This window comes from Rufibacter sp. DG15C, assembly GCF_001577755.1.
Taxonomy (GTDB): domain Bacteria; phylum Bacteroidota; class Bacteroidia; order Cytophagales; family Hymenobacteraceae; genus Nibribacter.
In genome coordinates this window covers 57,672-115,342 of sequence record NZ_CP010776.1, presented here as the reverse complement: position 1 = coordinate 115,342, position 57,671 = coordinate 57,672, and the positions used below count along the sequence as shown (strand labels likewise).

General features: G+C 47.4%; 50 protein-coding genes (2 of these 50 cut by a window edge). 28 read left to right on the top strand and 22 right to left on the bottom strand.

Features of this window, described 5'->3' with window-relative positions:
• Positions 1 to 413 carry the 5' portion of a hypothetical protein gene (locus tag TH61_RS00535; protein ID WP_066504495.1) on the bottom strand. 289 nt of this gene lie to the left of the window's left edge, so only the first 413 of its 702 coding nucleotides appear in the window; its start codon is at positions 411 to 413; the stop codon falls past the left edge of the window.
• A gap of 690 nt (positions 414 to 1,103) precedes the next feature.
• Between TH61_RS00535 and TH61_RS00525 the strand changes: the two genes are divergently transcribed.
• The 4 genes from TH61_RS00525 to TH61_RS00510 all read left to right on the top strand — a co-directional run bounded on the left by TH61_RS00525 (position 1,104) and on the right by TH61_RS00510 (position 4,048).
• Positions 1,104 to 1,448 (top strand): hypothetical protein, encoded by a 345-nt coding sequence (locus TH61_RS00525; RefSeq protein ID WP_157600456.1) that lies wholly within the window; start codon positions 1,104 to 1,106, stop codon positions 1,446 to 1,448.
• An 80-nt stretch (positions 1,449 to 1,528) separates the two neighbouring features.
• Positions 1,529 to 2,383: a site-specific DNA-methyltransferase gene (locus TH61_RS00520; RefSeq protein WP_066504484.1), complete on the top strand. Its 855-nt coding sequence runs from the start codon at positions 1,529 to 1,531 to the stop codon at positions 2,381 to 2,383.
• A gap of 165 nt (positions 2,384 to 2,548) precedes the next feature.
• Positions 2,549 to 3,175, top strand: a complete 627-nt coding sequence (locus TH61_RS00515; protein WP_066504482.1) for a recombinase family protein — start codon at positions 2,549 to 2,551, stop codon at positions 3,173 to 3,175.
• Between the two features lie 114 nt (positions 3,176 to 3,289).
• On the top strand, positions 3,290 to 4,048 hold the full coding sequence (locus tag TH61_RS00510) for a hypothetical protein (protein WP_066504480.1): 759 nt from the start codon (positions 3,290 to 3,292) through the stop codon (positions 4,046 to 4,048).
• A 112-nt stretch (positions 4,049 to 4,160) separates the two neighbouring features.
• On the opposite strand, the gene TH61_RS00505 is transcribed toward TH61_RS00510, so the two are convergent.
• From TH61_RS00505 to TH61_RS00480, 6 genes are all read right to left on the bottom strand, one after another.
• A complete protein-coding gene (locus TH61_RS00505) occupies positions 4,161 to 4,649 on the bottom strand; it encodes a tetratricopeptide repeat protein (protein WP_066504478.1) in 489 nt (162 codons plus the stop codon).
• Positions 4,650 to 4,657: 8 nt separating this feature from the next.
• Positions 4,658 to 5,107 carry a hypothetical protein gene (locus tag TH61_RS00500; protein ID WP_066504476.1) on the bottom strand — a complete coding sequence of 150 codons (450 nt, stop codon included), beginning with the start codon at positions 5,105 to 5,107 and terminating at the stop codon, positions 4,658 to 4,660.
• Positions 5,108 to 5,112: 5 nt separating this feature from the next.
• Positions 5,113 to 6,267, bottom strand: coding sequence for a hypothetical protein (locus TH61_RS00495; protein WP_066504474.1), 1,155 nt, complete (start codon positions 6,265 to 6,267; stop codon positions 5,113 to 5,115).
• A gap of 234 nt (positions 6,268 to 6,501) precedes the next feature.
• On the bottom strand, positions 6,502 to 7,965 hold the full coding sequence (locus tag TH61_RS00490) for an Arm DNA-binding domain-containing protein (RefSeq protein ID WP_066504472.1): 1,464 nt from the start codon (positions 7,963 to 7,965) through the stop codon (positions 6,502 to 6,504).
• 294 nt (positions 7,966 to 8,259) lie between these two features.
• Positions 8,260 to 8,604, bottom strand: a complete 345-nt coding sequence (locus TH61_RS00485; protein WP_066504471.1) for a hypothetical protein — start codon at positions 8,602 to 8,604, stop codon at positions 8,260 to 8,262.
• A gap of 55 nt (positions 8,605 to 8,659) precedes the next feature.
• On the bottom strand, positions 8,660 to 9,901 hold the full coding sequence (locus TH61_RS00480) for a PAS domain-containing protein (protein ID WP_071887743.1): 1,242 nt from the start codon (positions 9,899 to 9,901) through the stop codon (positions 8,660 to 8,662).
• 315 nt (positions 9,902 to 10,216) lie between these two features.
• On the opposite strand from TH61_RS00480, the gene TH61_RS00475 reads away from it, so the two are divergent.
• The 7 genes from TH61_RS00475 (at position 10,217) to TH61_RS00445 (ending at position 17,576) form a co-directional block, all read left to right on the top strand.
• On the top strand, positions 10,217 to 10,624 hold the full coding sequence (locus TH61_RS00475) for a hypothetical protein (protein ID WP_066504467.1): 408 nt from the start codon (positions 10,217 to 10,219) through the stop codon (positions 10,622 to 10,624).
• Between the two features lie 268 nt (positions 10,625 to 10,892).
• Positions 10,893 to 12,422: a PAS domain-containing sensor histidine kinase gene (locus tag TH61_RS00470; protein WP_231862270.1), complete on the top strand. Its 1,530-nt coding sequence runs from the start codon at positions 10,893 to 10,895 to the stop codon at positions 12,420 to 12,422.
• Positions 12,423 to 12,433: 11 nt separating this feature from the next.
• Positions 12,434 to 12,883, top strand: coding sequence for a response regulator (locus TH61_RS00465; protein ID WP_066504463.1), 450 nt, complete (start codon positions 12,434 to 12,436; stop codon positions 12,881 to 12,883).
• 15 nt (positions 12,884 to 12,898) lie between these two features.
• On the top strand, positions 12,899 to 14,125 hold the full coding sequence (locus TH61_RS00460; RefSeq protein WP_066504460.1) for a hybrid sensor histidine kinase/response regulator: 1,227 nt from the start codon (positions 12,899 to 12,901) through the stop codon (positions 14,123 to 14,125).
• Positions 14,126 to 14,127: 2 nt separating this feature from the next.
• Entirely contained in the window at positions 14,128 to 15,189 is a 1,062-nt protein-coding gene (locus TH61_RS00455; protein ID WP_066504458.1) for a response regulator, read from the top strand.
• Positions 15,190 to 15,505: 316 nt separating this feature from the next.
• A complete protein-coding gene (hemA, locus tag TH61_RS00450) occupies positions 15,506 to 16,774 on the top strand; it encodes a glutamyl-tRNA reductase (protein ID WP_066504455.1) in 1,269 nt (422 codons plus the stop codon).
• Between the two features lie 328 nt (positions 16,775 to 17,102).
• Positions 17,103 to 17,576, top strand: coding sequence for a DUF4890 domain-containing protein (locus TH61_RS00445; RefSeq protein WP_066504453.1), 474 nt, complete (start codon positions 17,103 to 17,105; stop codon positions 17,574 to 17,576).
• Positions 17,577 to 17,711: 135 nt separating this feature from the next.
• On the opposite strand, the gene TH61_RS00440 is transcribed toward TH61_RS00445, so the two are convergent.
• The 9 genes from TH61_RS00440 to TH61_RS00400 form a co-directional block, all read right to left on the bottom strand.
• Positions 17,712 to 19,283 carry a glycosyltransferase family 39 protein gene (locus tag TH61_RS00440; RefSeq protein ID WP_071887742.1) on the bottom strand — a complete coding sequence of 524 codons (1,572 nt, stop codon included), beginning with the start codon at positions 19,281 to 19,283 and terminating at the stop codon, positions 17,712 to 17,714.
• 296 nt (positions 19,284 to 19,579) lie between these two features.
• On the bottom strand, positions 19,580 to 20,440 hold the full coding sequence (locus TH61_RS00435; RefSeq protein ID WP_066504440.1) for a sulfurtransferase: 861 nt from the start codon (positions 20,438 to 20,440) through the stop codon (positions 19,580 to 19,582).
• A 79-nt stretch (positions 20,441 to 20,519) separates the two neighbouring features.
• Complete coding sequence (locus TH61_RS00430) at positions 20,520 to 20,870, bottom strand: DUF6370 family protein (protein WP_197464073.1); 351 nt, start codon at positions 20,868 to 20,870, stop codon at positions 20,520 to 20,522.
• Positions 20,871 to 21,125: 255 nt separating this feature from the next.
• On the bottom strand, positions 21,126 to 22,274 hold the full coding sequence (locus tag TH61_RS00425) for a PAS domain S-box protein (protein ID WP_066504436.1): 1,149 nt from the start codon (positions 22,272 to 22,274) through the stop codon (positions 21,126 to 21,128).
• Between the two features lie 329 nt (positions 22,275 to 22,603).
• A complete protein-coding gene (locus TH61_RS00420; protein WP_066504430.1) occupies positions 22,604 to 23,923 on the bottom strand; it encodes an AarF/ABC1/UbiB kinase family protein in 1,320 nt (439 codons plus the stop codon).
• The gene (locus TH61_RS00415) at positions 23,920 to 24,594 is read right to left on the bottom strand and encodes a TetR family transcriptional regulator C-terminal domain-containing protein (RefSeq protein WP_066504427.1); all 675 of its coding nucleotides are present in this window, start codon (positions 24,592 to 24,594) and stop codon (positions 23,920 to 23,922) included. The genes TH61_RS00420 and TH61_RS00415 overlap by 4 nt, the downstream gene beginning before the upstream one ends.
• 257 nt (positions 24,595 to 24,851) lie before the next feature.
• Complete coding sequence (locus TH61_RS00410) at positions 24,852 to 25,652, bottom strand: hypothetical protein (protein WP_066504425.1); 801 nt, start codon at positions 25,650 to 25,652, stop codon at positions 24,852 to 24,854.
• Between the two features lie 89 nt (positions 25,653 to 25,741).
• Positions 25,742 to 26,302, bottom strand: coding sequence for a hypothetical protein (locus tag TH61_RS00405; RefSeq protein WP_066504423.1), 561 nt, complete (start codon positions 26,300 to 26,302; stop codon positions 25,742 to 25,744).
• A gap of 13 nt (positions 26,303 to 26,315) precedes the next feature.
• A complete protein-coding gene (locus TH61_RS00400; RefSeq protein ID WP_157600454.1) occupies positions 26,316 to 26,909 on the bottom strand; it encodes a hypothetical protein in 594 nt (197 codons plus the stop codon).
• 320 nt (positions 26,910 to 27,229) lie between these two features.
• On the opposite strand from TH61_RS00400, the gene TH61_RS00395 reads away from it, so the two are divergent.
• Together TH61_RS00395 and TH61_RS00390 are read left to right on the top strand one after the other, a co-directional pair.
• Positions 27,230 to 28,495, top strand: a complete 1,266-nt coding sequence (locus TH61_RS00395; protein ID WP_066504415.1) for a DEAD/DEAH box helicase — start codon at positions 27,230 to 27,232, stop codon at positions 28,493 to 28,495.
• Positions 28,496 to 28,649: 154 nt separating this feature from the next.
• Positions 28,650 to 29,291: a DsbA family protein gene (locus TH61_RS00390; protein WP_066504412.1), complete on the top strand. Its 642-nt coding sequence runs from the start codon at positions 28,650 to 28,652 to the stop codon at positions 29,289 to 29,291.
• A 154-nt stretch (positions 29,292 to 29,445) separates the two neighbouring features.
• Here the strand turns inward: TH61_RS00390 and TH61_RS00385 are convergent, their stop codons facing one another.
• Positions 29,446 to 32,706 carry a DUF2723 domain-containing protein gene (locus TH61_RS00385; protein ID WP_231862269.1) on the bottom strand — a complete coding sequence of 1,087 codons (3,261 nt, stop codon included), beginning with the start codon at positions 32,704 to 32,706 and terminating at the stop codon, positions 29,446 to 29,448.
• A 260-nt stretch (positions 32,707 to 32,966) separates the two neighbouring features.
• Between TH61_RS00385 and TH61_RS00380 the strand changes: the two genes are divergently transcribed.
• Together TH61_RS00380 and TH61_RS00375 are read left to right on the top strand one after the other, a co-directional pair.
• Positions 32,967 to 34,244 carry a sensor histidine kinase KdpD gene (locus tag TH61_RS00380; protein WP_066504409.1) on the top strand — a complete coding sequence of 426 codons (1,278 nt, stop codon included), beginning with the start codon at positions 32,967 to 32,969 and terminating at the stop codon, positions 34,242 to 34,244.
• A 33-nt stretch (positions 34,245 to 34,277) separates the two neighbouring features.
• Positions 34,278 to 34,982: a response regulator transcription factor gene (locus TH61_RS00375; protein ID WP_066504403.1), complete on the top strand. Its 705-nt coding sequence runs from the start codon at positions 34,278 to 34,280 to the stop codon at positions 34,980 to 34,982.
• A gap of 95 nt (positions 34,983 to 35,077) precedes the next feature.
• On the opposite strand, the gene TH61_RS00370 is transcribed toward TH61_RS00375, so the two are convergent.
• A complete protein-coding gene (locus tag TH61_RS00370; RefSeq protein ID WP_066504398.1) occupies positions 35,078 to 35,407 on the bottom strand; it encodes a cupin domain-containing protein in 330 nt (109 codons plus the stop codon).
• Between the two features lie 26 nt (positions 35,408 to 35,433).
• On the bottom strand, positions 35,434 to 35,925 hold the full coding sequence (locus TH61_RS00365) for a hypothetical protein (protein WP_066504394.1): 492 nt from the start codon (positions 35,923 to 35,925) through the stop codon (positions 35,434 to 35,436).
• A gap of 321 nt (positions 35,926 to 36,246) precedes the next feature.
• Here TH61_RS00365 and TH61_RS00360 point away from each other — a divergent pair, with 321 nt between their 5' ends.
• The 3 genes from TH61_RS00360 to TH61_RS00350 all read left to right on the top strand — a co-directional run bounded on the left by TH61_RS00360 (position 36,247) and on the right by TH61_RS00350 (position 40,308).
• Positions 36,247 to 38,649: a heavy metal translocating P-type ATPase metal-binding domain-containing protein gene (locus tag TH61_RS00360; protein ID WP_066504392.1), complete on the top strand. Its 2,403-nt coding sequence runs from the start codon at positions 36,247 to 36,249 to the stop codon at positions 38,647 to 38,649.
• Between the two features lie 211 nt (positions 38,650 to 38,860).
• The gene (locus TH61_RS00355) at positions 38,861 to 39,343 is read left to right on the top strand and encodes a transporter substrate-binding domain-containing protein (protein WP_066504388.1); all 483 of its coding nucleotides are present in this window, start codon (positions 38,861 to 38,863) and stop codon (positions 39,341 to 39,343) included.
• Positions 39,340 to 40,308, top strand: coding sequence for a cation diffusion facilitator family transporter (locus TH61_RS00350; RefSeq protein ID WP_066504385.1), 969 nt, complete (start codon positions 39,340 to 39,342; stop codon positions 40,306 to 40,308). The genes TH61_RS00355 and TH61_RS00350 overlap by 4 nt, the downstream gene beginning before the upstream one ends.
• A 67-nt stretch (positions 40,309 to 40,375) precedes the next feature.
• Here the strand turns inward: TH61_RS00350 and TH61_RS00345 are convergent, their stop codons facing one another.
• On the bottom strand, positions 40,376 to 40,648 hold the full coding sequence (locus TH61_RS00345) for a hypothetical protein (RefSeq protein WP_066504382.1): 273 nt from the start codon (positions 40,646 to 40,648) through the stop codon (positions 40,376 to 40,378).
• Between the two features lie 358 nt (positions 40,649 to 41,006).
• Between TH61_RS00345 and TH61_RS00340 the strand changes: the two genes are divergently transcribed.
• The 6 genes from TH61_RS00340 to TH61_RS00315 all read left to right on the top strand — a co-directional run bounded on the left by TH61_RS00340 (position 41,007) and on the right by TH61_RS00315 (position 44,692).
• A complete protein-coding gene (locus tag TH61_RS00340) occupies positions 41,007 to 41,456 on the top strand; it encodes a MarR family winged helix-turn-helix transcriptional regulator (protein ID WP_066504377.1) in 450 nt (149 codons plus the stop codon).
• A gap of 220 nt (positions 41,457 to 41,676) precedes the next feature.
• Positions 41,677 to 42,264: a glutathione peroxidase gene (locus TH61_RS00335; RefSeq protein ID WP_231862268.1), complete on the top strand. Its 588-nt coding sequence runs from the start codon at positions 41,677 to 41,679 to the stop codon at positions 42,262 to 42,264.
• Between the two features lie 257 nt (positions 42,265 to 42,521).
• Entirely contained in the window at positions 42,522 to 42,773 is a 252-nt protein-coding gene (locus tag TH61_RS00330) for a hypothetical protein (protein ID WP_066504370.1), read from the top strand.
• Positions 42,774 to 42,981: 208 nt separating this feature from the next.
• Entirely contained in the window at positions 42,982 to 43,791 is an 810-nt protein-coding gene (locus TH61_RS00325) for a metallophosphoesterase (RefSeq protein ID WP_066504360.1), read from the top strand.
• 2 nt (positions 43,792 to 43,793) lie between these two features.
• Positions 43,794 to 44,390 carry a hypothetical protein gene (locus tag TH61_RS00320; protein ID WP_066504356.1) on the top strand — a complete coding sequence of 199 codons (597 nt, stop codon included), beginning with the start codon at positions 43,794 to 43,796 and terminating at the stop codon, positions 44,388 to 44,390.
• 47 nt (positions 44,391 to 44,437) lie between these two features.
• Complete coding sequence (locus tag TH61_RS00315) at positions 44,438 to 44,692, top strand: hypothetical protein (protein WP_066504351.1); 255 nt, start codon at positions 44,438 to 44,440, stop codon at positions 44,690 to 44,692.
• Between the two features lie 95 nt (positions 44,693 to 44,787).
• Here the strand turns inward: TH61_RS00315 and TH61_RS00310 are convergent, their stop codons facing one another.
• Positions 44,788 to 46,395 carry a catalase gene (locus TH61_RS00310; RefSeq protein WP_066504346.1) on the bottom strand — a complete coding sequence of 536 codons (1,608 nt, stop codon included), beginning with the start codon at positions 46,393 to 46,395 and terminating at the stop codon, positions 44,788 to 44,790.
• Between the two features lie 416 nt (positions 46,396 to 46,811).
• Entirely contained in the window at positions 46,812 to 48,149 is a 1,338-nt protein-coding gene (locus TH61_RS00305; RefSeq protein ID WP_231862267.1) for an exonuclease SbcCD subunit D C-terminal domain-containing protein, read from the bottom strand.
• Between the two features lie 193 nt (positions 48,150 to 48,342).
• Between TH61_RS00305 and TH61_RS00300 the strand changes: the two genes are divergently transcribed.
• The 4 genes from TH61_RS00300 to TH61_RS00285 form a co-directional block, all read left to right on the top strand.
• Positions 48,343 to 49,896, top strand: coding sequence for an amino acid permease (locus TH61_RS00300; RefSeq protein WP_066504337.1), 1,554 nt, complete (start codon positions 48,343 to 48,345; stop codon positions 49,894 to 49,896).
• Between the two features lie 207 nt (positions 49,897 to 50,103).
• Positions 50,104 to 53,151, top strand: coding sequence for an amidohydrolase family protein (locus TH61_RS00295; RefSeq protein ID WP_066504336.1), 3,048 nt, complete (start codon positions 50,104 to 50,106; stop codon positions 53,149 to 53,151).
• Positions 53,152 to 53,209: 58 nt separating this feature from the next.
• Positions 53,210 to 54,502, top strand: a complete 1,293-nt coding sequence (locus TH61_RS00290) for an amidohydrolase family protein (protein ID WP_066512364.1) — start codon at positions 53,210 to 53,212, stop codon at positions 54,500 to 54,502.
• Between the two features lie 462 nt (positions 54,503 to 54,964).
• On the top strand, positions 54,965 to 57,671 hold the 5' portion of the coding sequence (locus tag TH61_RS00285; protein WP_066504332.1) for a PAS domain-containing sensor histidine kinase. 266 nt of this gene lie beyond the right edge of the window; only the first 2,707 of its 2,973 coding nucleotides appear in the window; the start codon lies at positions 54,965 to 54,967; its stop codon lies off the right edge, out of view.

Below are 57,671 nucleotides of genomic sequence, written 5' to 3'. Positions count from 1 at the left end.
GCTGCCGTCTCGTAGTCAAAGTCATGATTTGACTGTGAAGCGTCTCGTCTTACATTCAAAGGGTTTCTGATTATGCCGTTTTTGCAGAGGGTACAGACAGGAATTTCTTTGTTTCTAAGACAGTTGCACTTGGAGTTGCGTTTGTAGAGACAGTTAAAGTATAACTCATCAGTCTGCGACATGTCTCTTATGTTGAGACTCAGGTCTATCCATTTATGCTCACCATGTAGTGTAATGGCTGCGCACCCTTGATTGGGGAAATAATCTGACACATATGTAAAATCAGCTACCAACTCCTTGGTGCCATTGGGCGAGGTGAGTTGCAATCCATAAACTTCTCTGATTGGGCAATATGTCTTAAGTAAGGTTATCCCATTGCCCTTGAAGACCACCTCGTTATTTAATACTATCATAGTTCACTTATTCATTTAAACTATATATCAGATTCATAACTGCTTAAGAAGATCTGCAGGATGTAAAGGCTGTCTTTAATATTTGCACCATGAGTGATTGAAATACCCAATGAGGCAATTACAGGAGGCGATAGTGGCTTTTTGTTTGGAAGATGGTGCGAAAAGTCGAATTGTATGAAAGTGGTTTTTATGGCTTACTGAACTTTATATATAAATAAAATATACATCAGAGGAATGACACACAGTTACAGGTTGAGCGAGCAGACAAGCTTTAGGATTCAGGAAATACAAATGATGCTTGCAAGGAAGTTGAATAAGAGAATCAGCAAAAAGCTCATAATAGACAAAGCCGTTCAGGCTTTGCAAGAAAAGATGGGGATAGTGGTCGAGGCTAAACAGGATGAAGACAAATAAGCCAGGACAGCACAAATTAAGAAGGCGCATCTATAGTTCAATCCAAATACTTTAACTGAAAGATGGTTGCTTTGAAAAAGCAAAACCTGCTGCTAAAACCACACATCATTGTGGAATTTAGCGAACTCAATTGTATATTATTTTATTTATATGTATATTTATGTCATACAATTTATTGAAATAACATACACTTTTGGATGAATATTTTGATGTCTCCCTGAGTGGTACTTTGTCTGGATAATGGTGAAAAAGCGTGACAGCGGAAAGGCGCAAAACTTGAAGAACATTGACCCGAGTGTTTATAGGTTAGTGGACACCTACAACATAAATCAGGTGTATCTGGCAGAAAGGGTTTTTGCTGACGAATGGAAAGAGGCAGGTGGCGATTCGCAGATAGAGAAAAGGCTTGTCGGGCGACTGCGCAACAAAATCATGGGTTTCGGCAGGATGCTACCAGTTGAATACAACAACTTGCTTAATGCCATATCTGAAATTGCGGATGATCTGAGGGCTACTGTCGATTCTTCAATAAGCAGGCGTAACGAGGTAAGAAAAGAAAAAATAAAGAAACTGCTGATTGATATGGATGACCAGAGCCTGGATGATCTTTTAGACTCTTAATAGTCACTTTATACAATACCTAAATCTAATAAGGCGGAAGCCTAACCTAAAATTCACAGGTAAACAAATTCATTAACATAGTGACTTTAAATACAGTTTTCATAGAGGACGCTCTTGTTACGATGAGCAGGATGAAAAAAGAGGTGGACTTGGTCTTGACCTCACCGCCTTATAACTCAAGTAGACCCAGCGCATCAGACAAGCATAACCGCAGGTACGATGTATACAAGGATTCTAAATCAGATACCGAGTACATCAAATGGACAATCAAATTATTCAAGGCTTACCACCGAATACTGAAAGCGAACGGAGTGGTATTGTACAACCTATCTTATTCCTCTGATAACCCAGCACTTATTCATTTGGTGGTAGCGGATATCATAAGAAACACTCCTTTCACCGTTGCCGACACAATAGTCTGGAAGAAGCCCAAGGCAATGCCCAACAACAAGTCAGCTAACAGGTTAACCAGGATTACAGAAACGGTCTATGTGTTCTGCCGCAAAAAAGAGCTTAAGACCTTCAAGACGAACAAGAAAGTTGTCTCATTGGACAAGAGAACAGGACAGCATAACTACGAGAACCTGTTCAACTTTATTGAGGCACCCAATAACGATTATTCAAATCAGCTTAACAAAGCCACCTTTTCTTCAGAGTTGGCGATGAAACTGCTTGATATATATGCCCCTGGACCTTTTTCAGTTGTTTTCGATTCTTTTATGGGTATGGGTACTACAGCTAAGGCTGCCCTCAGAAAAAACCTCCATTTCATAGGCTCTGAAATTTCCGCACAGCAGGTGGAGCAGTTTGAGATATATAAAGAAGGTCTGCCTAATGCTGAGAAGAGAAGATACAAGATAGAGAAGATTCTGAACAGCCTTGAATTGGACAAAGTGGTTCAGAATAAGGGTGCTACCGAGAAACTGACTATTTAAGTGATAGAAGAATTTATTTTACGGAAAAAAAGGTTAATGATAAAGCTTAGTGCTCCCAATTAATCATTACTCCTATATCGTGCTTTTATACTAATCAGGTTTAAACTTTATATTTAAAATCACTCCATATTTAGCACTTGCTATATTAGGAGTGAAAGTATTAAAATGAAAAATATGGAATCGGTTATATATACAAGGGTCAGTACTCAGGAGCAGTCAACGTTACGCCAAGTGAACGACTTGAAGAAAGTTAATAACTTCCATGTGGTAAAAATCTTCTCCGAAAAGATTTCTGGCTTTTCTAAGAAAATGGAAGATCGGCTACAGCTGCAGGCAATGTTGAGGTATGTAAAAGAAAATAAGGTTGCAGCTATCATGGTACACGAAATTTCACGCTTGGGGAGAAACACCCATGAAACACTAACCTTACTTAAGCAACTGGAAGAGCAGCGGATAAAGCTTTATATACATAACTTAAACATTACACTAAATGCAGGTATTCCTACTGATGATATTTTCTCCAAACTTATAGTCACGATTGTCTCTGACTTGGCGAGGCTTGAGTCTGAACAACTTTCAGCACGAATCAAAAGTGGCATCCAAGAACGTAAGCGTAAAGGCTTACACACTGGCAGGCTGTTCGGCACAATTGAAAGCAATAATAAATTTTTGGCTAAACATAAGGACATTCAGAAGTACATAGGGCAAGGTATGAGCTACTCGGAAATTAAAAGACTGTGTAGATGCGGGATGTCTACTATTAGTAAGGTTAAAGAGTGTATGTCAGTATAGTTTGCAACTGATTTAGGAATAGTTCTTATATTTCGTAGCAAATGAAAAGACTATCAACTACGAAATAGACATATAGTATAATTAATATAAATTTATTTTTGGCAAAATCTAATAATGATAATAATAGGTACACAAAATGAGGATTGGGATATTGAACTTGCTGAAAAAGATGATAGATTTTTCGATTCTCATACCAAAGACGAAGTTTTTGATTTTAAAACTGTCGGTGGAGAGATAATTACCTTCTATTTAGTACGCACAAGTGCTTGCTTTCCCTTCCCATCTTGTTACTTTTTTAAATGGAAAGAGCAATGGTATCAGTTAGAACCTCTCGATATTAGTAGAAATCCAAAGTACGGAGAGCTTTTCAAAGATGAAATAATAGACGTAATTGAAGGTAAGTCCTTTAAAGGTGAAATTAGCCCAAGGCTGAATAACTTAACAAAGCTTCAGTATTCAAAACTATACAGTCGATTGGGAATTGATCGAGACTTATTCTGGATTAAGATGGGATCGATAGGATATACTTTTACGAAGGAAGAAAAACAAACCATCAGAAGTTATGTTAAAGAACTGAACGAGCTACCTCTTAGAGACTTAAAGACTCTCGTAAGGAAAAAGCGAGCTACTATGTTTACAAAAGACTTTGATGATTATGGATTTCAATATGATAATTCTCAACATTTATTAGTAAATAAAAATCTTAGCCTTTGGATTCACACAAAGGATTATGAAGGGTATACGTTAGAGTATATCAATAACCGAAGCAGTCTACAAGAAATTAGAAAAAATGTAGTTTTAAGATCCAGAAACTCAGATGACCTAATAAAAGAGATTGTAAAAATAAGAGATAATAATAGCAAAGCTTCCTAATGATCGGTTTCTATTATAAATATGGACTACCAATTTGGAAGAAGGGTAAGTAAATCGCAAGCAAAGAAGACAAAATAAAAAAAGGCGGAAAGATATCCCGCCTTTTTTTATTTTAGCAATACTTGTCGATATAGAACTGCGCATCTTTATTTCCCAAGCTTTTAGCCTTTATAAACGCATCCTTTGCATTTGCTGCATTTCCATTTCGAATGCAACAAATGCCTTTGTTCATGAGCAATTCTTCATCGTTTGGATCTAATAATAATGTCATATCAATATCTCTTATGGCATCGCCCAAAAGATCTAATTCCATATTTACCTGCATGCGCAATTTCAACGCTTGTATGTTCTTGTTGTCATTTTTCACAAAACGGTCGAGATACGAAAGCGCTTGAGCATGGTTTCCCAAGTGAAAGTACCCTGCTGCCAGATTGAAATAACAGGGCTGATCCAGATAACTTATCTCATTAAGCCCTAATTCGTTTCTCAGTTGAAAATATCCAAGAATGTTTTCAACTGCTTCTTTATACTTTTCATTCGCAATATTTTCCTCCCCGCCTTTGGCAAGTAAAGATGCTCTCATCACATTAAAATCGGACATGATTATTTTTATTTTAAATATTCTATTTCAATACCTCTATCCAACATTTGGAGCCTAATCTTTTCGATGTCATTACCACTATGGAAAACCACTATTCCATAGTCAGCGAAAGAGGAGCCAGATGCATCTGATCCAAAACCACGTAATGTAGTTTTATTATCCTCAGTTTTAATAATCTTCATTTGTTTAGGAGCCATCTGGACATTGTTCCCCCAATCTGGATGATTACCATCCATGTTGTAAATGGTAATTGTGTATCCATCACCACCCTGAATATTAGGCTCTATTTTCACGCCTCTTTTACACCCTACATGGCGTCCACTACTATCCGTAGCAGGTGTAATGACCTCATGACCATTCTCATATCTAATGTGGCTTGTTGAAGGAAACATTACTTTCTGCAACCTGCCATATGGCGAAGTAATTGGTTCAGATTTCAAGAAATCGAAAATCCCCATAATTTTTAATTTATTTGATTGGAATATAATAATGCATTTTGTGCCTTAAGAATCTTGTTGGTGATAATGCCATTGTTTTGCTCGCCCTCTCGCTCATTCAGCAACATTAATTCATGTGGAGAAGACGCAAGACCATACTGTTTTAATAGTTCCAAAAAGGAAGGGTCTTCTTTTTGAATTATCATTTGTTCGTATGAATACCTGTTTTTTTTGAGCTCGTGTTTTAAGAAGGAGTGTCTGTTTAGTTGCCAAAGCAAATATTCTTCGAAAGATGTTTCTTCATCTGAAGCGGAACCATATTCAATAATTAAGCCGTCCTTTTGATATGTTTCCAAAACTTGAATAAAGCATGTGTCGCCTACCTTTGCGTTTGCACTGACCTTTTGCACCTCAGGTATTATGATTGTCATCGGGTAAAAAGATTCATCCACAACTTTCAATGACATCAAGCGTGATTTCATTAGGTATGGTTTAAAACACCCGAACACCCTGCTATATGGAGAAGAATAATAATCTGGAATGTGCTTAAATGCACTGTGAATGGGCGATGCCAAGCACTCGGAATAGTAACCAAGCAAGTTGCCAGAGGCATCATATTCAGCAACCAATGGCTTTAGCTGATCCCAGTAATAGTCTCCAATGGTAAGGAAATCTGCTTTCTTCTTAATTTTTGATTTGTCAAAATTAGCATCCGACCAGGTATGCCTTCTTGGTACCACTATGGTTTCATAACCATTTTCATTAAAATCTATTACCAGACGTAGCACATGCTCGATCGGAGCAGTAGCGAGTGTAAGCTCATAACCTGAAAGCGATAACCTTTTCGTTAATCGATCTACATAAAATAGTAATGCTCTCTGATATATCTGGTTTTCTTTCCAGCTATCTAACGATAACTTATTTTCTCTGCTGTATTGAACTTGACCTATCAGGTTTTCTGGGTAATTGGTACTCTTGAGATAACGCTCAATATAATTATATGCATTTTCTCTCTTAGCGCTCATGCAGAATTCTGCTTCATTGAGTCCGTTCTTTACCTCCTGTTTTCTTAGGCTATCGAAGATTTCACTCAACTCATAGACAGACATCCATTTATCATCAAAAAATATTCGGCTTGTCTTTCTATTGATCAAATCTTGAATGCTTTGAGATAATAGCATATTTTAAGCAGAATAGCAGGTCGTGAAATACTTTACAATATAAAAAAAATAATATATAGATAATGTTTGTTTATCATCATGTCGGATAAAAATCTAAATGTAATAATGGGAAGGATGCATTATTCTGGCACTGAAATGAGGATAGGTAAAATAGACTTTTTTGAATTGCGGTAAATGTCATGACGGATTATGCATGAATGAAGAGAGGGTAGTTGATGGCTACCCTCTCTTCATTCATGCATTCTTATAAGAATATAATTTTGCTCTTACATCTGATAGTAACTTTTCTGGCGACTTGTCTTTATAGCGCTGTAATTCCTTCATAGATGAACTTCCTAACATTTGCATAATACCATCATCACCAAGAATAGCTGCCCATTTGTTGATAAATCCTTTCCTGCAACTGTGCGAAGAAAAGAGCTTATACATTGGGGCTTTAAACTTTACTGGAGAATGGAATTTATATCTAACGTATGATACCTCTTCTTGATAAAGCTCATAGCGTTCAAAAAAATCCTTCATTAGGTCTTTCATCATTCGGTTGAATGTTGCCTCAGCGTAATGATTCATATTAAACTTATACCTTTTGAGAATTTCTTCGATGCGTTCATCTAACTCAAATGGAATCATATAGGGTTTTATCTTCTTGCCTGCTTTCAGTTTATACTGTTTTTTAGGATATCCCATCAAATAACCCTGTTTAACAGTCCAGTTAGAAGCTTTGACATCTGAGTACCTGAATCCGCATAAATTTTGAAACACTATAGTATCAATCAGCTTCTTTTTAGCAGGTGTAATACCAGGCAACTCTCTATACTCATGGTATAGCTTATTTAAATCTGCTACTGTCAGATACACAACAGGTGGTTCATCTTCCAGCCTTTCCCACTTTTTATAGGCTTGATTGACCACAACATTATATTGTACCTGCACATAGTTCAGAAAAGTCTTGAAACGATTCACGGCAGTACCTAATGTACTGTTGTAGTAATCCTTCACATAAAGCAAGTACTCTGCATAGGCGGTATAAAAAGCGTCATTCATTTCAGAGAAAATGAGAGGAGTCTTAGTCTCTTTGCTGAACTCTAAAACGATGTTAACCCAAGATTGAATTTGGTCTTTTTGTTTGTTATCTTTTTTGATATAGTCCTCTTGCTTCTTGTCGAACTTGTTAGGGTAATCCTTGAGGTACTTTATGAACTGCTCTTGCTCTTCTATATTCTCATAGAGTCCTTTGCCTTTGAACTCCTGTAGCTTCTTGTTTACGTTCTTCAAACCCTCTAAATGCTTTTGCTTCTCTTCTACTGCATCGGTGAAGTCAAAGTGTGTTATAACATCACTTATCTTAGCATTAAGCTTTTCTTTTTTAAACTTCTGAGCAGACTCTTCTTCCTCTCGCTTGACTTCTTCTAACCTGATATAATATCCTTCCTTTACAGACTCTCTAACAGGCTCCGAAAGGCAGTTTGCTACATAGGCTATAACCTTCTCTATCTTTCTTATGTGATCGTTTATATCGACTGCGTTAGGCTTGCTTGGTATCATCATTCCCTTCTTGGCGTCAAAGTGGGAAGGCGGTACTGATACGCCTACTGGTATAAGTATTTTCTTCCTATCGTAAGTATACTGTACTGATAGGGGTGCTAACCCTTTGGTGTTGATCTTCTGAATGATAGCTTTTATGGTATAAGTTTTCACTGGTTGTTATGTTTACGTCACAAATGTAGGTGAATGAGTTTGCAATTTACGTAACATCTACGGCACATGAAGATAAAAACCCTGTTCAGGCTGAGATAAAAGGGTATAAGAATAAGATGTGAATCCCAGCGGGATCACGGTTAGTTTGAAAAAGCCTCTTCACAATAATGTGGAGAGGCTTTTTTGTTTGCACCTAATGCAAACACTTCTAGAATCATAGACCCAATAAACCAAGAGAGGCTGCCTAATTTTAATTAGGCAGCCTCTCTTGGTTTAAAATGATCTGAAATTGATTTAAGCGTACCGCTCTTCCAGCGCAGAAAGGGTACTTAGGAATTTCTCAGAGATTTCATTCAATTCCTCCAGGCCTTCATGGGCCTGGTCAATTTGGTCGCTTTGGTACTTCTTTATCAACGCATCGGCCAGCACAGAAAAGGATTTGTGCAATCTGTTGAGCTGTTGCATCTCGGGCTCGTTCAAGTAGGAGACGCCTGTTGAGTTGAACCACTGGGTGACGGGGTTGCCATGCTGGAAAAAGCCACTGTCATAGCTTCCGCCATAAATAGCGGTCCGCACCTTTGATTTAAAAAAGATGTGTTTGACCCTGAGCTGCTGAAAATCTAGTTTAGCTAACTCCATAGGGTTGGGTATGAACGGATGCGTGATGGTATAGACACCTACTTGCTGCTTTTAATTATGAGGATTTCTTCCCTGCTTCCGCTAGATCATACCCGCACACCATGATGCCGGTGATTTTCTGCTGCTCATCATAGATGGCCTGGTAGATGAAGGTGAGTTGCAGTTCTTCTGGTTGGCCGTTGTTGTAACGGTCCAGCATCACAGAGATGCCTTCGGCCACAAAATCCTTCCCTGTGGTGTACACCTCGTCCAGAATCTTCACAAAGCCCTGCTCGGCCACTTCTGGCAAAGCCTCAGCCACAGATTTTCCTAACAGGTCCTTGTTGGGCATTAAGCTTTGGTATTTCTCATTGATCAACTCATACCGGTGCTCAGGCCCCCTTAGAATGCAGAAGAACACGGGTGCTTTCATGATCAAGCGCTCCAATATTCTGCGCTCTGCCTCGGTCTTGCTATAGGCAGACTGTACCTGGTCAGAGAGAAGGACCATTTGCTCATGAGACTGCTCCAACTCCAACACCAATTGGCGGGTCTCATGGATGTCTACTGAGCTTCCTACCCAGAGTAATATCTCATTCTGCTCATCCCGCATGGGAATGCTGCGCGTTAGGAACCAGCGGTAAGCGCCCCGGCTGTTTTTTATCCTGACCTCTGCCTGGAACTCGGTGCCGTTTTGTTGGGCTGTGGCGGTTTTCTCCTGGAATTTAGGTAAATCCTCTGGGTGAATGAATTCTTGCCAGTTGCCTTTTTCTATAACGTCTAAAGTGGTGCCTGTATAGCTGTACCAGCGTTGGTTAAAGAAGGTAGCCTTGCCTTGCGTGTCTGTGGTATAAATGAGCTGTGGCAGCGCATCCATGATAAACTTGTACTTGAACTCCTCTAACTCAGCAGCTTTTTTGGCGCGCTCGCGTTGGGTCACATCACTGGTTTTCTGGATAAGGTATTCTACATTCCCATTTGCGTCTAATACAGGCTTGTGAACGGCCTCCCAGTACCGCACCTCAAAACCGCCGCCTTTGGTTTCTGGCTTTGGAATGTCATACCGAATGGTTGGTAAGAAGTCGGGGGCTTTGGTATCACGGGCCCTCAGTAACGAGTCAAGCACCAGTTTCCGGTTCATAGACTCAAGCTCTGTGGGATTGTCTGGGAACATAGAGAGAAAGACTTTCCCGACAAGCTCCTCTCTGGTGGTCATGGTTGCTTTAAGATAGTCATCTGTAGCATCCAATACTGTTAGGTCTGGTGATAGAAAAACAACCGTGTCTGGTAGGTTGACCAAAAGCTTATAAGAATCCATTGTAGAATAATATAATGCAGGTAGAATGAGTGTACAGGCTTTTTTTAACTCGATTCAAATGTAACTTGAAATGGTAAGAAATGTTTTGCACACGCTAGATTCCAGAAAAATATTTTGTAGGCCAGGTGAATAGAGCGGTACGCTGAAAATCAGATGGCCTTATTAGATAACTCAATGGGGGAAGATGATATTGAGGAAGGCTATCAAGGGGAGTATCTCCAAATTTAGAGTAGCTTTACATAGCATAAATTCAATATTTGATTGAAGAGACATATGCCAAAAGTGAGAGTATGGAGACCTATACTGTAAAGCAAGATGATAGAAATTGAAGACACTTTCCATTTGCATTTCCCTTGGATGATTCTTGCGTCATTGGCTTTGTTCCATTGGGTCATCTGGCTGACTTTAGGGCAAAGAGACTACAGACGTAAGTTTCAATTGATTTTTGTCCTGTCCCTGTTGGTAGTGGTGGTAGGCATGCTATTTGGAAAGTACGGGGCTAACTTCGGCTTACCTTGGTGGATTTATTACCCTGTACCCATGCTGATGAACGTGCTGCTGCCACCTCTTCTCTTAAAGATGAACAGCCGTAAAACAGTGTCATACCTTATTCTGGGTTTTCTATCTGCCCCCATGATACACTTCTTTTTCTCCTTCTTTCTCAACTGGACAGAGTATATGCCATTTTGGGAGATTCCCTATTATAAGGCTATGCTTACTTAAGGCCAGGCGCCAATAAAGGTGTTTTGCTAAACCCTTTTCTATTGGGATTTTGGAGGCAGGGATTTGATGCTGAAAAAGAATAGCCTTGTTACAACCAGAACGGGCAGGAGTTTTTCGTTTTTGGCCTCTTTTCCAGAAAACAGGCCAAAAAAGCCTTCCTTGTCAAAATCCGTATAGCCATTACCAGTTGGCTATGGTGAATTGGTATTGGCACCTTACCTGAATGTTTCTACTTTTATAGAAATTCATTGCCTTGGAAGAAACGCATTTGACTCCCTCTCATAACCCAGATGACCAAGCTCGGTTGCAGGCCATCATTGACGCCGCCATTGACGGTATCATCACCATAAACACCCGGGGCCGCATAGAATCCGTGAATCCGGCGGTGTCTACCATCTTCGGGTACCAGCCCGAGGAGATGATTGGCAACAACATCAGCATGCTCATGCCCGAGCCCGACCACAGTGCGCATGACCAGTACATTGAAAATTACAAGCGCACGGGGCAACGCAAAATCATTGGCATAGGTAGGGAGGTCAAAGGCCTCAAGAAGGACGGCACCGTGTTTCCGTTTCTGCTGAGCATCAGTGAGGTGAAACTACAGGACAGAATCATCTTCACGGGTATAATCCATGACATCTCCCAGCAGAAAAAGGCCGAAGACGCTCGCTTGGAGAGTGAAAACAAGATCAACTCCATTATACAAGTAGCGGTAGACGGCATCCTCACCATAGACATGCACGGCATCATTGAGATGGTGAACCCCGCGGCGGCGCGGCTGTTTGGCTACCAGGAAGAGGAACTGTTGGGCTGCAACATCAGCATGCTCATGCCCGAGCCCGACCATAGCGCCCACGACGGCTACATGGAGAATTACCATAGAACCGGCAAACGCAAAATCATTGGCATTGGCCGCGAGGTTTCGGGCTTAAAAAAAGACGGCACCGTTTTCCCGCTGTTTCTGAGCATCAGTGAGGTGCAACTAGCCGACCGCAAGGTGTACACAGGCTTTATCCATGACATCACCCAGCAAAAGATAAGCGAAGAAAGATTACGCCGCTACGCCGCAGAACTGGAGCGTAGTAACCGCGAGCTGCAGGATTTTGCCTACGTGTCTTCACATGACTTGCAGGAGCCGCTGCGCAAGATTCAAGCGTTTGGGGACAGGCTCAAGTCCAAAGAGAAAGGCAATCTGAGTGAGCAGGGGCAGGACTATGTGGACCGCATGCTCAATGCCGCAGTGCGCATGCAGAACCTCATCAATGACTTGCTTACCTTTTCTAGGGTCACCACCAAATCCAAGGGTTTTGAGAAAGTAAGCTTGGATGCCATTCTTTCTGAGGTACTCTCTGACTTGGAAATCACCATTGAAAAAACCGATGCCCAGATTGAGCGTTTCCCCTTGCCGGTGATTGAAGCAGAGCCTACCCAGATGCGCCAGCTCTTTCAGAACCTCATTAGCAACGCCATCAAGTTCAGGAAGGACAATGAGAAGCCCATCATCAGGATCTCTTCTTCTAGCCTGCAACGTACTGCGCATTTAACCTCTACGCCCGGCGACGAGGTGGTAGAGATTGTAGTAGAGGACAATGGCATTGGCTTTGAAGAAAAGTACCTTGACCGGATTTTTAATATCTTTCAGCGCCTGGAAGGCCATAAGTACGAAGGCTCAGGCGTTGGGCTGGCCATTTGCCGTAAAATAGCCATTCGGCACGGCGGCGACATCACGGCCAGAAGCCAGCCGGGCAAAGGCACCCAGTTTATCATTACGCTGGCCAAGAAACACTTACAGGAATAAACCCGCACGTTATGTCACATAGTAAAAGACCCATAGTAATTCTTATTGCTGAGGACGACGCCGAAGACCGCATGCTGGTCAAAGAAGCGTTGGATGAAAGCCGCCTCATGAACAACATCCAGTTTGTAGAGAACGGCGAAGAATTAATGGATTATCTGCATAACCAAGGCAGGTTCTCAGATAAGAATGAGTACCCCACGCCGGGCCTCATCTTGCTGGATTTGAACATGCCTAAAAAAGACGGCCGCGAGGCGCTTAAGGAAATTAAGTCTGATGAGCATCTGCGCGTGATACCCGTGGTGGTCTTGACAACCTCCAAAGCCGAGGAAGACGTGCTGCGTACCTATGACCTGGGCGTAAGTTCTTTTATTACCAAGCCGGTAACCTTTGCCGGTCTGGTAGACGTCATGCAGACCTTGAGCAAATACTGGTTCCAGATTGTAGAACTGCCCAAAGCCTAACCAGCCGTTTTCTGCATGCAAGACAAAACCAGAATCCTGTTGGTAGATGATGATGAAGATGACTACATCATTACCCGAGACATCATAGAAGACATTCCGGGTAGGCATTACACCTTGGACTGGACCGGTTCTTTCCAAGAAGCGCTGGCGCTGGTTAAGGAGAACAAGTATGACGTGTACCTGGTGGATTTCTTTCTGGGCGCGCATGACGGTCTGGAACTCATCACCAAAGCCGTAGAGGAAGGCTGCACCGCGCCGTTTATTTTGCTCACCGGCCAGACAGACCGCGAGACAGATGAGAAGGCCATGCGGGCGGGCGCCTCAGATTACCTGGTGAAAGGCACCTTCAATCCCTTTGATCTGGAACGGTCCATTAGGTACAGCCTGGAGCATGCCAAGAACTTGGAGGAAATCCAGAAACTCAACTCAGAGCTAGAAGAAAGGGTAGAGGCACGTACGCAGGAATTAGCAGAAGCCATCCAAAAACTGGAGAACACCAACCGCATCCTGCATGAGGCCCAGGCAGACATCCAGAAGGCCCTGCAAAAGGAAAAGGAGCTGAATGAGTTGAAGTCCAGGTTTGTGACCACGGCTTCGCATGAGTTCAGGACGCCTTTGAGTACGGTGTTGTCTTCCGCGTCCTTGATCGGCAAATACAAGAACACGGAGGATGATGACAAGCGCCAGAAGCACGTAGACCGCATCAAGTCTGCCGTGCAGAACCTCACCACCATCCTCAACGATTTCCTTTCCATGAGCCGCATTGAGGAAGGCAAAGTTCATAACCTGCCTAGCACCTTTGACTTGGTAGAATTCTCACAGGAGGCCGTAGAAGACATGCAAGGGCTTTTGAAGCCAGGCCAGCAGATACAATATCAGCATACCGGTGACCAAACGGTGGTGCACCTAGACAAGCAATTGCTTAAGAACATTCTGCTCAATTTGCTTTCCAACGGAAGTAAATATTCTGGCGAGGGCAAGCCCATTTTGTTCACTACAGACGTGACTGGCTCCCAAGTGACCATTACGGTTGAGGACAAGGGCATTGGCATACCCAAAGCCGATCAGGTGCATTTGTTTACGCCGTTTTTTAGGGCGCAGAATGCTACCAACATACAAGGCACCGGCCTGGGTCTGAACATTGTTAAGCGCTACGTAGAGGTAATGGACGGTACCATGGATTATGAAAGTGAACTGAACCAAGGCTCCCGTTTTTCGCTTATTTTCCCCAAATCAGCCTAAAAATGAAAAAGATACTGCTCATAGAAGACAACCAGGAAATTAGAGAAAACACCGCCGAGATTCTCTCTCTGGCCAACTACCAGGTGTTTGAGGCGGAAAACGGAAAAATAGGCGTAGAGCTGGCCCGTCAGGAAAAGCCAGACTTGATCATCTGTGACATCATGATGCCGCAACTAGACGGTTACGGCGTGCTGCACATGCTGAGCAAGAACCCAGAAACGTCCAGCATTCCCTTTGTCTTCTTGACGGCCAAGTCTGAGAAAGAGGACTTCAGGAAAGGCATGAACCTGGGAGCTGATGATTACCTCACCAAACCCTTTGACGACCTGGAACTGCTGGATGCCGTAGAGATGCGCCTCAAGAAAAGCGAAATCCTGCGCACAGATTTCCAGAAGACCGCCCAAGGCCTGGAGCAGTTTGTAGAAGAGGCCAAAGGCTTTGAGGAGCTTAACAACCTCATCTCAGACAAGCGCCGCGTCACGCTCTTTAAAAAGAAGAACAACCTGTTTCTGGAAGGCAGTTACCCTAACTCATTGTTCTTCCTGAACAAAGGCAAGGTGAAAGGCTACAAGTCCAACGAGGAAGGCCGCGAGTACATCACCAACCTCTACAAAGACGGCGATTTTATAGGCTACCTGGATTTGCTGGAAGACAGCACCTACCGCGAGTCTGCCATGGCGCTGGAGGATTCTGAAGTGTACGTGATTCCCAAGGAAGACTTCTTTGCCTTGCTGCACCAGAACCGCGATGTGGCCAACAAGTTTATCAAAATCCTCTCTGATAACCTGGCCGACCGCGAAGACCGTCTCTTAAAACTGGCTTACAATTCGGTGCGCAAACGCGTGGCAGAGGCCTTACTCCTAGTAGAGAAACAGTACCAACAGGAAGTAGAAGGCAAAACCGAAATCATCATCTCTAGAGAAGACTTAGCCAGCATTGTGGGCGCCTCTAAAGAAACCGTCATCCGTACTCTGGCAGACTTCAAAGACGAAAAACTAATTGATACCCGCGGTAGTAAAATCATCCTCCTCAACCTGGAGAAGTTAAGCCGCATGCGGAATTAGAGTTTGCCAGACACAAGACATAGGACACAAGATGTAAGACTTGATTTTGCATTTTGTGTCTTTTTCATTTAAAAAGCTAATTGGTACTTTCCTCGCCGCCCTTGTTGGTGTTATCACTTACAAGCCCAATAGCCCAACCCCAACGCAAATCTGCCTAACTGCATCCTCCTTTTTTGGCCTATTTCTCAGGAAACAATCCAAAAACGGCCTGCCCGCTTTCGTTTAAAACTGAGGCATTCCAGCTATACAAATGACCAATGTCATGTTTTCAGGAGGTTAGCTAAGGTACTTTTGTAGTGTAATCTGAGAGAAAGCAATGCAAAGCACCTTAAAAGTCCTGACGTTATCTTATAATCAAGCCCCCATAGCGGTAAGAGAAGCTGTGTCTTTAAATGAGATTGCCAGCAAGAACCTGTTGGACAAGATCAAAGATTTCACGGCCATCCAAGAGGCCATGGTGCTCTCAACCTGCAACCGCACCGAGGTGTATTATACCGCAGACCAGGACTACTCTACAGAACTTATCAAGCTGATTGCCCTAGAGCGCGGCTTCATAGCCACCAAAGAAGTAGCGCCGTATTTCATTTCCATCACCAATCATGACGCTGCCGTTAAGCACCTGTTCAACGTGGGCTTAGGCTTAGAGTCACAAGTGGTAGGCGATATGCAAATCATGAATCAGGTGAAGAATGCCTACCAGTGGGCAGCAGACGCCAACATGGCTGGTCCTTTCCTGCACCGCTTGCTCCATACCATCTTCTTTACCAACAAGCGCGTGTGCAATGAGACCGCGTTTAGAGACGGCGCCGCCTCTGTATCCTATGCCACAGTAGAACTGGTTGAAGAACTGACCAAGGATTTAGTAAACCCAAGAGTGTTGATGATTGGGGTAGGGGACATTGGCGCGAACGTGTGTGACAACTTCCAGAAGTCTGATGTAGAGAACATCATCATTGCCAACCGGACTCATAGAAAAGCGGTAGACCTGGCCACTAAATGCAACGCCACCGCTGTGTACTGGGAAAACGTTTGGCAAGAGATTGCCTTAGCTGACGTGGTTATTTCTTCGGTGCCCGGTGATTGCTTTTTCATTAGCAAGGAAGTGGTAGAGCAGCAAGGCGTTTTGAACCAGAAGTTCTTCGTGGACTTGTCTATGCCCCGTAGCATTGACGCCGCGCTAGAGGAACTGAATGGCGTGGAAGTCTACAACATTGACACCATCAAAAACCGCGCGACAGAGGCGCTTGAAATCAGATTAGCCGCTATCCCAGCAGTAAATCAAATTGTGGCGGAGAGCATGGACGAGTTCAAGACCTGGACCAAAGAAATGGCCATGTCCCCAGCTTTGCAACAGTTCAAGAACCGTCTGGAGGAAATCAGACAGCGCGAATTGGCCCGTTACGTCAAGAACCTAAACGCCAATGAGAAGGAGATGGTAGAGACCATCACCAAGAACATCTTGAACAAAATTGTAAAGATGCCAGCCCTAGAGCTAAAAGCCGCCTGCCAACGCGGCGAATCTGAAGCTTTGCTAGAAGGCTTAAGCGCTCTGTTTCAACTAGAGCCAGCTACCATTTCAGCGTAAAAGTGTAAAAGCGATTCTCTTTTTAAGAGCGCATAATCCATAGACGCATCTTGTTAAGCACTCCTTCTTTCCAGAGGGAGTGCTTTTATTTTCGCCCCTCATTTATAGATTATAAAACAAGTAAGTGTTTTAAAATTAAATGATTACGGTTGGCTCATGGGCGGTTGTTGTGGGAGGATAATATAATTATTAAAAAATAGTTAATCATTTAACTGATGATTTTCGGTTTTGGCATAGGGTTTGAATATAGACAGTCAACCAAGCGGTTTAAGATCTTACCGCTTAAGGAAGAATTTTAAATAAGAAACTAACCCCTAAGTAAACTAAGATGAAGAAGTTGATTTTAATGCTCTCCATGGGAGTGCTGTTTGCCGGAACCTCGTTTGCTCAAGATGCCCCACAAAAAGTAAGAAAAGAACGTTCAGAGCAGCGTGTACGCAAGGATGGTCAAGAAAGAGTGCGTATTTCTCCAGAAGAAAGAGCTGCTAAGCGCACCCAGATGATGACCAAGAAATATGACTTGAATAAGTCGCAGCAAGCCAAATTGCAGGCCCTGTTCCTGAAGCAGTCCAATGAGATGGCCGCCCAGCGGAGCAACCGCCTAGAAGCCACTCAGAAAGACCCTGCCCAACGCCAAGCCAGAAAAGCCAAGCAAGAGCAGTACAACGCTGAGATCAAACGCATCTTGACTAAAAAGCAGTACGCCCAGTTTGAGGCCGACCGCAAAGAGATGAAAGAAAAGCATGCTGCTAAAAAAGGTCAACGCCCAGGCAGAGGCCAGAGACAATTGCAGAAAAGCTAATCATATTGCGTATCCCCCGTGCGTGAGAAAAGGCCAGCATTTGCTGGCCTTTTCTGTTTCGTATGGGTTGAGTAGCTTTATCGTTTTTAGGCTGTTTTCTGGAAATTAAGCCAAAAACGATAGTCTGCTGGTTTTCTAGGGTTGATGTTTCCACTCCAGTTGCAGTTCCTGGGCCCGTTCTACCAACTGCTGCGCCAAAATAGGAGAGATGCCTCTGAGCAAATACACGGTGGTTCCACGCTCGCGGGCAAACTGGGTAGTAAGGGAGTCAATCACCGTCACAGATTGCACCAATGGTTTTTCCTCTTCTCTAAGAGGTTGTTCGCCTAGTTCTTTGACCAGCACAATGTTCTGTAGTTGAAGGTTGGAAGGGTACCAGAAAATATAGTCGGCGTTAAAGGAGATGGCGGCGGGGATGTGTTGGGCTTTGTAGAAATTGACGGCGCCTGTCTGGCCGTAATTGTCGCATATGATCAAGGTGTTGGCGCGCTCAGCCGTTGGCACCAGCGCAAAGGCTTTTTCCACGTCTCGGGTCAACTCGCGCCAGCCAAGCATATCGGCGAAGTCCTGAGGCAGGTCATGGTCCTTGCCGTCTTCCCACTTTAAGAGATTCAATTTCTTGAAAGGCGCCGCGTTGGCGTGAATTTGCTCAGGAGATAAAATAGGGAATACTACTTTGACAAGGGGCAGAAACAGCAGCAAGTTCAAGGCTATCCAAACGGGACGCAAGTACCGTTTCCAGCCGGAGCGGAACAGATATTCCCAATACACGGCCCCGGCGCAAAGCAACACCGGGTACAAGCCCACCGCATAATAACTCTTCGCGCGCAGATACGTGAAGAGCAGCATGGTGAACAGGTACGCCAGCCCCACAAACCGGTAGGGCTTTAAAGGTGCATGCCAGGCAAAGCCCACAAAGGCCGCCGCAACCAAAAACAAACTCCCGAAGAAGAAAAGCAGCTGGTCCAGCCAAAAGGCTCCTCTGTCTACGTTTACCAGCTGCGTGACTTCCAGTTCCTGCATATGATGAATGACCGGCCAGCCATGACTCCACTGCCACCAGATATTAGGCAGGAAAACCAGCAAGGCCAGTCCCGCCGCCGCATACAGCACTGGCTTCGTAAAGAGAACGCGGTGTTTGGTGAGTGCCAGCGCAGGTATGAAGCCTAGCAGCAAAAAAACTAAGTTGTATTTGTTCAGTAAGCCAAAGCCAACCACCAGACCCAGCCAAAGAAGGTCCTTGTTCTTTTGTCTGTTTACATACCTCAGCAAGAAATAGAAGACCAGCGTCCAAGCCAAAATATCTACTGAGTTAGGCTGAAACAGCATGTTCATGCGCAGTAGGGTAGAGAACAGTAAGCCAGAAACCGCCAGTACTTTCGCATACCAGCCGCCGCCTAACTCCTGCACCGACCACCAACTAGTCACCAACGTGAGCGCCCCAAACAAGGCCGGAAAGAACTGCACCCAGAATTTAGTGTTCCCTAATGCTTTAATCAGAAAAGCCACCCAAGACGTGAATGGCGGCACAGACAGGTATCCGAACGCTAAATGGTTGGCTTGGTCTAGGTGCAAATACTCATCTCTGTGCAGGTCATAGCTGCTGTCTACCAAAAAGTACTGCAACACCATTTTAGCCAGCACAAACGCACCCAGTACGCACCATTCTATTAGAGCACGACGGGAGGTGACGGTCTTTTGCATCATAAGGTAACTTCAGAATCAATGCTTATATGGTATTATTTCCTGCGAATGTAGAAGTAATCCTGCATACTATCTGCCTTGAACTTTTAATTATTCACATTACCAACCGTTGGGTATGAGTGCAGGTACTTTAGGTTTAAAATGTAGGCAGGAAAGGAGGTCGCTATGGGCGCCGTACCATTTAATGAAAACTGGTTGGCTTCCATTTACCTCAGCCTTAAATAAAAAAAATCGTTTTTGGTGTGCTTTCCAGGAAACAGGCCAAAAACGATTCGTTGAATTGTGTGCTGAGTTGAGAATTAAGAGGGTTGCTTGGTGGCACCCTGTCCGGCAATGGGTCTGCCGCTTCTGGACCATTCGCTCCAAGAGCCAACGTACAATTTGGGAACCTCAAGCCCGGCCTGCGCCATGCCCAACAGCGTATGGCAGGCGGTCACGCCAGAGCCACAGTGCACAATCACGTGGTCGGCGGGTTTGCCTTGCAAGTCTTTAGTGTACTTGGCTTTGAGCTCTTCCTCTTTTAAGAAATTTCCCTGGCTGTCCAGGTTGTCTTGGAAAGGATAATTGACCGCGCCCGGAATATGACCGGCTACTTCATCAATGGGCTCTAATTCGCCCCTGAACCGGGCCGGCTCCCGCACGTCAATGACCATGTAATCTGGGTGCAGGGCGGCGTGGGCTACTTCCTCCATGTTGGCGGTAGGTAGCTGCCATTCTGAGTTGGTGTAAAAATGGGTGCACTCTACTTTTTCAATTTCATCTGTCACGGGTACGCTTGCGGCTTTGGCAGCAGCAAATCCGCCGTCCACCACGTGCACCTTGTCATGGCCCATGGCTTTGACCATCCACCAGAAACGAGCGGCGGCGTTGGCCCCGTTTTTATCATCATACACCACCACCCGGCTGTTGGGCGTAATGCCCAGCCTGTTCATGATGGCGCTGAAGGCCTTGGGCGAGGGCATGGGATGTCTACCACCTTGCGCCGCCGAGGCACCTTTATGCGCCAGATCATTCTCCAGGTCTACGAAGTGCGCACCTTTTAAATGCTCCTTCTGGTAACTCTCAATGGCAGTGGGTCCTGAGCGCGCGTCTACCAGCACCAGATGGGCAGGCTCTTTTACCAGAACGGCTAGGTCTTGGGGTGAGATGATCGGTTTCATAGTAGGTGGGTGAGTTAGGACGGTACATTCCCTTAAACGCAGATTGACAGCGCAAGGCAAAGGCGCAACAGGGAAGAACCTATTTTTTGTCTGGGGCTGCGGCCAGCTTAAAATACGTTGCCTTGAACCGGTTGTCTACTACCTGGCCTTGTACTTCGGCTTTTCTGATGGCGTTGCAGAATCCGTCAGTGGCGTGGGCATCACCGTGCTGGTCAATGTCTGAGCCGTCTACAAAATAAGATTTGCCATCAATTCTAACCGCCAGGTCGCAACCGGGGGCTTTTAGACTGAACATGCACTGCCCACAAGCAGCCTCTACCGTTTGCACGGGTTTGCTTTTATCTGGGCCAGCAGTTTGCGGGTCCGTGCCTTGCGCCATGGCAGAAAGGAGGCCTACGCTGCACACAAGAGATAGGAAAAGTCGTTTCATGTGTTGGTTGGGATTGAGTGAAAAGAGATGGCTACGGGAAAAGTCACAAGTCTGGGGCTGCGTTCACGCGCTGCTCATGTACCCCAACAAGATACAATTTATCAAAGACCAGACAAAACCGTTTTTAGCTTGTTTTCCTGAAAATTGACCAAAACTGAGAGTAGGCGGTAAACCTTAAAATGATACGGCAATCAGTTTAACCTAAGCAATTTAGCTCAACGGTAACGCAGTAAAAGGATGGAAGATTACAAGAAGTTAGGCAGGAACAGTCACCTCTTCCTTCTTGAAGTAGATTTTAAACTCGGTGCCGTCGTTTTCTTTGGTGATCACCTCAATTCTGCCGCCTTCATTCTCCACAATGCGCTTAACAATGTACAGTCCAATGCCGGTGCCCTCTACGTGGTCATGAAAACGTTTGAACATGGTGTACAAGTGCGATAGGTTTTTATCGCTGAGCCCCAGGCCGTTGTCTTTCACGCACATCAAGACATACTCGCCTTCTTCATAGGTGGTGACCAAAATCTTGCATGGCCGGCTAGGCGACTGGTACTTAAAAGAGTTGCTAAGCAGGTTGTAGAGAATGCTCCTGAAGTTCTTTCTAGAGAAGAGAATCTCCTTCACCTTAAAATCTGTGGTGACCTGGCAGGGACTTTCATAGAACATGAACCCGCTGTCGGCCATTACTTCTTCATAGATGCCCTCAACGTTGATGCTTTCCTTTTTCTGGCTTTCTTTGAAGTCCTTCTGGATTTTGCTCACCTCTGTTAGGTCCATGATGGTCTTCTTGAACCGCTCCACAGAGATGCTCACGTGCTGGAGAAGGGTAGTGGAAGACTCGTCCAGAAGCTTTTTGTTGGTCAAATCCTGCTTCAGCATTTCTATGAGGCCCTCAATGTTGGCAATGGGCGCCTTTAAGTCATGCGAGGCCGTGTAGATGAAGTTGTCCAGGTCAATGTTGGTCTTCTCCAGCTCGGCCTTCTGCTGGATCAAGTCTTCATTACGGCGTTTGATTTCTTCTTCTAGCTCTTTCTTCTTGGTGATGTCGCCAGTGACTTTGGTAAAGCCCAGTTGCTTGCCGTCAGGGCCGTAAATGGCGGTTAAACTCACCTTGGCATGAAACAGGGAACCGTCCTTGCGTCTCCGGGGGCCTTCGCCCTCATAGACGCCTTTCTCGCGGGCCACGCGCAGTTCTTCTTCCGGAAGCCCTCTTTCCCTGTCTTCTTCGGTGAACAACACCCCGAAGAACTGGCCGATTATCTCATCTTCTGTGTAGCCTTTGAGCCTATGCGCACCCTCATTCCAAAAGGTGATAACGCCGTCATTGTCCGTCGCAAAAATGGCGTAGTCCGTTACCTGATTGATGAACTGCGAATAAATATCCTGTGGATTTAAATTAGGCGACATGGAATAAGGGTAAAATGAGCAAAACTCTCAGGCAACTGTTGTGGTGTTAGACAAACAAATGGTGTTTATACGGATGCGCCTCCAATGGTTGTCTTTTTATACCCTACCTGGCGGTAAGGGTTTCGGTCAGGTCTGTTTTTGGCCTGTTTTCTGGATATTAGGCCAAAAATGAAATTTGGCCTCAGGCCATCATAATCTGCTATTTCCTGGTTTTTGAGGATGAGATGTATAGTGCACACAAGCGGAAAACAAAAAGCCACCAGCTCTAGGTTGTACAAAAATGGTACATCCCAAGGCTGGTGGCAGAAATTCCAGAGAGGGGCTTTAATTTATTTCAGCCAGTCTGGTTTGGTGGTGGTGATGTGGGCACCCAGTTGGTTCAAGAGGCTATACAAACCAAAATAGGTCCTATTAATAAACAACCCATGACGGGAGCCGCGCGCCTGCCTTGACTGCCTAAACATCTTGTCTTTGGAGATGCGGTCACCCAGGGTATAAATCTGCTGGAAGTAGTCGTTCTGGGCGAAGTCAAAGGTCTGGCTGTGAAACGGACGCCCCAGCAAGGCAATTATCTCCTTGAAAACGCCCTTAAAGTACGCTTGCTCAGCGGAGGAATCGCGGTCACTGATGAAATCCAGGTCATAGAAGATTTGGTTCAGCTCGGCCTCCTGCAACAAAGACTCCTTTTTGATGAGGGAGAAGTATCCGCGGTAAAAATCCTCTGGTATCACCTTCACGCAGCCAAAGTCAATGATGCCCAGTGTCACGCCCGGTAGAATGATGAAGTTGCCAGGATGAGGGTCTGCGTGCACCTGTTTGAGGTTATGCACCTGGTGATGGTAAAAGTCCCAGAGGGCCTGCCCAATCTGATTCCGCTCTTCCTGGGTTGGGTTGGTCTGAAGCCATTCTTTCAGGTGCGCGCCCTCCAGCCAGTCCATGGTGATGATGCGCGAAGTGCTTAGCTCTGGATAGTAGTTGGGGAAATGAAGATGGGGCAGATGACGGCAGGCCGTGGCTATTTCTATAGAGCGTTGCACCTCCAGCTCGTAATCCGTCTCCTCCAGTAGTTTCTCCTCTACCTCGTCCATGTAATGGTCCATCTCCTTCTCGTTCATGTTGAGGAGGCGGTAGGCAAAGGGGCGCACCATTTTCAGGTCTGAGCTCACGCTTTCGGCCACGCCCGGGTACTGCACCTTCACGGCAAAGGTCTTCCCGTTCTTGGTGGCCTTGTGCACTTGCCCAATAGAGGCCGCATTGACTGCCGAAGTGGAAAAGGTGTCAAACATGGCCTCGGGTGTGCGCCCGAACGCTTTCTGGAACGTGCGCACCACCAACGGGTACGACAGCGGCGGCGCGCTGTACTGGGCCATGGTGAACTTGTCTTGGTAGGCACCGGGCAACATGGTCTTGTCCATGGACATCATCTGGGCCACCTTGAGGGCGCTGCCTTTCAGCTGGCTCAACGAGGTGTAGATATCCTGGGCATTGTCCTCATGCAGTTCCTCTTTGCTAAGCGAGGGGTTCACTATCTTCTTGGCGTAGTGCTTAATGTAATTGCCGCCTACCTTGGCCCCGGCCCCCAGAAACTTGGTGGCCCGCTGTACCTTGGAGGTGGGAATGTGGTCTTGCTCTTCGGGGGACTGGCTCATGAGGATTTTTTAGACTGGTACAGAAATTTGGCGAAGTCAAAGAAGGAGTCGACGGCGTTTCTGCCTACCACGTCAAAGAATAAGCTCACAGATTTCTCAATGGCGGCATCAGTGCGTTCAAAGCCCGGCGAGGTGTCTTTGAGCCAGAACTGGAAGATGAACAGGGTTTCCAGCCACAGGGCATCAGGGTATTTGTCTGACACGTACTTGCGGTCTACAATCTGCTCGATTTCCTTGCCTTCTTGCACCAGTGTTTTGGCGAAGGCCGTAAAGTGGCGCTTAAAGCTTTGCACCTCCTGCGGCGTGACCTTCTTAAAATCGGGTTGTTTCTCATAGAGCGTCAGCAGATAGCTTCGGTTCTTCTTGAGTTCCTCAATCCAGGTGAAATAGAAGGAGAGGAGCTTCTCTTTGGGTGAGTAGTGGGCGTACGCTGGTTGCGCGTACATGTCTGCCAAAGTCTGCTCAAAGATGGACTCCCACACACCACCTTTCACCCCCTGAAACGAGGTGTAAAACGTGTAGAACTCCTGCTCACTCATGCCCAAGCTCTGCGCGAACTTATAAACCGACACTGGCTCCTGGCCTGTCTCAAGTACATGGTGCACAAAGGCCTCCAGAATTCTGGTTCTAGTGTCTTTTAATGGGATGTTGGTATTTTCTATATTTTCCATTTGGTTGTTTATCTTCTTGTAAGGGAAACAACCAGGGTGGGAGAGAGGTTTAAATCAAGGCGGGAAAATGGGTAGAAAGTTTTCCGTTTTCGGGGTGTTTTCTGGAAAACAGCCCGAAAACGGAAGGTGGGGTTTGGGCAGGTGGTTTTGGTTAAAGTTAGAGGTGGTAGTGAGGAGGGAATAGGATATGCTTTAAATGATTTGGGTGATTACGTACTTGTTTAAACGACGGCGAGACTGTCAGCAGGAGGTGCCGTTTACACGTTGTTGGCGGGAGTTTTTTTATTAAATTCAAACTTATCTTCACCAAGTTCAATGACAGTATTAAAACCATCTGCCATTAATTTCAACCCTAAGTTGAAAGGTTCTTTTGAATCTTTCCCCATAAAAGAAAAATAAGCTTCGGCAGTACCATAGAAGACCATTTTTAAACCAATTAGCCCAAACTCATCGGGTTTATGAAATTGATAATAGAAAACCTCTGGGTTACTTCCCTTTAAATCTAAATTCAACTCATTTTCCAATTCACACTTTCGTTTAAGGAATTTTTTCAAAGTTTGGAAATAGTCATCAGAGTACTCTATAAATTCTAGAATCATTCTTATCTCACCATCAAACCTTTCTTTGAATTCATGATAGAATAGACCATATGCAATATGTTTTAAACAACTTGACAATCTCTTAACGTTGGGATTGCCTAATGAAATAATTCTAAACTTGCCATCTGTTGTTTGAATTTTCCCGTATTTGTGATTTCTCAGAATTTCTTTTTCTAAGAAGTCCTTATTTTTCCTTCTAAGCGCTCTATTAGCTTTCGTGAGTTGGTGAAAGCTTCCTACAGGATTATTTTTTATTAGTCCTGAAAAAGACAACATTAGAAACTCGTCATCATCGGACTTTTTTGAATTATGTAAGTCGCAGGAAGGTACAGTTATTAGGTCTTTTCTGAAATTTATACCTTTAGTATCTTTCATTTCAGGAAAAAGGCATAATGGCGGAACATGCTCCCTTGAGGTCGCTTGCCTTTCACACATATAACATTTCTGTGCTGTATCCATCTTTTAAATTACCGCCAACGAACTTGTATATGTCACGTGTGAGGCCGTCAGCCGAAGTATGGAGTATATACGTGGTTGGGCTATGTTTTTTATATTTTCACTTCGATACAATGTTTTATATAATCCCAAAATAATGTTGCTTCAATGTCTTTGTCCTTTATTACAACATTGTCAAACTCAGGATTCAAATCTAAGCTATTAGTTCTAATCCAGAATATTCTAATTTTTTTATAAATCTCTTGTAGTTCATTGAATAAGGATATATTTAAATGCTTATCATTGTCTCCTATAAAGGATGGAAGATTATGAACAACATCATTCCTATGGGTTCTAATTTTTAGTAAGGTTTTAACCTCCTTTAAATTGATGGCACCTATGTCTTTAAGCCAAAGTGAACAAGCCCTATAATCGTCTTTGTAAACTTTATTAAGTTTATCTTTAAATGGATATTTATTTGTGACTTCTCGTTTGTATTCTTGTTTAGCCTTTTCCTTCCAATCAGGCTCATTTGAATATTTAAGATGGAAAGTTGAAAATGTTTTAGTGTTTTCTTTTATTTCCACTTCTAATAAATCATAAGCTGTTATGTATAGTGAAGATAAAATTATGTTTTGTTTTACTTTTTCTGGTTCAAGTTTTCCTAGATGCATTATTGTATTTAAATCATAAGATGTCTTTCATTCCTTCGGTTGTGCTTTTCTCTGCTTCTTCTTTTTGTTTTTCAAAAAGTCTATCCATTATTAAACTTGTTATTTCAATTTTATAATCACTATTATCATTTGAAATACCAATTCCATCATTGTGCTTAATTTCTTTAACAAGCATTCTTACTCTTTGTCCTTCCCAAATTAAATTCTGAGAAAAGTCTCTAGAAGTAGCGGGACCATAAACTTCAGATAAAGAATTATAAAACTTATATTCATCATAAGCATGACCATAAATATCAATTGAATAAAGCTTGTCTTCGTAAAAGTTATAAGATATTGAATCACTTGTTAAAAAACCTAAATTAGGTCCACCCATTTTTTTATATGTTTTCCAATAATAGGAAGACGCATCCTCATCTAACTCTATATTGTCATATTCATCAGGTGATGTTTCAAATTCAAATTCTTCGAGACCATATCTATTATCCAATCTTTCAATTCCAGTGCCAGTTATCACTTTAGCCTCTCTTCTCTTTTTGACCGGGTTTTTGACTTGCCTTTCACAAGAACAGAATATAAGTAGAATCAATAGCATTAAATATCTTCTCATCTTCATTTTATAAATTTTGCCCAACTAGAAGCTAACCGAAGTTATTCTGTTTAGCAACCCAATATATGGAATAAACTTCCGTTTTTCTGCCTACTGTTGGCTAGATAAACGGAGATACATAACCAGAAGAACTACAAAGTTCACCTAGTAGAAGCCTGCTATACTTTAAGCCTCTTTTCCCAAAACAGCCCAAAAACGCAATTCCCCCACCTCTTCCTGCAAATGCCAGAAAGAAATCGCACCTTTGCAAAAGTTTCTGCTGGTGTTTCGTACAAGGAGAAACGCTTTCACCCTCGGCTCCCGCCGAAACCCGTGTACCCATGAAATTTGACGATTATTCTATAAATCCCGCCATCAAGAAAGCCCTGGACAAACTGGACTTCAAGAAGCCCACCGACATCCAGTTCAAAGCCATTCCGCCCATCTTAAAAGGCGAGGACGTGCTGGCCATTGCCCAAACGGGTACCGGCAAGACGGCGGCCTTTGCTATACCGGTGCTACACAAGCTGCATGAGCGCAAACAGTACGCCCGTGAGGACGGCATCAAATGCCTGGTCATGGTGCCCACGCGTGAACTGGCTATCCAGATAACGGAGGTGTTTCAGACCCTGGGAAAGCACACGCGCGTGAAGACGTTTTCTGTGTTTGGCGGAGTGGAGCAAGGACCTCAGATTGCAAAGCTGGAAGACGGTATTGATATTCTGGTGGCCACGCCCGGCCGCATGTTTGACCTGGTAAGCCAAGGCTACATCAGACTGGAGCGCGTAGAGATTCTCATCCTGGATGAGGCCGACCACATGTTGGACCTGGGCTTTATCAAGGACATTCGGGACCTGATGAAGTTCTTGCCCCGCAAGCGCCAGACGCTGTTTTTCTCGGCTACCATCAATGAATACATCAAAGACCTGGCCTACTCGCTGGTGTCCAAGCCTATCCGCATCCAGGTGTCGCCTAAGGACCCGGTGGCCAAGAACGTAGACCACTCGGTGGCCTATGTGGGCATGGATGACAAGCGGTTCTTTTTGGAGCGCGTGGTTCAGGAAAACGCTGGAAGCAAGATTCTGGTCTTCGTGCGTACCAAAGTACGCGCCGAACGCGTGCACGAAGCCATGAAACGCGTGGGCATCGTCACCGAAACCTTGCACGGCGACAAAGACCAGAAAGAACGCCTTACCTCTTTAAACCGCTTCAAGAAGGGCGAGGTAAAGGTGCTGGTGGCCACAGACGTGAGCTCCCGTGGCATTGACATCCCCAGCGTAGAATACGTGGTCAATTATGACCTGCCCGAGGTGCCCGAAAACTACGTGCACCGCGTAGGCCGTACCGGTCGTGGTACCCACAAGGGGAAATCGGTTTCGTTCTGTAGCCCTGAGGAAAAACCCATTCTGAACGAGATTGAGAAGTTCCTAGGCAAGCCCATCAAAGTACTGGAGATCCCCAAAGACGATTACTCGGCTACCATTGACTTCTCCTCAGAGGCCAAACCAGACGTGATGGCCTTGATGCGCGAGCATGAGGAGAAATTGAATTCTATGAAGAAGGCGCCCAAGGTGTCTAACGCCAATAAGAAAAAGAAGAAGAAATAAGGACCGCTGCTGCTGAGACCGTTTTTGGCTTAATTTCTCAGAAATGAGCCAAAAACGGCAGGACACGCAAAGCAGGTTTGGTTTCCAATTCAAAATCAGTAAACCTTTCTGCAGCTTGACGCGGTAAAAGAATAGTCACCATCTTTTACGGCCTATGCCTCTTTTGCCTGAAAACCCAGTGCTGCTCTATGTCACAGATCCCATGTGCGCGTGGTGCTACGGCTTCACGCCCGTGGTGCGCCGCCTGCAGGCTCTTTGGTTTGGCAGACTCACGGTAAAAGTGCTGGTAGGCGGATTCAGGCCCTACGCGCAAGAGCCCCTCACCGCCGAGGAACGCGATAAACTGGCGGTGGGCTGGCACCGGGCACAATCCAAATCACAGCTGCCCTTTGACTACAGAACCTTTCTGGCGCCAGAACTTACCTATGACACAGAACCGGCCTGCCGCGCGCTTTTAACGGTGCGCCACCTTCGGCCCGCGCTAACCTTAGAAGTCCTCCGCGCCATGCACTCCAGTTTCTACGCAGACGGCCTGGACCTGAGCAACACCCAAGTGCTGGTGGACATTATGCGGCTCTTCGGGATTTCTGAGAACCTGTTTCTGGCCGTCTTTGAAACCGAGGAAATCTTTAGACAAACCGAACAGGAGTTCCAATACGTCCAGAGCTTGGGCGTAGACACGCTGCCGTCCGTTTTTCTGGACCATCCAGAGGGTCCGCGCCTCATCTCCAAAGGCTATTGCCAATTGCTGGAATTAGAAGAAAGACTGCTGCAAGCCATGGAAATCCCGTTTTAAGAGTTATGGATTCCCCATTCTAACTGTCCTTCCCACCTTTGTCCTCCTGAAAGAATCTTGTGGGCAAGCTAGGCACTAACCAAATGCTATACCTTGTTTTAGGCCTGTTTTCCAGAAAACAGGCCTAAAATGTTTTGCCAATTAGTTGCCAATACTACTTCTTAAGCAAGAGATAATGCTTGTTGAACAGCGCTTCTAGTTGCTTGGCCTGCGGCATTTTAGCGCTGTAAGCAGCTTGGGTCAGCAACTGAAGGCCGTACAAGTTAAGCTGGCGTTCGCGGTCATAATATAGCGGTTGCGTATTGTAATACGTAAGCAACTGGTCAAACCGGCGGCTAAGCAATTGGGTCAATTTTACAGATTCTCTCTCCATACCCGCCTGCGCCAAAGGCAAGACCAGTGAGGCACTTTCAAAGTTGTGCGGGGCACCATGGTCTGGTAAGGCGGTGAGGCATTTCTTTAGAACGGCGCGCGCTTTTAATGGCTCATTGTTCTGTAGATAAGCCGTGGCCAGCTCCGCGAAATTCTTTCGGTAAATGGGCACTACCTGCGTGGTGAAGTTATCCTCATACACGTTGTCTGGGTTTTGCAGGCCGGTAAACGTAAACGTATGCATAAGGCTTTGAGAAGTTCTGTCTTTGTCAACATACGCTTCGGCCTGCGGATTAGGATTGCGGGCAGGCACCACGCGCAAGGCCATGCCTTCTAGTTGCAGAAACGGCTGCAAACCCAATTCTGAGGTTTCGCCGCCCGATGTGGAGAAGTAGATGGGCCGCTTCCAGTTATTGGTAGCCAGAATATCCAAAATGACCAAATGCTTTTTCTCAAGCGCCTCGGTTTGCAACTCCCATTGCATGACAGGGGCTACCTGATTGGCGCGCGCAGATGAAACGGTTTGGTTCTGCAAGATTGCCTGAGCATCTACCGCTAACTGCAGTTTCTTGGTAGGTAAGGTGTTTAGCGTTCTGCCGTCCTGCGCCTGCACCTGCAACGCGGGGTGGTTCTGTTGCAGGAGGGTCAAAAACTGTCGTAAGTCCATGCCACTTTCTTGCACGGTGGGGTTGGCCACAAAGGGTAAATAGTTGTTGTTGCTAAACGCGTATTGCGGCATCTCCAAGGTGGTTTCCAACGGCTTAGACGCGTTCATCTGCTTCTTCAACTGCTCAATGTACCAGTCAGTGTTGAGGTAGGGGAGGACCAGCACGCGCACATCGGTCCTAAAGCCTTCCACTTCTTGTGCGTACCACAGCGGGAAGGTGTCATTGTCGCCGTTGGTGAACAGGATGGCGTTGGGCGCTACAGAACTTAACAGGTTACGGGCATTATCCATAGCATGCGAACGGCCTGAACGGTCATGGTCGTCCCAGCCTTCGGCTAGCAAAATAACCGGTACCGACAGCGCCAAAATAGTAGCCGAAACTGCAATTATGATGTCTGATTTTAAGACTTTTCTTAAGCCTTCGGCGATGGCCAGAACCCCCAATCCCATCCAGATGCTGAACGCGTAGTATGAGCCCGCGAAAGTATAGTCCCGTTCCCGTGGCTCTACGGGAGGTTGGTTCAGGTACAGCACAATGGCCACGCCTGTAAAGAAGAAAAGCAGGAGCACCGTCCAGGCATCCCCGGTTTTGCGCTTAAACTGGAAAAACAGGCCAAAAACGCCTAGGAGCAAGGGCAACAGATAGAATTGGTTTCTGGCCTTGCTGGCCGAAAGCGGAGCGGGTACGTCTTGGTTTCGTTCCCAAGGCCACAGCACGCCGGCGTGTTGGGTATCATGCTCGCGGCCCACAAAATTCCACCCGAAGTACCGCCAATACATGTGACCCAACTGGTAGTTCCAGAGAAATGCTAAATTTTGCCCGAAGCTAGGTTTCTGGCCTGCCTCTACGTTCACCCATTGCTGGTACGCCCGCAGATGCGAAGGTTCTGGAGAATACAGCCGTGGTAAGAGAACTTTGTCCTGGGCCAGATAGGTAGTTTCAAACTTAGTGTCTACTACTTCATATTTGCCGTTTTGGGGCGCATAGACAACGCCCGTCTTGTCATAGCTCTGGCTTTGGGCATTGAACTGCGGTCCGTATACCAACGGCCGGGATCCATACTGCTCGCGTTTGAGGTAGCTCACAAAGCTGAGTAGGTTCTCTGGATTGTTCTCGTCAATGGGCGTGTTATATCCAGACCGGATAGGCACCATCAAGTAAGAGGAATAGCCCGTCAAAATCAAGATAAAGGCCACTAAAGACGTATGCAGAACCGCTTTGCCATGTTGCTTGGCCCAGCGCAGTCCGTACACCAGCGCCCCGGCAAGCAACAATAGAAACAACACGGCTCCACTGCCATACGGCAAACTCAAACTGTTGACAAAGAAGACCTCAAAGGTACCGGCTAGCGTAGGCAAGCCCGTAATGACACCTTCCATCACTACCAGCACAATGGCTCCACCGATGACCAAGGAAAGCAAAATTCCGCGCTTGGTAGGTTTGTTGCGTTGCAGGTAGACCAGCAAGGCAATGGCCGGAATTGCCACCAGATTGAGCAAGTGGACGCCAATGGACAAGCCTACCAGATACGCCAAGAACAGAAGCCAACGGTCGGCCTGCGGGGTATGAGATTTGGCTTGCCACATGAGGGCGGCCCAGAAGACGATGGCCGTGAAGAAGGAGGAGAGGGCGTAGACTTCGGCCTCAACGGCAGAAAACCAGAACGAGTCCGTGAACGCAAATCCCAAGGCGCCCACGGTGGCACTGGCTAGTAGCAGAACTTGCTGGGACCTGGTGGGTCCTTCTGGAGAAATGGAAAGTAGACGCTTGGCCAACAGCGTGATGCTCCAGAACAGAAACAGCACCGTGCCTGCACTGCTCAGGGCAGACAGCAGGTTCATGCACCAGGCCACCTGGGTGACATTGCCAAAACTCAACAGCGTAAACAACCGGCCAATCAACAAAAACAACGGCGCCCCCGGCGGATGTGGTACCTGCAATTTGTAGGCCGCCGCAATAAACTCACCCGTGTCCCAAAAGCTGGTGCTAGGCTCCAAGGTCAAGACATAAACCGTCAAGGCTATCAACGCCACGCACCAACCTACCAGCAGGTTCCAACGGTGAAACGATTTCCAGGCATTCTGTACTTCCTCGGGTTGCTTTGGTAAAATCTGTCCCTCCGTTTTTGGCCTGTTTTTCCGGAAAATGCCGAAAAACGGAAGCATCAACCCGATAACTACCAATAGCGGTCCCAGCGTGAGGCCCAGCAAACCATAGCCCTGCGGCGTGGGGTCCAATGCCATGCAGATAAATCCGACCGCAATGACTACCATCCCCAGAAGCAAAGGGATAAACTGCCTTCTCCCGAAGAGCATTTCAGGGGAAGTCTTACCAGGAATCGTTTTATGTTGGGAAACAGGTTTGGTCAGTAGCATAGGTTATTCTGGTTAAGGAGTATTAGAAGGATATCAGCCTGAATCGCTTTGAAAAGTTGGGGTGTATAAGGTGCCTGAAATGCTTAGCGAATTCGAAAGGGAAACAGAATCAGCTGTTTGTAATTCTGTCCAACACTACTGACTACCTTCTAGGCAAAGGTAGAGCGCCAGGGAATGCACCTAGGTTAATGGATTGTAAAATGATGTTAATGAGATGTTAACGGGGAGCGTCTCATCCAGAAATTGGTTACCTTTAAGCCATGAGCCGAAGCAAAATTCAAATCATTCTGGTATTGGCCAGCGTTGCGCTGGTGGCCCTGCTGAGCGCCCAGCTGGTCTGGCTCACCAAGGCTTACAGCGTAGAGGAGAAAGCTTTCAACCACCGCGTGCAGGTGGCGCTCACCACCGTCTCTGACCAATTGCTGGCAACGGTGGGTGGTGCTTCCTCGGCGCAAAAGCCTATTCAGCAGATTGCCTCCAACTATTACCTCGCTGAGCTCAACGCACCCATTGACCCAGTCCAGGCAGAGCGCTTGTTGCAACAGGAACTGGGCCGACGAAACCTGCAGGAAGCCTATGAATTTGGCCTATACAACAGCTTGGATGATACCCTGATGTTCGGGAAATACGTGCCGGCCACGCAAAGGAAACTAGCCACCACTACGCCTCCGGTGGTGCGGCATGAACAGGGGCAGGCGCCTAAGCTGTACAACATGGCGGTGGTGTTCCCCAATAAGACATCGGTAATTCTGGGCGAGATGGAGTTCTGGTGGTATTCTACCGGCGCCTTGCTGTTGGTGGTGTTGTTCTTTGCGTATACCATGTTCCAGATTCTGCGCGAGAAACGCCTGGCCGAACTCAAAACCGACTTCATCAACAACCTCACCCATGAGTTGCAGACGCCCATCACCAACATTGGCCTGGCCAGCGAGGTGTTGCGCAAACGCCCCGAAACGCTTTCTCCGGACCGTCTCTCCCGGTACCATGACTTGATCTATTCTGAGAACGAACGCCTGCGCGCGCAGGTAGAACGCGTCCTGCAAATGGCCACCATGGAAAGCCGGGAACTGGTGCTTAAGAAAGAAACCGTAGACGTGCACGCGCTTCTGCAAGAGACTAGTCAGAACCTGGCGCCGCGCCTGCAGCAACGGGCCGGTCAGTTACGGCTCAACCTGCAAGCCACCCAACCGCTGGTACACGCCGACAGCCTGCACGTGGCCAACGCCCTCTATAGCCTCCTGGACAACGCCGAAAAGTATTCGCCCCAATCTCCTGATATTGAAATTAGCACCCGCGATGTGGCGCAGGGCATCTTGATTAGCGTGCGCGACAGCGGGATTGGCATCAAGCAGGAGTTCCAGAAGTTTCTGTTTGACAAGTTCTACCGCGTACCCACCGGCAACGTGCACAATGTCAAAGGCTTCGGGCTGGGATTGAGCTACGTGAAAGCCATCATGGACGCCCACCACGGTCACGTGTCCGTTGAAAGCGCAGACCAAAAAGGGACATGTTTTAATCTGGTGTTACCTTGTAGGTAACTGGACTTTGTCATTTATATAACTTCTCTCACAATGCCCCACATCCTCATTGTAGAAGATGACCCTAATCTAGGGTTTTTGCTACAGGATAGCCTGGAAAGTGCGGGATACGCGGTCACACTTTGCACCGATGGTGAGGCTGGATTACGAGCGATTAACCAAAATGAATTTGACCTCTGCGTCCTGGATGTGATGTTGCCCAAGTTGGACGGCTTTTCGCTGGCCCAAGAGATACGCTGGCAGAATATAGAGGTGCCGTTTATGTTTCTGACGGCCAAGGCGCTCAAGGCAGACCGGTTGCAGGGTTTTGAACTGGGTTGTGATGACTACTTGACCAAACCCTTCGGGCTGGAGGAATTGGTGTACAGAGTGAAAGCCATTCTGCGCCGAACGAGTAAATCCACTGAAACTACTTCTAGCACAGCAACCACAACAGACACGCATGTGTTTGGCGCCTCTTCCCTGGACTTCAAGAACCTGTTGCTGCACGTGGGCGGCAAAACGCACGTCCTTACAGACCGCGAGGCCGAACTGCTTCGGCTCTTCGTGCAACACCCAGACCAGTTGTTGCGGCGCGAGGAGATCCTGCAACGCCTCTGGCAGGACGACGGGTATTTTGTGGGCCGAAGCCTGGACGTCTTCATTTCGCGCCTGCGCAAATACCTGCAACCAGACTCAAGCGTCAAGATCACTACTATTCATGGGCGGGGCTACAAATTTGAGATAGCAGAAGCGTAAGCCAAAGAGAAAGCCCGTGGTTCGTTTTTGGCCTATTCTATAGAAAACAAGCCAAAAATGAACCACGGGCCAACAGAGTAAGCTAATCTCTTGCTTTACTTGATCAATACCATCTTAAAATTAGAAAGCGCTTTTAGAGAATGAGGCACTTTGGCCGGAATCTGAATAATCTGCCCAGGCTTCAGCGTTTTTTCCATGCCTTCCTCCGGGAAGGTAAAAGAGCATTCGCCTTCCAGCACCAGCAACAGCGCATTTATGGGGGTGGTGTGTGTCTTCAGTTCCTGCCCTTCAGAAAAAGCAAACAGAATAACTTTCTGGAATCCCTGGTCAGAGAGGATCTTGCTCTGGAATCTCTCTGAAGAAAATGCCAGTTGACCCGCCAGGTCAGGGAGTTGCAGTTGTGCTTGTAGGTGAGAAGGAGCCATAGTTTTAGTGTTTTGCGTGAGTGGTATTAAGAGACCAGTTCCTGTAGCCGGTGGGCTTTCAGGCGGTCAGCGTGTTTATGGATGATGGTGAGCTTATGCGCCAGAAAAGCGAGGATGAACAGTAGAATCGTTTTGACAAACTCCAGCGCCTGATACAAGGAATGCAAGCTGTTGGGTTCTGGGTTTTGGCCGGTGCCAACGACTACGGCCTGCACGTCTAGGGTATGCAACAGCCAGTTGGTCTGCAGAAACAGCACGCCCGTTAAGACGCCGGCTAGTACCCATTCCCTTTTAGTGGTACCGTTAAAACACATGGCCACCAGCAGAATGGTGCAGAGGGCAATCTCTACTTTGTTCACCAAGCTAAACACCAGTCTTTCTATGCCCAAACCTAAAGACAGCGTCATGCCGGGCGCGTTGAACTTGGCGGGCGATTCTATGAAAGAGATGCCTATGATGAGGCCGGCCCACAAAAAGCAGGCAGCAATGAGGATGAAGGTTCTGGTGTGAGAGCGCATAACCGTTTACGTTAGCGGTGATAGAAAACAACCAAGCCAGTCAGACGCAAGACAGAGAGGCGGCAGGAAGGGCGGGCGTTTTTGACCTGATTTCCCCAAATGAGGCCAAAAACGCTCCTATTCTGTGTAGGCGTAAGAATTGCTTTTGCAAGAACCCTATGCGTGACGTGCAGAACTTCCTTATTGTACTTTCAACATGACAAATGTCTGGCAAACAACGGGCAAAGCAGATGAGCAAGGTCAAAGCGCAAGGTGACATTTATCATGTTCATGGTGGCTGGTGGGCGGTAGTTTTGTGTTGAATTTTAAATGAGGAAACTTATGCTCCAGACCGCACATCTAGAGACCGCCCTCCACACCTGCTACCATTGCGGCGATGACTGCCAAGGCACGCCCATCGTCTTTGAAGACAAGGACTTCTGCTGCGAAGGATGCAAAGTGGTATACACCTTATTAGCCGAAAACAACCTCTGTACCTATTACTCTCTGGAGGAACGGCCCGGCATTTCGGTCAAAGACCCGGTGCTGTCGGCGCGCTTTGCGTATTTGAACGATGTCAAGGTGCAGCAACAATTGTTGGATTTCCAGAACAGTACGGTCAGCAAAATCACGTTTCATATTCCGCAGATGCACTGCAGTTCCTGCATCTGGCTTCTGGAGAACCTCAATCGCTTGAACACGGGCGTCACAGACGTGCACGTGAACTTCCTGCGAAAAGAAGCGGCCATCACCTTTGAGCACGCCGTCACGTCCCTGTCACAGATAGTAGAGCTAATGGCCCACATTGGCTATGAACCGCAAATCACCCTAGCCGACATGGAGGCGCCTGCACCCAAGAAAGACCGCTCCATTTACTACAAGCTGGGCTTGGCGGGCTTCTGCTTCGGGAACGTGATGTTGTTGAGCTTTCCAGAATACTTTGGCGGTTTGCAGAAAGAGTACGGCGAGTTCTTCGGGTGGCTAAACATTGCGCTGGCTTTGCCAGTGTTTGTGTACAGCGCCAGAGGCTTTTTCACCAGTGCTTGGCAAGGTCTGCAACAGCGCATGATTAACTTGGACGTGCCCATTGCCATTGGCCTGCTGTCCTTGTTCTGCGTGAGCTTGTATGACATCCTCACGCACCGCGGGCCGGGCTACCTGGACTCGTTTACCGGTCTTGTGTTCTTCATGCTGATTGGCAAGTACGTCCAGCGCCGCACCTATGACTCCCTGGCTTTTGACCGTGACTACACGTCTTATTTTCCTATTGCCGTCACGATCCTGGAAGAAGGGCAGGAGCAACCCATCTCTGTGAAAGAACTGCAAAAAGGCCAGCGCATTCTGGTGCGCAACCAGGAATTGATTCCGGCAGACGCGGTGCTCATGCGCGGCACGGCCAACATTGACTACAGCTTTGTGACCGGTGAGTCTGTGCCGGTAGGCAGAAAAGCCGGCGAAGTCATCTATGCAGGGGGCCGGCAATTGGGCGAAGGTATTGAGCTGGAAGTAGTGAAAGAAGTGTCGCAAGGCTACCTTACCCAGCTGTGGAACAACGCCAATTACAAGAAAGAAGATACGCAGACGGTAGAGAACTACGCCAATGCCGTGGGCAAGTACTTCTTGGCCGTCACGCTCTTAATTGCCGCTGGCGCACTTATTTATTGGATTCCCAGAGACACAGACATCGCTATTAAAGCGTTTACCTCAGTACTGGTGATTGCCTGTCCATGTGCCTTGTCTTTAGCTACGCCGTTTACGCTGGGTGCCACCTTGCGCATCTTTGGCAAGCATAAATTCTACCTGAAAAACAGCGCGGTAGTAGAAGCCCTGGCCAAAGCAGACACCATCGTGTTTGACAAAACCGGCACGCTCACCGAGCCCAGCGCTTCGCAAATCACCTACGTGGGCGAGGCATTGACGGAGGACGAGCAACGCCAAGTACGCTCCCTGCTCAAGCATTCCACGCACCCTTTGAGCCAGCGCTTGTACCAGCATTTGACCGGTGCACCATTGCCCGTGCTGGACTTTATGGAGAAAACCGGGGCAGGCCTTTCTGGCAGGATTGCAGATAATTTAGTGGAAGTTGGTTCTGCCGTGTGGGTAGGTGCCAATTCCATGAAAAGCGAAACGCCTACCAAGCAAACACGCGTGTTTGTGGCATTGAATGAAGATGTACGTGGTTATTTTGTCTTTGAAAACGTGTACCGTCCGGGCTTGAAAGAACTGGTGCAGGAATTGGGCAAGACCAGAAAGCTGGCCGTCTTGTCTGGGGATAATGACAGCGAGCGCGAGCGCTTGCAGGCCTTCTTCGGGGAGCATGCCGAGATGCGGTTCAACCAGAGCCCCATGCAAAAGCTTGAGTTCATCCAGGAGTTGAAGCAGAAGGGACAGTCGCCAATTATGGTGGGGGACGGTTTGAACGATGCGGGAGCCTTGCGCCAAAGCGACGTAGGCTTGGCCTTGACGGATCAGGTGAACGGTTTCTCTCCGTCCTGTGACGGTATTCTGGAGGCCAACCACTTGTCACGCTTGGCACAATTCCTCAAGTTCTCTAAAACTAGCCGTCGCTTGATTCTGGCCGCCTTCGGGGTGTCCTTTGTCTACAACATCATTGGCTTAACCCTGGCCGTGATGGGCGAATTCTCACCAATCGTGTCTGCCATCCTCATGCCGGTAAGTACCTTGAGCGTCATTTCCTTTGCCGTGCTTTCTGTAAAGATTGCCGCCAAAAGAGCCGGTCTGTAACAACCCAATCACCCTTTTATACTAAGCGCCGTTTTCGGCCTGATTTCTATATATCAGGCCGAAAACGGCGCTTTTCTGTTGAGGGCAATCAGACATAAAATAACATTGCTTGTAATGGCGCGTACTAACAGCGGTTTCCAGGAAATGTTTTGAAAAAAGTCCTCGGCTTTATGATTTCTGGGACATTGGCTACCCTTAACGTGTGAATGTGATGAAGCAATATTTTCAACTACCCTTGGTCCTGTGCATCTGCCTGGTCGGGCTTTTGGCAGGCTGTACCCAGTACCCCAAAGACCCAGAAGACACCTTGACCAAAGTAACGGGTGGTACCTTGGTGGTAGGTTATTCTGAGAATGCGCCATGGGTAGTGGATGGAGCCAACGGGCCTTCGGGTTTGGAGGCTGACTTGGTACGCGGCTATGCTAAAACCATCAACGCGCAGATAGAGTGGAAGAAGGACACCGAGCAGGATTTACTGCATGCGCTGGAAGAAAATCAACTGCACGTAGTCATTGCGGGCATCACAGATGACACCCCCTGGAAGAAGAACATCTCCTTCACCAGGCCCTACGCCGAGCTGGAGAAAAAGAAGCACGTTTTCTGCGTCATCAAAGGCGAAAACGCCTTGGTTACCTCGCTGGAAAAATATCTGCATTCGCAGAAGTCTGTCATTGAAAAACGTCTGCAGCCATGAAGACTCTAGAGAAATTTGAGTACCCGCCAGAATTGCTGCCCGTCTTTAAAAAAGCGAAGAAGTTGGAGTGGATCACCATTGGCTACCTCCTCATCACGGCCTGTTTGGTGTTTTTTACCATGGGTAGTTCCCAGGCCATGAAAACGGCTTGGTTTGAGGATGTCTTGAGCTTAACGCCTTCCATCTCGTTTTTAATTGCCTCTAGATTAGTGCAGAAAGAGCCGAACAAGGAGTTTCCGTATGGTTACCATAAAGTGGCCAGCATTGCCTACCTGGTGAGCGCGGTGGCTTTGTTTGTGGTGGGGGGATTTTTGATGGTAGATTCCGCTATGACGCTTATTAAGCAGGAACATCCTACCATTGGGATTGTGGTCATCTTCGGGCGGGAGATCTGGCTGGGCTACCTGATGATGGTGGTCATGTTCTGGGGAACGTTCCCGTCCTATATTTTGGGCAAGATGAAACTGCCCCTGGCCAAGCAGCTACATGAGAAAAACCTCTACACAGACGCTGAAATGAACAAAGCCGACTGGATGACCGCCGCCGCGGCCATTGGCGGCATCTGGGGCATTGGCATGGGCTGGTGGTGGGCAGATGCCACGGCGGCATTAATTATCTCTCTGGACATTCTCAAAGACGGATTCACCAACCTGAAACAGGCCGTATATGACCTCATTGACCAGACGCCCAAAAAAGTTGACGATCAGGAGGATGACCCATTGTTAAAAGACGTCCGGAACGTACTGCATAAGCAGCCTTGGGTAGAGGACTTCTCCTTTAGAATGCGCGAAGAAGGCCACATTTACCTAGGCGAAGGTTTTGTAAAGGCCCACCACACCGAGGTGGAAAACCTGCCACTGCGCATTCAGCAGTTGAAGAAAGAGGTGGAGGATTTGAGCTGGCGCATCCATGAGTTTGTCATCACGCCGGTGATAACCCTCCCTGACGAGCATAGTGAAAAGTAAGCCTTTGTACAAAGCAGAGGGCCCTGGCAAACACCAGGGCCCTCTGCTTTGTAGTAACTCAGGTAGCTTAATCTACTTTATCTACTCCCTTTTTAACGGTCTTTTTGACGGCTTTTCCGGCTTTTTTAGCTCCCTTGCCCGTGGCTTTGGCGCCGGCAACCACCACCTTTTTGGTGCCTTTGCCCACTTCTTTGGTGCCGTGGCCTACTTGGTGGGTGCCGTGTTTGGCTTTCTCTTTATTAGTTTCCTGTACTTTGGTAGTGTCTTGGGCAGCTAACGGAGAAGTAATCATGCAAAAGCCAAATGCTGCCGCCAACCATATACTTGTGATCTTTTTCATGTGCTGTCATTTAAAATGAAGGTTTACTCCTTAAAAACGAGGGTACAGGCAGAGTGTTTCCTATATAGGAATCAGAAAGTGATGAGCCGCTAACCTAGTTTTGAACTCCCGGGCGTTTTTGCCTTGTTTTCCAGATAACAGACTGAAAACAAATAACCTCGTCTCCTGTTAAGCTTTCTTGGCTGGCCCTGGAAACGCAGGCTTCCACATTTCCAGTGACATAATTAGGCAGCCATCATGTTTGCTCCAATACTTTGGTTTGAAGCCAAAGTCTAATTTAGCCTGTGAATAATAATATGCTCCAAGAATTTGAAGTTTTGGGGTGGCAGCCGTTTCTTTGTTGCAACTTTCTACCTGTATGACAAATTCTCACCGCGATAATGCCATTGCCTTCTTAAAACAGATGTCTAAGGTGACATTGGTGTTAAAGGCGTTCATGCGGCAAAAATTCAAGGCCCACAACCTCAACATCACGTTTGAGATGTTTCAGGTGCTTCGGTTTTTGTGGGAGAAGGAGAGTGCCAACCAGCAGGAGATTGCCAATGCCATTATCAAGGACAAGGCCAGCCTTACCTACCTCATTGACAACTTGGTGGGCCGTAACTTGGTGCAGCGCACTGAGGATGTGCAAGACCGCCGCAACAAGATCATTACCCTCACGCCCGCCGGGAAAGAACTGACCGCCATGATGCAACCTTGGATAGAGGAAATGTACGAGCTGGTAGGTCAAAGTAGCACAGAAGCAGAACTAGAAGCAGGCCTTAGACTCTTCAAGAACATTCATGATACAGTAGTTAAGCGCGGCTAATCCGTTATTTGCGCATATAGTTAAATATTTAACAAAATACCAGCTACCTTTGATGGCTGGTTCTCAAAACCAACTACTTGACTAGTTTTAAAGGCTACCATTTTGATAACTTATCTACCCAATAGTTAGCTTCCTTTTTGGCCTCTTTTCCAGAAAATAGGCAGAAATCAAAATCATCTAAAACTCTCAGGCCTTTTCAAGGTTGTAACCAAATATGAGTATGAGAAAGAAAATCATGAAATTGCTATACCCGCTCATCATGAAACTGAGCAAGGGCACAAAAAACGGGCAGGTGCTGCAGAACGAGAAGAAGGTAGCGCCCGTTCAACCGTTCTATAGCTTGGGCACCGTACTCAGCAATGGACAGCCTTTGGATTTTAGTGCATTGAAGGGTAAGAAAATCCTGCTGGTAAACACGGCCTCTAACTGTGGCTACACCGGTCAGTATGAAGAGCTACAGAAATTGCAAGAGCAGCAAAAGGACGAGCTGGTGGTGATCGGGTTCCCGGCCAATGACTTTAAGGAGCAGGAAAAGGATGATGACCAGACCATCTCGCAGTTCTGCCAAGTAAACTACGGCGTCACGTTCCCGCTGGCCAAAAAGAGCGTGGTAGTGCAGGCCCAGGGGCAGAACCCAGTGTACAACTGGCTCTCTGACCCCAATAAAAACGGCTGGAACCAACATCAGCCAGACTGGAATTTTAGCAAGTATTTACTGGATGAGAATGGCGTTTTGACGCATTATTTCGGGCCGGCCATTTCACCGCTAGGCGAGGAAATACAGCAAGCCATCCAGCCTAAAAAATAGACTGCTTTTTACGCACAAACTTACCACAGCCGTTTTTGGCCTACTTTCTCAGGAATAGGTCAGAAACGGCTGTTTTTCTGCAAGTTATATTGGATGGGATTAGCAATTAGGTTTACTAAAGGGTATCATGTAGTATGCATGAAGACAATTATTTAGGGTGTATTTTTGCAGTATCAAAAGGGAAGAAAATGATTGAAAATCACCTTTTGGCGAATGGCTTATAACCAATGTTTCGTTTAAAATCCCCATCCATAAAAATGCACTCCTATACCAACAGGTTACGCTATGACGTAGCGTGCTTGATCAGCGACCTAAAACACATTGAGACTTTCCAGTTACTGCGTAAACCACAGTTAGAACAGCATGGCTTAGAGCTGTTAGATGTAGTTGACATCATTCTGGAAGTAGAAAAGAAATACGGCGTAGAAATCACAGATGATCTGCCGGTCTTCACCATCCATGACTTCGCGCACATCATTGAGGTTCAGTCTCTGCGCCAAGCCAGCTAATCCAAAAGATATCCCTCGTTCAGTGCGCCATAGGGGAAAGTCAGAGAATACCTGTCTTTCTCTATATAGAAGTAAAATAATGCTCTAAATAGTCTAATGCTCAGTCCCTGGAGGAACCTCACATTCAATCAGGGACTTCGCCTTGCCAAAAGAAAAGAAACGGCTTTGCAGATTTCTTTCCGTTTGACGCCAACCCTGTGAACCTGCTATGAAACGCTTCCCCTTTTTAGTGCCTTTCCTTTTCCTGGTTTTCTCTTCCTGTGAAAGCCTCTTTGAGTACCACCCGCACCAGATCATCCTGGAGGACGATGAGAAAAACCTCACCACCGTCAATTTGCAGAAGCTCCAAGCCCAAACGCCAGAGGATACCCTCAAGCTCATTGTCATGGGAGACACCCAGCGTTTTTATGACGCTACCGTTGATTTTGTGCAGAAGGCCAACACGTTCCAGGACATTGATTTTGTGGTGCACCTGGGGGATATCTCAGACTTTGGCATGACGCAGGAGTTCCAGTGGGTGCATGACATCATGCAGGAGTTGAAATGGCCCTACCTTACCGTCATTGGTAATCATGATATGCTGGGCAACGGCCGCAAGCTCTACCGAAGAATGTACGGCGACCTCAACTATGCCTTCGTGTATGGCCATACCAAGTTTGTGTTTCTGGACACCAACGGCCGCGAAGACGGTTTTCAGGGCCGCGTCCCAGACCTGGACTGGCTTTCTCGCCAACTCAGCCCAATGGCCGGGGAGACCTGGCAACAGGCCGTGGTGATCTCCCACGCCCCGCCGTTTGACGGTGACTTTGACCCGCAGCTGGAACTGCCTTACCACCAGACCCTGGTACAAAGTCAGAAAGTACCCTTGAGCTTGCACGGCCACCGCCACGGCTGGGACACGGAGAAGAAGTATGACGGCGAGGTACTCTACCACGTGACCACCAGCGCCAAAGGCCGCGGCTTCACCTACCTCAAAATCTGGCAAGGTGGGTATAGCCTGGAAAGGATATCGTTTTAAGCATGAAACGTTCTTTACTTCTAGGCTTATTCTTATTCATTTTAATTACCGGATCAGCGCAGTCTTTGCCCGACAGCGTGCATGTGCTACCGTCTCCATATTACGCCAAAGCCCAGTTTGCCGGCGACATTGGCTTTGTCTCTGTGGGTATTGGCCGCGAGTCTATCAATAGGAAACTCAACACAGACCTGTCTGTAGGGTATCTGCCCGAGAGCATTGGCGGCGATGCCATCTTTACGATTGCCCTCAAGTCCACCATGCTACCCCTAAAACCCGCCCGCATCAAAACTTTGGACTGGTACTACTTTACTGCCGGAGCACAGCTGAGCTACACGTTTGGGGATGAGTATTTTGCCTGGGAAGGCTACCTGAGCAAATACCCAAACTCCTACTATCGGTTCTCCACAGCCTTGAGCGTGTACGTCTTTGCCGGCGGCCAGGTAGATTTCACCCGCGTACCCAAATTGCAGAAGTTTAGCGCGTATTATGAAGTGGGTGCACCCGGCGAGTACGTAATCTCTCACCTCCAGAATCCTAAGTATTTAAGCCTGAGCAAAATCTTCCATCTAGCCTTGGGTGTGAAAATGGCGTTGCGTTAGATGGCTGCACTTCGTATACAAGAAGCGTAGATCAGATTTTAAGTACCATGAAGAAAGACTTGCCATTGCTAGACGCGGTAGAAGATGCCTTGAACTCCCGCAAATCTGTGCGCATCCAGTACGTTACAGACATTCATGAATACCTCACCGTCACTGCCCTTATCAAAGACCTACACGAAGAGGAAGGTGGCTTGGTCCTGGAGCTGGCCACCGGCGAAAAGCTGAGGTTTGACCAGCTGGTGCGCGTGGGGCAAACCAGTTCTTCTAAATATGATGCCCGGGATTTTACGTGTGACTGTTAAACCCATTTTTGACCTGATTTCTGGAAAACAGCCTAAAAACAGAAAAGCCGCTCCCAGCAGGAGCGGCTTTTCTCAAACTCTATAAAACGCATTAACTAATAAGGTCTTGCGGAATGCGACACGTCTTTGGCCTCCTGCACGCCGGCCTCTGGAGAGGTGGCGCCAATAGGGCCTTTGTCTTCCGGAGACTTCTTGGTTTTGGCCAGGCCTTCGGCTACGCGTCTGCCGTAATCTGCGTCTGCCAGCGTGAAGTGCTCAATCATCTTATCTTGGATACGCTTATCAGCGGTAGCCAAGGTAGATACCAGGTTGCTGATTAATTCATCACGCTCCCAGTCTTCAAAGTTGCGGTAGGTGTCACCGGCCTGTTTAAAGTCATTGGTGCGGTCAATTTTGGCGCGCACCAAGTTGGCTTCATAACGCGGGGTGTAGTCCTTGCCAGCTTTAGGTGCTTCTTTCACACCCCCCAGGATAGACGGCTCATAGTTCACATGCGGATTCTGTCCTTGCTGAGTATCTACGTTAAAAGCCATCTGCCCGTCGCGCTGGTTGGTGGCCACGTGCGTTTTAGGTGCATTGATAGGCAGTTGCAAGTAGTTGGCGCCCACGCGGTACCGCTGGGTGTCTGAGTAGGAGAAGGTGCGTCCCTGCAACATCTTGTCATCAGAGAAGTCCAGACCGTCTACCAGCACCCCGGTACCAAAGGCCGCCTGTTCCACTTCTGCGAAGTAATTTTCAGGGTTACGGTTCAAGGTCATCTTGCCCACCGGCAGGAACGGGAATTGGTCTACCGGCCACAACTTAGTGTCATCCAATGGATCGAAGTCCAGTTCTGGGTGATCGTCGTCAGACATGATCTGCACGCACAGTTCCCACTCTGGGTAGTTGCCTTCTTTGATGGCTTCAAACAAGTCTTGCGTAGCGTGATTGAAGTTCTTGGCCTGGATGGCTTCAGCTTCTTTCTGGGTCAAATTTTTGATGCCCTGCAAGGGCTCCCAGTGGTATTTTACTAAAACCGCCTGGCCGTCGGCGTTCACCCACTTATAAGTATTCACCCCTGAGCCTTGCATCTGGCGGTAGTTGGCCGGAATGCCCCACGGAGAGAACAGGAACGTGGCCATGTGCGTGGACTCTGGCGTACTGGCGATGAAGTCAAAAATACGCTCGCCGCTCTGGATGTTGGTCACCGGGTCTGGCTTCTGCGAGTGGATCAAGTCCGGGAACTTCATGGCGTCCCGTATGAAGAAAATCTTCAGGTTATTGCCTACCAAGTCCCAGTTCCCGTCTTCGGTGTAGAACTTCACGGCAAAACCACGCGGGTCACGCAAGGTCTCTGGCGAATGGCCGCCGTGGCCTACCGTAGAGAAGCGTACAAACACCGGCGTCTGCTTTCCTTTCTCCTGAAACAAACGGGCACGGGTATATTTGGCAATTGGCTCATCACCCACTTTTCCGTAGGCGGTAAAGACGCCATGGGCCCCGGCGCCGCGGGCATGCACTACGCGCTCTGGCACGCGCTCCCGGTCAAAGTGCGAAATCTTTTCAATGAAGTGGTAGTTCTCCAGGGTGGCTGGTCCGCGGTTCCCGATGGTGCGCAGGTTCTGGTTGTCTGTTACCGGATGACCTTGACGCGTAGTGAGGGTAGGACGGCCTTCCTGGTCTTTGCCAGTCTGACCATTGGTCTTATTTTGGTCTTTTTCCATAGGATGAGTGGATGATAGTGATAGTTAATTAACGCTTAGGTAAGGTAGAGGTTCTGAGTATTTGTCACGTTTCCAGTTGCTTACCTCTAAATTCTCTTTCATAGTAAGCGCAGAAACAGCCTGGACCATGAAATTTGTCCTTATGATTTCATAAAGGTGTCCGCTTCTAGTTTATATATCAAATTGATAATTGTGATATCATTATAGCTTTAGGCTATAATGATATGAAAGAATTGTCCTTCAATAAAATAAAATTGGTTAGGGGTTAGACAGTTTAGAGGCAGTTAAACTACAGAAATGAGGAATGGGCTGCGCTTCTTTTAAACAGCAGATGGTTAAAAGCAGAAAGCCGTTTTTGGCATGTTTTCTAGAAAACATGCCAAAAACGGCTTTAGAAAAATAAGGAGAACTAAAAATTAAAGCAGGGCTTTGTCTGCGGCGGCAGTAACAGGCGCTAACGTATCTTCTGACTGCGGCATTAATTCTAACAGTTCATCAAAGGCAGAAACCAAGTCTTGGTACGTGTCCTGCTCCATGGCTTCTTCGCAGCGCTTCAAGAAGACGTCTTTCGGTTTCAGGTCCGCCAGGTCTTGCTCAGGCGCCACTTGTTGGTCCAGGCTTTGGCTGTCAATGGTGCGCAAGGGGCGGTGCATGAGCAGCTGGACCTGGTCTTGCAGCGCGAAGGCCTCGTGCAGGCGCGCGGTATGGTCATGCAGGTTGTGCTCGTATTGCAACTGCACCTCGGCCCAGGCAGGTAAGGCAGTGTCACCGTTGTCAAAAGCCAGGATTTTAGGGAATACTTCGTCAATGGTGCCTTTAAACCGGACCAGTTGGCGCCAGCAGGGAATGGGCAGTTCTTTGATGCTGGACAACTCGGCGCCTTCAAACTCCAAAATGACCACCTGCTTTTTGTCCGTGATCTCTGAGAAACTCAACGGAATGGGAGAACCGCTGTACCGGATGTGCGGCATCTTGTTCACAATTTGCGGCCGGTGCAAATGGCCTAGCGCTACATAGTCAAATTCTTGAGGGAACTGGTCGCCGCAGATCTGGCCTAAGTTGCCCACGTGGATTTCCTTCTCGCTGTCAGAGCCGCTTCCGCCGGCGGCAAACAGGTGGCCGGTAGCCAAGACCGGAATGCCTTGCTGCTTGAAATGCTGCACCAAAGGAACCAACTGGTTATAATGGTCGCAGATGCCTTGCTTCAGGCGGGCTTCGCGCTCCTCAGATGTCTCGCCGGGCACCGATAGGCGCACGTCTTTGTCCCGCAGGAACGGCACGGCACACACCACGGCTTTGGGCTGGTCGTCATCATCTGTCAAGACAATCACCTGGTCCTGGCAGTTGGCGGGCGCGCCGCCTACCACGTGCACCTTGTAATGGCGCAGGAGTTCGGCGGGGGCGTTGAGAGTAGAAACCGAGTCATGGTTGCCGCCAATGATGACCAGATCCCGGCAGCAGGTGTCTTTTATCTCACGCAAAAAATCATAGTAGAGCTTAAGCGCGGCGTTACTGGGAAAGCCGGTGTCAAAGATGTCGCCGGCAATGAGGAGCAGGTCTATCTTCTGGTCGCAGATGGTTTGGCAGAGCCAGGTCAAAAACGCCCGATGCTCTTCTAACCGCTCATGGTTGGCCAAGCGTTGTCCCAAATGCCAGTCTGCTGTGTGTAGTACCCGTATCATGCCGCTGCTGTCTTTCTCTGTGGTGTGCAAGAGCCCGAAGATACAAAAGCCTCCTGAATTATGAGTGGGCAATCGGCCTTGGAGTGAGCTTGCATTTTTGGCTTGTTTTCCAGAAACCAGGCAGAAAACGCGGGGAAAAATACGGATACAAATTCCCAAAAACCTACCTATCTGCGTTGGTTCTATTAAATTGTCCTTATATTAGCCTCTTCAATCCCCTTGATTAACTAACCAAACTAAACACTTCTTTAATTTTTAAGCTTTTATGGCAAACCAACTTTTCGCTAGGAAGTCAATTGACAAGCTTAGCGCAGACGCCTTTAGTGAGGGCGCCCACAGTCTAAAACGCACCTTAGGGCCAGTGAACTTGGTGGCTCTTGGCGTAGGGGCCATCATTGGGACGGGTATTTTTGTACTTACCGGAAGCGCGGCCGCTGAATACACCGGCCCTGCTATTGTATTAGCCTTTATTTTGGCAGGCTTGGGCTGTGCGTTTGCCGGTCTTTGCTACGCAGAATTTGCTTCCATGATTCCTATTGCCGGATCTGCCTACACCTACGGTTATGCTACGCTGGGTGAGTTTGTGGCTTGGATCATTGGCTGGGATTTGATTCTTGAGTACTTATTTGGTGCCGCTACCGTGGCCGTTGGTTGGTCTGGATACGTGGTATCCTTCTTGCGTGACTTTGGCGTGAACATTCCGCCGGAATGGTCAAATGCCATTGGTATTGAGATGGTATACGTTGCCAAAACCGGTGCCTGGACGCCTATCACTGAGCAGTTAACTTCTTCCTTAGCCGCCGAGGGCATTAACATTGCCACCTTGCCACAAGCTACAGGTATCTTTAACCTAGTGGCGGCCATTGCCATTGCCTTGGTAACCATCCTGTTGGTGATTGGTATGAGCGAGTCTGCCAAGTTTAACAACGTAGCTGTAATCATTAAAGTAGGCGTGGTGATCTTGTTCATCATGGCCGGTGCTAACTGGTTATTTGGTCACCCAGACGAGGCTGCCGCTAACTGGACGCCGTTCATCCCAGAAAACAAAGGTGGTTTTGGGGAGTATGGCTGGTCTGGTATTGTACGCGCCGCGGGAGTTATCTTCTTCGCCTACATTGGCTTTGACGCCGTTTCTACTACTGCCCAGGAAGCTAAAAATCCACAAAGAGACATGCCAATTGGTATCTTGGGTTCTTTGGTGATCTGTACCATCCTGTACATTCTAGTATCTGGTATCTTGACCGCCATGGTACACTACAGCCAGCTGAACGTAGCTGAGCCTATTGCCGTGGGTATTGAGAAAACTGGTTACAGATTCTTGCGTGACTTGATTAAGATTGGTGCCATTGCCGGTCTTTCTTCTGTAATGCTGGTGATGTTGATGTCACAGCCGCGTATCTTCTACACCATGTCTAAAGACGGTTTGCTGCCTCCAATCTTTGGTAGATTGCACCCACGTTTCAAGACGCCTCACGTGAGTACTATCTTAACGGGTACTATCTGCGCCATTGTAGCAGGTGCTTTCTCTGTAACAGAACTAGGTCACTTGGTATCTATTGGTACGTTGCTAGCCTTTGTGATTGTGTGTGCCGGTGTTTGGTACCTGCGCGTAAAAGAGCCAGACCGTCCACGTCCGTTCAGAACGCCTTTGGTGCCGTTGGTGCCAATCTTGGGTATTCTGGTATGTTTGGGTATGATGGCCGGTTTGCCAATTGAGACCTGGTACCGACTGTTAGGCTGGATGGCCATTGGTATTGCCATTTACTTCTTCTACGGTAAGAAACACAGCGTCATCCGTAAGGAAAACAACCTGGAATAACGCTTTCTGAAATAGTAAAAAGAAGCCCACCGCGTAACAGCAGGTGGGCTTCTTTGTTTTCAAGGTTTTCGTTTTTGGCTTCTTTTAAGGAAAATAGGTCAAAAACGCAGGAATCTTCACAGGTTTCCTTTTTTGCCCCTTCTATATTTAGTAGATTCCCTGCTACAATACATTCGCACCTAACCACATACTACACAAACTCTTCCCATGAAAAAAGTAATTCTCTCCGTGTTGGCGGTGGCGGCTTTGTCGCTGCAGAGCCGGGCACAGGAGACGTTTCCCCGCAATGGAGTGTATGATGAGCGCAGCGGTCTACGCGCCTTCACCAACGCTACCATTTATGTAGACTATCAAACCAGGCTTGAGAACGCCACGTTGGTCATCAAAGACGGCAAAGTAGCCGCCGTGGGTACCAAGGTAACCGTGCCGCAGGGCGCCTACGTGGTAGACATGAAAGGCAAGACCATCTACCCAGGTTTTGTGGATCCTTTCTCCAGCTACGGTTTACCAGCCATTACCCGCGCAGGCGGTGGTTTTAACAGCCCGCCGCAGGCAGAGTCCAAGAAAACCGGTGCCTACAACTGGAACCAGGCCATACGTCCAGAGACCAACGCCGCCGAACTATTTAAAGTAGATGACAAAGCCGCTGAGGAGTTGCGCAAGATGGGCTACGGCGCCGTCTTGACCATTCACCAGGATGGCGTGGCCCGTGGCACCGCGTCCTTGGTGTCTTTGGCCAACAAACGCGAAAACCAGGTGATTCTCCTGGATAGAGCCGCCGCTTCTCTTTCCTTGGACAAAGGCTCATCTACCCAAGAGTACCCTTCCTCTATCATGGGCTCCATTGCCTTGCTGCGCCAGACGTATCTGGATGCCCAATGGAATGCCAAGAACCCAGACAAGGAGCAGAATTTGTCCTTAAAAGCCTTCACCGACGCCAACAAACTTCCCCAGATTTTTGAAGTGTCTAACAAGTTGAACGCTGTGCGCGCCGACAAGGTGGGTGATGAGTTTGGTTACCAGTACATCTTTAAAGGCAACGGGGACGAGTACCAGATGCTTCCAGAGATTAAGGCGACCAAAGCCCCATTCATTGTGAGCCTGAACTTCCCGGATGCTTACAATGTAGAAGACCCCTATGAGGCCCGCCGTGTGAGCTTACCTGATTTAAAGCACTGGGAAATGGCGCCGGCCAACCCGGCCATGCTGGCCAAAGAAGGCGTGGTGATTGCTTTTACCTCATCAGACCTAAGAGACAAGTCAAAGTTCTTGCCTAACCTGCGCAAAGCCGTGCAGTATGGTTTGTCTGAGCAGGAGGCCTTGAAAGCGATTACCCTAACACCAGCTCAATTAGTAAAGGCAGACAAGTATGTAGGCAGTCTGCGCGAAGGCATGCAGGCCAATTTTGTCATAGCCTCGGCTAGCCTGTTTGACAACAGCGCTGTGCTCTTAGAAAACTATGTGCAAGGCGAGTCTTATAGAATCAATGAGACGCCAAGTGACTATAGAGGAGTCTATACTCTCAAGGTTGGTAACCAGCCGGAGCGCAAAATGATCATTGGCGGCTCCGCCGAAAAGCCAGATGTGAAGATCGTCGCGACAGATACTATCAAAGGCACTCTTTTCTTATCTGGTGACCAAGTAACGTTGGCATTTGCGCCTACCAAGAATGGCAAGGAAAGCATTAGACTAAGCGGCTGGAGCACTGGTAAAGGTTTTCAGGGCGAAGGACAGAATACAGATGCGCAATCCGTGAAATGGTCTGCGCAACTAGCGGAGGCTGCCACGGCTCAGGCCAAGAAAGAAGCTGCCGCAAAAGCCGCTGAGAAAATTGAGATGGGTGCCATGGTGTACCCGTTCGCAGATTTTGGACGTACGGCCATGCCAAGCTCTGAGGCTGTTTTAATTAAGAATGCTACCCTTTGGACCAATGAGAAAGAAGGCAAGCTGGAGAACGCAGACGTGTTGCTGAGAGGCGGCAAGATTGCGCAGGTGGGTAAAAACCTTTCGGCCAAGGATGCCAAAGTCATTGACGGTACCGGCAAGCACGTAACCCCAGGCATCATTGACGAGCACTCACACATTGCCCTGGACGGTGTGAACGAGGGTACGCAGTCTGTGACCTCAGAAGTGCGCATGAGTGATGTGGTAAACCATGAGCAGGTGAACATCTACCGTCAGTTGGCGGGCGGCGTGACTACTTCCCAGTTGTTGCATGGCTCGGCGAATCCTATTGGCGGCCAAAGCGCCATTATCAAATTGCGTTGGGGCCAGGCGCCGGAGAAATTGATGTTCCAGGGCGCTGACCAGTTCATCAAGTTTGCACTTGGCGAGAATGTGAAGCAGTCCAACCGCTCACCGGTCTACAACATCCGTTTCCCGCAAACCCGCATGGGCGTAGAGCAAGTGATGATTGACGCCTTTCAGCGCGCCAAGGAATATGAAAAGTCCTGGAACGCCTATAACAAACTATCCAAGTCGGCTCAGAAGAAAGCATCGGCCCCGCGCCGCGATTTAGAACTAGACGCCTTGGTAGAAATTCTGAACGACAAGCGCTTCATCACCTGCCACTCTTATGTGCAGTCTGAGATCAACATGATGATGAAGGTAGCGGACCAGATGGGCTTTAACGTGAACACCTTCACGCACATCCTGGAAGGCTATAAAGTAGCAGATAAGATGAAACAGCACGGCGCTGGCGCTTCTACCTTCTCTGACTGGTGGGCCTATAAAATGGAGGTGAAAGACGCCATCCCGTACAACGCTGCCATCATGCACAACGTGGGCGTGACCACAGCCATCAACTCAGATGACGCTGAGATGGCCCGCCGCTTGAACCAGGAGGCCGCCAAGACGATGAAATACGGTGGCGTGTCGGAAGAAGACGCGTTGAAAATGGTGACCTTGAACCCAGCCAAACTCCTGCACATTGACAGCAAGGTAGGCAGCTTGAAGCCCGGCAAGGACGCCGATGTGGTGTTATGGAACGAGCACCCCTTGTCTATCTACGCCCGTCCTGAGAAAACCTTTGTAGACGGCATCGCCTACTTTGATTTAGAGCAGGACAAGAACCTACAGGACAATCAAGAGAAAGAACGCCTGCGCATCATCCAGAAAATGCTGGCAGCCAAAGCCCGCGGCGAGAAAACCCAGGCTCCGGCTGCCGGTAGACGTGGCGCTCAGGTGTTGCATTGTGAGGATGTAGACAACAGTGCGCAAGAGACTTTGTATGAATCTGAATACCACAAAAACTAAGGAGGACCTACCCATGCATTTGAAAGAAACCTCTGTGGTATCCAATAAAAAAACCAACATGAAAAAGACAGCCTTGCTCTTTGCATCGCTCTTGATAGGCAGTACCGCCTGGGCGCAAGTGCCCGTGCCCGCCGTCAAGCAAAATAAAGCGACGGTGCTAACTGGTGCCACCCTGCACGTAGGCAATGGGCAGGTGATAGAAAAAGCCGCCATTGCCTTTGATAACGGGAAGATTACCTACGCCGGTCCAGCTTCAGGTTTCAATGCCGGAGCCACCGCCTATGACAAAGTAGATGTAGCGGGCAAGCACATCTACCCAGGCTTGATTCTGCCCAACTCCCAGATTGGCTTGACAGAGATAGAGTCGGTACGCGCTACGTTGGACCAGCAGGAAGTGGGCATCTTCAACCCGAACGTTCGCTCAGTGGTGGCCTATAACACGGATTCTGACATTACGCCCACCTTGCGCTCCAATGGCGTTTTGATGGCACAGGTGACGCCGGTGGGCGGCATGATCTCAGGATCTTCCTCAGTAGTGCAGTTAGACGCCTGGAACTGGGAAGACGCCTTGATCAAAGCCGATGGTGGGATTCATCTGAGATGGCCTGCCATGGTGCAGATGGGGGATACTTCGCCGCAGGCGGTGCAACGCAAACAGCAGCGTGATGCCGGTCTGCAGCAACTGACAGCGCTGCTCTCTGAAGCTTCTGTGTACAAAAACCAGAAGAATGACAAGCAGAACCTGCGCCTGACCTCTATGACTGGTTTGTTTGACGGTAGTAAGAAACTCTTCATCCATGCAGACTACGGCAAAGAGATTGTGGAGGCGGTACGCTTCGCGCAAAAGGCCGGGATCAAGAACATGGTCATAGTAGGCGGCGGAGACGCGTTGATGGTGGCTGACTTCTTAAAGGAAAACCAAATCCCGGTCATCTATTCAGGAGTGCACGCGCTGCCGGCCAGAGCCGGCGATGATGTGTACCTGCCCTACAAGATGCCAGGCTACTTGCAAAAGGCCGGGATCCTGTTCTGCCTGGACTACGACGCCAGCTTACACGGCACGCGTAACTTGCCGTTCATTGCCGGTACGGCCGTGGCTTTTGGTCTAGACAAAGAAGCTGCCTTGTCCTCTGTGACCTTGAACGCCGCCAAGATTCTGGGGGTAGACCAGCAAGTAGGTTCGCTGGAAGTAGGGAAAGACGCCACACTGGTGGTATCTGAAGGGGACTTACTGGACATGCGTACCAACAAAGTAAGCCACTCGTTCATCCAAGGCCGCAAGCTCAACCTCACAGACAAGCAACAATACTTGTATGAGAAGTTCAATAACAAATATGAGGTAGGTAAATAATCTACTTGCTTCTATTCTTCAAAGAGAGCTGCCCAAAAGGTAGCTCTCTTTTTTATGCCGTTTTTGGCCTGTTTTCTCAGAAACAGGCCAAAAACGGTTTATCGCTATTGAATAAAATTGCTCTCTTGTGATTCTCTTGAATTGAAAAATTCAAATACGCTGGATTGAAGACGTGCCTTTCTTTGGATAGAATCTGGGAAGTGGGAAGAAAGCTTAGATTTATGAATTATTAAAGAACTTAAATATTGACAAATTCCTTTTAAGGTAGAGGTTAGAGCAGTTGAAGTTGGATGATATTCTTATTTAGATAGAGTATTTGAAGTATTTATTCCTTAAGCTCGCAATTTAAATCCATTTAGATACTTGCTAGTGTAAAGGGTGTTAAATTTGCATAATAAGTGGCTTTGTCAGAGTGGTTTAACTTGTTCCCCTCCAAGCATAGCAATTCCTTAGGAAAAAAGAATGGGTAAGGTAGTAGTAGGATTTGAAGATACGATAGGGCAGCAGGAACCTCCTTCCTTGGTAGATTTGACATTAATGGGCTCTTTGGTAGAGTTTAGTCCAGAACCCATAATTCTGGCTGACACCAAAGGTGCCTTCTTGTATGTGAATGATGCCATGTGCCAACTGGTTGGCAGGGAAAAAGACACGCTTCTGCAAATTGGGCGGGAAGGCATCAGGGACTTAGATGACCCTAGGTGGTGGCTGTGTATTCAGGAGTGGGAGACATGCGGTTTTTCTAAAAGAGACTTGAACATGGTGCACCAAGACGGCTCTAAAATTGCGGTAGAGGTGCACGCCAGAGTCTTTACCGGAACAAATAAACAGCAGTTGGTAAGTGTGCACGTGCGGGATAAACGCGAGTTTTATGCCACCCAGCAAAAGTTAAGAGAGCGCTACTTTGCCACTGAGGACTCGCTCAAGGATTTACAACTGGTCCTTGACCACTCCGCTGACCTAATCTGCACCTTTGACCTGAACGGGAATTTCTTGCAGGTGAACAAGGCCTGTGAATCTATCCTAGGGTACAGCCCTGAGGAACTGATAAACCACCATTATACTGAGTTTATCTGTCAGGAAGACATTGAGATTACCCAGAAAGACACTGAGGCTGTCAGCCACCATAAAATAACCAACAATTTCAAGAACCGCTATTGTCGTAAAGACGGGAGCCTGGTTTATCTGTCATGGTCCTCCTCCTACTCAGAGGCAGCAGGAAGGGTGTATTGCATTGCAAGAGACATCACCGAAGTTACCCAGCTTAACCAAGTACAGCAGGAAAACGAAGAACGCTTGCAGGCCTTGCTGCACCAAGGGACAGACATGATTGCTATCCTTACCTTAGAAGGCAATTACACGTTTGTTAGCTCTAATAGCACCAAGATTCTAGGAATCGCGCCAGAAGATTTCATTGGTAAAAATGCCTTTGAATTTATTCACCCAGACTACCACCAAGATGTGATGGCCTGCCTGCAGAAGGTCTTGCAAGGGGAGATGGTAGATACTACCCCATTCTTGTACAAAGACGGTTATGGTGAGTGGCGGTGGTTAGAATCTCATGCCACCAACTGTGTCAACATGCCTTCCATTAACGGGATTATTGTAAACAGCAGAGATATCTCTGAGCGTCGTAAGGCAGAACTACAATTAGAAGAAAGCAACCAGCGCTACAAAGCCTTGTTTGACTATAACCCAGATGCCGTCTACTCCATGGATGCCTATGGGTATTATACGTCTGCCAATAAAGTGGCCCTTCAATTGTTTGGCTTGAGCCATGAGGAGTTACTCCAAAAGCATCTCTTTAATTTTGCCACGCCAGAAAACTTAGAGGTTACCAAAGCAGACTTTAAGAAGGTGTTGCGCGGGGAGTCCATCTCTTCAGAAGCGGCCATGAAAGGCGCTAACCAAGAGGACCTGTATTTCAGCTTCACAGAAATCCCAATTGTCATCAATGGTGAGGTGGTGGGCGTGCACGGCATCGCAAAGGACATCACCATTTCTAAGAAGCACCAGTTGTTGCAGGAGGCCACGGCCAAGCGCCTCAATAATATTCTGGAGAGCATCAAAGATGCCTTTTTCACCATTGACAAAGAGTGGCGCTTTACCTACATCAATTCAGAATTTGAAAGGGTCTTAAATGTGAAGGTCACTGATTGGATTGGCCAGGACATTAGGGCTATCTATAGTCCGACAGAGTATGGCGGATTCTATGAGTACTACCAACAAGTGTTTGATTCGGGTGAATCTGCTCACTTTGAGCTTTTCTCTCCTGGTTTGGCGCTCTGGCTAGATGTAAGTGTGTACCCCTCAGAAGAAGGTCTTTCCATTTACTTTAAAGAGATCACAGACCGTAAGAACGCTGAGGCTGAGTTGAAGAAGCTGTCTTGGGTGGCGAGTAAGACCGTGAACTCTGTGTACATCACAGATGACCAAGCCCGGGTGGAGTGGGTGAATGACGGTTTTACGCGCATTACAGGCTATACTCTGGAGGAAGTGATAGGCAAACGCCCTGGAGACCTTCTGGCAGGCCCCGAAACTGGCCCTAACACAGTGCGTGAGATCCGCAGTAAACTGCAGTTTGAAGAACCGTTTGTGCAGGAGGTGCAGAACAAAAACAAAGCGGGTGACCTGTATTGGTCCAAACTGGATGTCACGCCCATCTATGATGAAAGGACTGATAGCAAGAAATTCATTGTGATTGAGACCGTCATCACAGAGCAGAAAAAAGCCGAACAGGAGCGTATTCAATTGACAGAAGAACTCTTGCGCCGCAACCGGCACTTAGAGCAGTTCACCTACATAGTGTCGCATAACCTGCGGTCACCGGTGGCCAATATTCTAGGGCTTACGTCCTTGTTTAACTATGAGCAGGATTGCGAGACCCAGGGTGCCTTAATTGACGGACTCAAGAAAACCGCCCAAAGCCTGGACACCATCATTAGGGACTTAAATGACTTGTTGAGCTTGCAGGGAGAAGTGCAGGACGCCCGCGAGAAGATAAACCTTCGCGATCTGGTAGAACAGGTGTTGCAGATTTTACCCAACGCTACCAAACCGCTTGTGCAGATTGACTTGAACGGGATTGAAGAGATAAAATCTGCCCGAAGCTACGTGAGCAGCATTTTAACCAACTTGGTGTCCAATGCCGTTAAATACAAGTCGCCTGACC

Bases quoted from the DNA above. Each gene is read 5' to 3' on its own strand.
- TH61_RS00505 (WP_066504478.1), bottom strand. From the start codon at position 4,649: ATGTCCGATTTTAATGTGATGAGAGCATCTTTACTTGCCAAAGGCGGG.
- TH61_RS00380 (WP_066504409.1), top strand. From the start codon at position 32,967: ATGAGCCGAAGCAAAATTCAAATCATTCTGGTATTGGCCAGCGTTGCG.
- TH61_RS00355 (WP_066504388.1), top strand. From the start codon at position 38,861: ATGAAGCAATATTTTCAACTACCCTTGGTCCTGTGCATCTGCCTGGTC.
- TH61_RS00320 (WP_066504356.1), top strand. From the start codon at position 43,794: ATGAAACGTTCTTTACTTCTAGGCTTATTCTTATTCATTTTAATTACC.
- TH61_RS00350 (WP_066504385.1), top strand. From the start codon at position 39,340: ATGAAGACTCTAGAGAAATTTGAGTACCCGCCAGAATTGCTGCCCGTC.
- TH61_RS00440 (WP_071887742.1), bottom strand. From the start codon at position 19,283: ATGATGCAAAAGACCGTCACCTCCCGTCGTGCTCTAATAGAATGGTGC.
- TH61_RS00445 (WP_066504453.1), top strand. From the start codon at position 17,103: ATGAAGAAGTTGATTTTAATGCTCTCCATGGGAGTGCTGTTTGCCGGA.
- TH61_RS00295 (WP_066504336.1), top strand. From the start codon at position 50,104: ATGAAAAAAGTAATTCTCTCCGTGTTGGCGGTGGCGGCTTTGTCGCTG.
- TH61_RS00465 (WP_066504463.1), top strand. From the start codon at position 12,434: ATGTCACATAGTAAAAGACCCATAGTAATTCTTATTGCTGAGGACGAC.
- TH61_RS00455 (WP_066504458.1), top strand. From the start codon at position 14,128: ATGAAAAAGATACTGCTCATAGAAGACAACCAGGAAATTAGAGAAAAC.
- TH61_RS00475 (WP_066504467.1), top strand. From the start codon at position 10,217: ATGATAGAAATTGAAGACACTTTCCATTTGCATTTCCCTTGGATGATT.
- TH61_RS00405 (WP_066504423.1), bottom strand. From the start codon at position 26,302: ATGCATCTAGGAAAACTTGAACCAGAAAAAGTAAAACAAAACATAATT.
- TH61_RS00385 (WP_231862269.1), bottom strand. From the start codon at position 32,706: ATGCTACTGACCAAACCTGTTTCCCAACATAAAACGATTCCTGGTAAG.
- TH61_RS00410 (WP_066504425.1), bottom strand. From the start codon at position 25,652: ATGGATACAGCACAGAAATGTTATATGTGTGAAAGGCAAGCGACCTCA.
- TH61_RS00290 (WP_066512364.1), top strand. From the start codon at position 53,210: ATGAAAAAGACAGCCTTGCTCTTTGCATCGCTCTTGATAGGCAGTACC.
- TH61_RS00325 (WP_066504360.1), top strand. From the start codon at position 42,982: ATGAAACGCTTCCCCTTTTTAGTGCCTTTCCTTTTCCTGGTTTTCTCT.
- TH61_RS00335 (WP_231862268.1), top strand. From the start codon at position 41,677: ATGAGAAAGAAAATCATGAAATTGCTATACCCGCTCATCATGAAACTG.
- TH61_RS00425 (WP_066504436.1), bottom strand. From the start codon at position 22,274: ATGTCGCCTAATTTAAATCCACAGGATATTTATTCGCAGTTCATCAAT.
- TH61_RS00395 (WP_066504415.1), top strand. From the start codon at position 27,230: ATGAAATTTGACGATTATTCTATAAATCCCGCCATCAAGAAAGCCCTG.
- TH61_RS00495 (WP_066504474.1), bottom strand. From the start codon at position 6,267: ATGCTATTATCTCAAAGCATTCAAGATTTGATCAATAGAAAGACAAGC.
- TH61_RS00330 (WP_066504370.1), top strand. From the start codon at position 42,522: ATGCACTCCTATACCAACAGGTTACGCTATGACGTAGCGTGCTTGATC.
- TH61_RS00480 (WP_071887743.1), bottom strand. From the start codon at position 9,901: ATGGATTCTTATAAGCTTTTGGTCAACCTACCAGACACGGTTGTTTTT.
- TH61_RS00365 (WP_066504394.1), bottom strand. From the start codon at position 35,925: ATGCGCTCTCACACCAGAACCTTCATCCTCATTGCTGCCTGCTTTTTG.
- TH61_RS00315 (WP_066504351.1), top strand. From the start codon at position 44,438: ATGAAGAAAGACTTGCCATTGCTAGACGCGGTAGAAGATGCCTTGAAC.
- TH61_RS00340 (WP_066504377.1), top strand. From the start codon at position 41,007: ATGACAAATTCTCACCGCGATAATGCCATTGCCTTCTTAAAACAGATG.
- TH61_RS00430 (WP_197464073.1), bottom strand. From the start codon at position 20,870: ATGAAACGACTTTTCCTATCTCTTGTGTGCAGCGTAGGCCTCCTTTCT.
- TH61_RS00415 (WP_066504427.1), bottom strand. From the start codon at position 24,594: ATGGAAAATATAGAAAATACCAACATCCCATTAAAAGACACTAGAACC.
- TH61_RS00485 (WP_066504471.1), bottom strand. From the start codon at position 8,604: ATGGAGTTAGCTAAACTAGATTTTCAGCAGCTCAGGGTCAAACACATC.
- TH61_RS00500 (WP_066504476.1), bottom strand. From the start codon at position 5,107: ATGGGGATTTTCGATTTCTTGAAATCTGAACCAATTACTTCGCCATAT.
- TH61_RS00345 (WP_066504382.1), bottom strand. From the start codon at position 40,648: ATGAAAAAGATCACAAGTATATGGTTGGCGGCAGCATTTGGCTTTTGC.
- TH61_RS00375 (WP_066504403.1), top strand. From the start codon at position 34,278: ATGCCCCACATCCTCATTGTAGAAGATGACCCTAATCTAGGGTTTTTG.
- TH61_RS00420 (WP_066504430.1), bottom strand. From the start codon at position 23,923: ATGAGCCAGTCCCCCGAAGAGCAAGACCACATTCCCACCTCCAAGGTA.
- TH61_RS00310 (WP_066504346.1), bottom strand. From the start codon at position 46,395: ATGGAAAAAGACCAAAATAAGACCAATGGTCAGACTGGCAAAGACCAG.
- TH61_RS00360 (WP_066504392.1), top strand. From the start codon at position 36,247: ATGCTCCAGACCGCACATCTAGAGACCGCCCTCCACACCTGCTACCAT.
- TH61_RS00435 (WP_066504440.1), bottom strand. From the start codon at position 20,440: ATGAAACCGATCATCTCACCCCAAGACCTAGCCGTTCTGGTAAAAGAG.
- hemA (WP_066504455.1), top strand. From the start codon at position 15,506: ATGCAAAGCACCTTAAAAGTCCTGACGTTATCTTATAATCAAGCCCCC.
- TH61_RS00510 (WP_066504480.1), top strand. From the start codon at position 3,290: ATGATAATAATAGGTACACAAAATGAGGATTGGGATATTGAACTTGCT.
- TH61_RS00300 (WP_066504337.1), top strand. From the start codon at position 48,343: ATGGCAAACCAACTTTTCGCTAGGAAGTCAATTGACAAGCTTAGCGCA.
- TH61_RS00460 (WP_066504460.1), top strand. From the start codon at position 12,899: ATGCAAGACAAAACCAGAATCCTGTTGGTAGATGATGATGAAGATGAC.
- TH61_RS00515 (WP_066504482.1), top strand. From the start codon at position 2,549: ATGAAAAATATGGAATCGGTTATATATACAAGGGTCAGTACTCAGGAG.
- TH61_RS00370 (WP_066504398.1), bottom strand. From the start codon at position 35,407: ATGGCTCCTTCTCACCTACAAGCACAACTGCAACTCCCTGACCTGGCG.
- TH61_RS00390 (WP_066504412.1), top strand. From the start codon at position 28,650: ATGCCTCTTTTGCCTGAAAACCCAGTGCTGCTCTATGTCACAGATCCC.
- TH61_RS00400 (WP_157600454.1), bottom strand. From the start codon at position 26,909: ATGAGAAGATATTTAATGCTATTGATTCTACTTATATTCTGTTCTTGT.